Origin of the sequence: Nocardioides oleivorans, assembly GCF_004137255.1 — a bacterium.
Taxonomy (GTDB): Bacteria; Actinomycetota; Actinomycetes; order Propionibacteriales; family Nocardioidaceae; genus Nocardioides; species Nocardioides oleivorans.
This window is the reverse complement of sequence record NZ_SDWT01000001.1, coordinates 1069879-1126364: the sequence shown is the minus strand read 5'-3', so window position 1 is coordinate 1126364 and position 56486 is coordinate 1069879. Positions and strand designations below refer to the sequence as shown.

Genomic DNA, 56486 nt, shown 5'->3' with positions numbered 1-56486 from the left:
CCGAACGCGCGACGGGACGCGCCCGACATGTTGGAGCACTCATGAAGACACTGACGTGGATCTCACTGGTGGGATCACTGGCGATCACGGGCGTCGCCTCCGTCGTCCCCGCGGCGCAGGCCGCGGAACCGGACACGACCCGGCTCACGGTCGTGCAGGCCGTTCCGGGACAGACGCTGGACGTGGACCTCGACGGCCGCGCGATCTCCGCCGACTCCGCCACCGGCGACGTCGTCGGCCCGTTCGAGGTCACCGCCGGCCGGCACGACGTGACGTTCAGCGACGGGACGGGCGAGGTGGTCGTCCGGACGTCGGTCGAGCTCACCTCGGGCGCGGCGCAGGACCTGGTCGTCCACCTGCCCGCCCAGATCGACGGCGCGCCCCTCGCCACGCTCTACACGACCCCGACCACGCCGATCGGCGTCGACAAGGCGCGGGTGCTCATCGCGCACACGGCGTCCGTCGCCCCGGCGGACGTCCGCCTCGACGGCAGCGTCGTCTTCACCAACATCGCGAACGGGGAGTTCGCCACCGCGGACGTCGCCCAGGGCGACCACGTCGCCGAGCTCCTGCCGTCCGGCCTGACCTCGCGGCCGATCCTCGGCCCGCTCGACGTGAGCCTCGCGCCCGCGACCGCCACCATGGTCTACGCGGTCGGCGACACCGGCTCCGACTCGATGCAGGCGATCACCCACACGATCTCGCTGTCCCCGAACGGCACCACGCCGCCGGCAGCCATCGAGGCCGGCAGCGCCGGCCTGGCGGCCGGGATCCACGTCACGCCGTTCACGTCCGACGGCGACGCGGCCGCGGCCGGCACCCCCGAGGCCGGTTGGCGGGTGCTCGGCGGCGCAGCGGTGGTCACCCTCCTCGGGATGGTGTTCGTCGAGCTCGGCCGGACCCGTCGGCGGATCCGGGTCGACGCGTCGTCGTGAGCACCCACGTGCCCCGGCACGCCTCCGACCGGCCCCACCGGCCCCGCGGCCGGCGGGCGGCGATCGGGCTTCTGGTCGTCGCGGTGCTCGTCCTCGTGGGGGCGATCGCCGTGCGGCTGACGTCGACCGACGACCGCGCCGACGCCTCGGTGGTCGACCCGGCGTCGACGCCTCGAGCGACGACATCAGCAGCCGCGTCGTCGGCCGCGTCGTCGGCCGCGCCGGCCGCCATCGGTCGTCGTACGGGTGCGGCCACCCCGGAGCCCCCGACCCGGGCCGTGCTGCCCAGCGGGGTCGACGTACCGATCGTGCCGGTCTCCACGACCGACGACGGGACGCTCGACGTGCCCGGCGACATCACCACGGCGGGGTGGTGGCGCGGTGGGTCGCGCCTGGGCGACCCCTTCGGCTCGACCCTGGTCTCGGCGCACGTCGATTCCACGACCCAGGGACTCGGCCCCTACGCGGAGCTGCTCACCGTGCGGGCCGGCCAGCGCATCGAGCTCCAGTCGAAGCACCTGCGCCAGTCGTACGTCGTGAGCTCGCTGCGGCTGCTCGACAAGGGCCCGCTCTCGGACCACCCCTGGGTCTACTCGGCCACCGGCGCGCACCGGCTGGTCATGGTGACGTGCGCGGGACCGTTCGTGCCCGCGAAGGGCGGCTACCAGCGACTCGCGGTGGTCACCGCGACCGCGGTCGGACGGCCCACGCAGAAGGAGGCGTGATGACGGACGACGACCTGCCGCACCGCGGCGGGAAACCGCTCCCGGACGGGTTCGGACCGCTGGAGCCGATCTGGGGGAGCGGCGACCCGGCGCCCGTCCGCGACCCCGACGCGCCTCGCCCGCGCAGCCGGCTGACGTCGTCCGCGCTGAGGCGGAACGCCCCCGACATGGCCGTCGTCGCCAGCCCTGCCCCTGCCCCCGTCGCGCCGGCGGCGGTGGAGGACGCCGGTGCGGTCCGCGAGGTGGCGACCCCCACCCGGCCCGGCTCGCGACGTACGACCGTCGTCGGCGCCGCCCTCGGCGTGCTGCTCGTCGTGGGCGGGGCGACCGCGGTGCTCTGGCCGGGCGGTGGGCAGGGTGACGAGGCGGTCGCGGTCGAGCGCGCCGTCCGGTCGCCCGCCACCGCGAGCGAGCTCGACCCGCCCGCCGACCTCGCGCCCGACACCGAGCTCGTCGAGACCAACGTCCTCGAGGGCGGGGACCTGCGGGTCACGCACTGGATCTCGACGACCACGCCCGTCGACGAGGTCACCCTCGGGTGGCCGCGCAGTCCGGACCTCGCCGAGCCGGATCACGCGATCGACGACGTGGTGGTGGCTGCCGACGGCGTCCGCCTGGACGTCGACCTCCGGACCGACACCTCCGCCGCGACCGCGATCACCGCGACGGAGAGCCTCTACGTCCAGTACGTCCTGCCAGGCGCGGTCGACCGCACCGGCTCCGCCGCCGGCCGGGGACTCGCGACGGTCACCGCCCTCGACGTCGGCCTGGGCGGCCGGAGCCTCGCCCGGATGCAGGCGTTTGCCGCCGGGGACGTCCTCACCCTGGCCTGCCTCGCGGACGGGGCCCGAGCGGTGCCCCAGCCCTGCGGCGCCCGGGTGGGCGACACCTGGCAGGTCGAGTCGCCGGCCGACGACCGTCCGGTCACCGTCATCGCCCAGCTGGACCTCAGCGCGAGTCGCTGAGCCGGCCGGGGAACGAGCAACGGACCCACGCGATGCGTGGGTCCGTCGTCATGTGTCGGGCTGACAGGATTTGAACCTGCGGCCTCCTCGTCCCGAACGAGGCGCGCTACCAAGCTGCGCCACAGCCCGCCGCCCGGGCGGACGAGCCGTCCGGGCAACGCCGGCGAGCATACCGGAGCGTCCGGAGCCGGCTGAAATCGCCCCGGTCGGGTGCACGCCCCGGGGGAGGCTCGCGCGGGGGCCGGTCAGCGCCGCCGGGTCAGGCTGAGGTGGATCACGCCACTGGGCGCGACGACCGACTCGATGTGGAACCGCTCCTCGATGCCCTCGAGTCCCTCCCACAGCTGCGTGCCGCGGGTCAGGACGACAGGCACGATCGGGACGTGGAGGTGGTCGACCAGGTCGGCCGCGACGAAGGTCCGCACCGTGGTGGCCCCGCCGCCGATCCGGACGTCGAGGTCACCGGCGGCCGCGCGGGCCAGCTCGAGCGCCTCCTCCGGCGAGGCGTCGACGAAGTGGAACGTCGTGCCGCCCTCCATCTCCATCGGCGGCCGGGGGTGGTGCGTGAGGACGTACGTCGGCGTGTGGAAGGGCGGGTCCTCGCCCCACCAGCCCCGCCAGTCGGGGTCGTCCTGCCAGCCGGGCGGTCCGAACTTGTGCGCGCCCATGATCTCGGCGCCGAAGCCGACGTCGTACTGCCGGCCGTAGAGCGCGTCGATGCCGTCGGGCGCGCCGTCGCGCCAGCTGTCGAAGCGCCACTGGTGGAGCTTCATGCCGGCATGGCCGAAGGGGCTCTCGAGCGACTGGGGCTCGCCGGCGCCGAAGCCGTCGAGCGAGACCGCGAAGTTGGTGACGCGCACGAGTGGCACGGGTGCTCCTTCAGTCGTGGGGGACGAGGGTCATCAAGGTGGCCTCGGGGCGGCAGGCGACCCGGATCCGGACGTAGGGGTTGGTGCCGAGGCCGGCGGACACGTGCAGCCAGGCCGTGCCGTCCTCGCCGGGCGCCGAGTCCGCCGGGTGCCGGTGCAGGCCCTTGGCGCGCGCGGGCTCGAGGTCGCAGTTGGTGGTGAGCGAGCGGCCGCGCCCGTCGAGGGTGGGCAGGCACACCTGCCCGCCGTGCGTGTGGCCGGCGATGATCGCGTCGTAGCCGTCGGCGGCGAACTGGTCGAGGACCCGGAGGTACGGCGCGTGGGTGACCGCGAGCCTCAGGTCGGCCTGCGGGTCGGCCGGCCCGGCGACGCGGGCGAGGTCGTCGTACTCCAGGTGCGGGTCGTCGACGCCTGCGAACGCGATCCGGGTGCCCTCGACCTCGAGCGCACCGAAGCCGTTGGTCAGGTCGTGCCAGCCGGCGTCGTCGAAGCGCTGCTTGAGCTCGGGCCACGGCAGCTGCGGCGTCGTCGTGTTGCGCTTGCCGGTGTCGGGCAGGAGGTAGCGCAGCGGGTTGCGCATGCCGGGGGAGTAGTAGTCGTTGGACCCGAGCACGTAGACGCCCGGCACGTCGAGCAGGCCGCCGAGCGCGTCGGCCACGACCGGGACCGAGCGCATGTGCGCGAGGTTGTCGCCGGTGTTGACGACCAGGTCGGGCTCGAGGGCGGCCAGCCCGCGCAGCCACTCCTGCTTGGCCCGCTGGTCGGGGGTCATGTGGATGTCGCTGAGGTGCAGCACCTTCAACGGCGCCCGGCCCGGTGCGAGCACCGGCACCGTCACCCGGCGGAGGGTGTACTGCCGCGCCTCCCAGGCGGCGTACGACGTCAGCCCCGCGCCGGCGACCGCGCCGAGCGTCGCGGTCCGGCGCAGCAGCGGGAGGAAAGCCATTCGCCAAGGCTGCCACAATGGAGGGCATGAGTGCCCTGAAGGACCGTCTCCGCGCCGACCTCACCACCGCCATGAAGGCGCGTGACGAGCTCCGCTCCTCGACGCTGCGGATGGTGCTGACCGCCATCACCAACGCCGAGGTCGCCGGCAAGGAGGCCCGCGAGCTGAGCGACGACGACATCCTCGGCGTGCTCACCTCCGAGGCGAAGCGCCGCCGCGAGGCCGCGACCGCCTTCTCCGACGGTGGTCGCGCCGAGATGGCCGCCAAGGAGGCCGCCGAGGGCGAGGTCATCGCGGAGTACCTCCCGACCCCGCTCACCGAGGCCGAGATCAGCGAGCTGGTCACCGCCGCCATCGAGCAGACCGGAGCGGCCGAGGAGGGCATGCGCGCCATGGGCAAGGTGATGGGCGTGGTGACCCCTCAGGTCAGGGGTCGCGCCGACGGTGGCGCCGTGGCCGCCGAGGTGCGCAAGCAGCTGGGCTGAGCCTCAGCCCCGGCCCTTGCCCCCGCGGCCCTTGCCCTTCCCGCCGTTGCTCGGCGGGACGTAGCCGGTCGAGGTGTAGAAGGTGACGGTGTCGCCGCTGCTCAGCTGGGCACCGGCGTCCGGCGACGAGGACGCCACCGAGCCGGCGGTCGCCTCGGAGTTGACCTGGCCGCCGTCGGCCGCGGTGAAGCCGGCCGAGGTGATGGTCTGGGTGGCCTCCTCGGGGCTCATCCCGGTGACGTCGGGGACGGTCGTCAGCACGCCGGCGATCTCGTCACCGGGCGGGGTGGTGAAGTCCACGTAGTCGAGCTTGCTGGAGACGGCGGCCATCGCCTGGCCCCAGATCGGGCCTGCGACGGTCGAGCCGAAGGCGCTGCTGATGTAGCTGTCGCCGACGGTCTGGCCGTTGAGGGTGACCCACTCGCCGAACTCGTTGGCACCGGCGACCATGGAGGCCGTGGCGAGCTCGGGGGTGTAGCCGACGAACCACACGGCCATGTTGCTGTTGGTCGTGCCGGTCTTGCCGGCCGACGGCTTGTCGATCGCGAGGGGGGCTCCGAAGCCGCCCTCCATCACGCCCCGCAGGATGTCGTTGACGGCGTCGGCGGTCGCGCCCGGCATGACCTGCTCACAGGTCGGGGCGAAGTCCTTCAGCGTGTTGCCCGAGGAGTCGAGCACCTCGGTGACCGGACGCGGGTCGCAGTGCAGGCCGCGCGCCGCGAAGGTGGCGTAGGCCTGGGCCATCGTCAGCGGGTCGGCGTCGGAGACGCCCAGGATCCACGACGGGACCTGCTGGGCGACCGGCACGTCGACGCCCATCGCGTCGGCGAGCTCGAGCGGCTCGCACATGCCGGTCTGCGTCTCGAGCTGGGCGAAGAAGGTGTTCACCGACTCCTGGGTGCCGGTGTAGAGGTTGTAGGTGCCGGCGCCGGTGGAGTTCTCCGGGTCCCAGCCCTTGCCGTCACCGGCGTAGGGCCCGTCGCAGGTCTCGAACTCGTCGTCGTCGAGGTGGATCGTCTGGGGCGCACTGATGGTCGTGCTTAGCGGGATGCCCTGATTGATGGCCGAGGCGAGCACGAAGGCCTTGAAGGTCGATCCGGCCTGGAAGCCGTTGGCGTCGCCGTAGGCCTTGGGCACCGTGTAGTTGAGGTAGGTCTGGCCGGCAGCCTTGTCCTTGCCCATCGGGCGCGACTGGGAGAGCGCGCGGACGTCGCCGCTGCCGGGCTCGACCATCGCGAGCCCGCCGATCGCCTGGTCGGTCGGGTTGACCCCGTCGGAGACCGCCTGGTCGGCGGCCTTCTGCATGTCGAGGTCGATCGTGGTGTGGATCTGGAGGCCACCGTTGTTCAGCGTGCGGCGGCGCTCCTTGACGGTGTCGCCGAGGACCGGGTCCTTGAGGAGCCAGTTGACGACGTAGTCGCAGAAGAACGGCGCGCTGGACTGCTGGCAGCCGTTGGGGGAGGCCTTCACCTTCAGGGTCTTCTTGATCGGCGTGCCCTTGAGACGGTCGGCCTTCTTCTCGCTGAGGACGCCGAGCTGGGCGAGGCGGTCCAGCACGACGTTGCGCCGGCTCTCCGCCCGCTCGGGGTTGTCGATCGGGTCGTAGCCGACCGGGTTCTTCACCAGGCCGGCGAGCGTGGCCGCCTCGAGGAGGTTGAGGTCGTTGGCGTTCTTGGAGAAGAAGTGGACCGCAGCGGCCTGCACGCCGAAGGCGCCGTCGCCGAAGTAGGCGATGTTGAGGTAGCGCTCGAGGATCCAGTCCTTGGTGTGGTTCTTCTCGAAGGCGATGGCGTAGCGGAGCTCGCGGATCTTGCGCGCGTAGGTCTCCTCGGTCGCAGCCGCCTTCTCCTCGTCGGTCTCGGCCTGGTAGAGCAGCGTCTGCTTGACCATCTGCTGGGTGATCGACGACCCACCCTGCACGGCGCCGCCGTTGGCCTGGTTGGTGATGAAGGCACGCAGGGTCCCCTTGAGGTCGAGCGCGCCGTGGTCGTAGAAGCGGTAGTCCTCGATCGCGACGATCGCCTTGACCATCGGCCGCGAGATGGAGCCCAGCGGGACGTTGATCCGGTTCTGGTCGTAGAGGGAGGCGATCAGGTTGCCGTTGACGTCGTAGATCCGCGTCTTCTGCGACAGGTCCTTGGCCTCCAGCGACTCCGGGAGGTTGACCATCCCCTCGCTGACGTCCTTCGCCGCCACGCCCGCCAGGCCCGCGAACGGGATGGCCAGGCACGCGGTGAGGACACCCATGACCACCGCGACGGCCGCCATCACGGCGACGTGCGAGGCGACCCGGCCGGTGCCGAGACGCCCGCGCGGGGCCTTCGGAGGACGCTGCGAGGGGGAAGACATGGGCCCTAGAGTACGGGGGAAGTGCATAGCACCTTGAATTCCACCTGCGCAGGCAGATAGTCACATCGGACTACTCGATTTGAGCCACCTGGCCCTGCCGAGGCTGCTGGAGAACGGTTTTACTTTCTCCATCGAGCAAGGATGGCCGCTATGGGGGCGGCCGACCGGCTCGCACACCGTGGGGAATCTGACTATGTGGGTCGAGGACTGGGCATCAAGGGCAGCGTGCAAGGGCGAGACGCCGGACGCACTGTTCGTGCGAGGCGCTGAGCAGAACAAGGCGAAGGCCGTCTGCGCGGGTTGCCCCGTGCGCACCGAGTGCCTCGCCGAGGCGCTGGACAACCAGATCGAGTGGGGTGTCTGGGGCGGCATGACCGAGCGTGAGCGCCGTGCGCTGCTCCGCCGCCGCCCCGACTCGTCGTGGCGCTCCATCCTGGAGACCGCCCGCACCAAGGTCGAGGTCACCGTCTGACCGCTGGCTGACCCCGGGCCCGAGCTTCCTCAGGCCTGGGTCGCCAGTCCGTCGCCGATCGCGCGCAGGCCCTCGAGGTCGTGCACGTCGCCGGCCATGGCCGGGACGACCGCCGTCGGCACCGTCGGGTGCGACGCGGCGAACCGCTCGCGCAGGTGCCGCTCGCGCTCCACGATCCGGACCCGGTCCGCGTGGAGCCGGAGCAGCCCGGCCGTCAGTGACGACGGGTCCTTCGTGCCCAGCCGGTCGGCGGCCGCGATCGCGGCCTCCGCCGACAGGTCGGTGTGCGCCGACGGGCTCGCCCGGTTGACCACCAGCCCCGCCAGGGGCATGTCGTCGTCGGTGAGCCGGTCCACGAAGTACGCCGCCTCCCGCAGCGCGTCGGGCTCGGGCGAGGCGACGACGACGAACGCCGTCCCGTCGGCCTGCAGGAGGGCGAAGGTCTTCTCGGCCCGCTGGCGGAAGCTCCCGAAGAGCGTGTCGAGGGCCGTCACGAAGGTCTGCACGTCGCGCAGCATCTGACCGCCGAGGATCTTGCCGAGGGCGTTCGTCACGACCGAGAGCCCGGCCGTCATCAGTCGCGCCGGCCCCCGCGCCGGCGCCACGAGCAGCCGGATCAGTCGCCCGTCGAGGAAGCTGGAGAGCCGCTCCGGTGCGTCGAGGAAGTCGAGCGCCGAGCGCGACGGAGGCGTGTCGACCACGATGAGGTCGTAGGTGTCGTCCTCGCGCGCCTGGCGGTGGAGCTGACCGAGCTTCTCCATCGCCATGTACTCCTGGGTCCCGGCGAACGAGCTCGACAGCGCGACGTAGAACGGGTTCTCCAGGATCTGCTTCGCCTTCTCCGGGCTGGCCTGGCCCTCGACCACCTCGTCGAAGGTGCGCTTCATGTCGAGCATCATCGCGTCGAGCGACCCGCCCCCGCCGGGCGCGATGCCGGGCACCGGGCGCGGCGTGTTGTCGAGCTGCTCGATGCCCATCGACTGCGCGAGCCGCCGCGCCGGGTCGATGGTGAGCACGACGACGTTGCGCCCCTGCTCGGCCGCGCGGAGGGCGAGGGCGGCGGAGGTCGTGGTCTTGCCGACCCCGCCGGAGCCGCAGCACACGATGATCTCGACACTGCGGTCGTCGAGCAGGGCGTCGATGTCGAGGACAGGTGCCTGCCGGGGTGCCTGCCGGCTGCGGGTGCTCATGCCAGTCCCTGACCGCGCAGCAGCTGCGCCAGCTCGATGAGCGCGCCGTGGTCGATCCCGGCGGCGAGGCGTGGGAGCTCGAAGGTCGGCACGCCCTCGGCGGCCACGAGCTCGCGCTGCTCGTCCTCGAGCTGGCGGCGTACGGCGTGGTCGCGGGCCTCGTCGACGAGCGAGGCGACCAGGTCCTGGTCGACGTCGACCTTGGCGCGCTTGAGCTCGGCGGCGACAACGGACGGGTCGACCGCCTCGTCGCGCACCCGGGCGAGCGCGTCGGCGCTCAGTGCCTGCGGGCGCACCAGGTTGACCACCACGGCGCCGACCGGGAGTCCGGCCTCGCGCAGCTGGGCGATCCCGTCGGACGTCTCCTGCACCGGCATCTCCTCGAGGATCGTGACGAGGTGGACGGCGGTGCGCGGTGAGCGCAGCAGCTCCATCACCCGGTCGGCCTGGGTCTTGACCGGACCGACCTTCGCGAGGCCGGCCACCTCGGAGTTGACCCCCAGGAACTGCCCGATCCGCCCGGTGGGCGGCGCGTCGAGCACGACGGCGTCGTAGGTGATCGCGTCCTTGGCCTTGCGCGGGCGCTGCGCTGCCTCGTAGACCTTGCCGGTCAGCAGCACGTCGCGGACCCCGGGCGCGATGGTGGTGGCGAAGTCGATGACGCCGAAGCGGTCGAGCGCCCGTCCGGCACGACCGAGCTTGTAGTACATCGAGAGGTACTCCAGGAGTGCCGACTCGGGATCGATGTGGAGGGCGTGCACCTGCCCCGCCCGACCGCGCGCGTCGGGCGCGCCCCTGGCGATCCGGCGCTCCTCGTAGGGCAGTGGGTCGACGTCGAACATCCGCGCGATGCCCTGGCGGCCCTCGACCTCGCAGAGCAGCACGTTGCGGCCGGAGGTCGCGAGCGCCAGCGCGAGCGCCGCGGCCACGGTCGACTTGCCGGTCCCGCCCTTGCCGCTGACGACGTGGAGGCGCACCCCGGTCCAGTCGGAGGTCGGGTCGGGAGGGGCGGTCACCACTCGAGCCTAGCGAGCGGTCGCACGCCCGGGTCGGTGCCTTCTTATGCGACTAAAGCATCTTATTCGTCTGTGCGCGGCGACTTTTGCTTGACGGACACACAAAAGGCTGTCAGCGTCCGAGCACGCCTGTTGGTGACGTGCATCACACGCCACCTCGGCATCCATCGACCTGGAGGCCCGATGTCCCGCCTGTCACCGCTGAAGTCCACTGCACTGCTCACCGTGCTCGCCCTCCTCGGAGGGCTGCTGCTCGGCGTCGTCGCCGCAGCACCGGCCAACGCCCACCCGGGGCACGGCCACGTCCTGATCTTCACCGAGGACGCAGCGGGGGACTGGCACGACGCCGCGATCGCCCAGGCGACCCCGAAGGTGAAGGCGGCGCTCGAGGCGGCCGGCATGACGGTCACCGTCGTGCACAAGGAGACGCCCGGCGGCTCCGAGGCGGTGTTCACCGACGAGGGCCTCGAGCCGTTCGACGCGATCCTGGTCTTCCAGGCCAACGGCGATCCGTGGAACGCCTCGGAGAAGGCGGCGATGGAGCGCTGGATGGAGGCGGGCAACGGCATCGCGGCCGTGCACAACGCGCTCGACATGCGTGGCAGCTACCCGTGGTGGGACAACATGGTCGGCTCCCTGATGCCGGGCCACGCGCCCACCGGCACCGACCCCGGTCCGTCGGGCGTGGTCCGCAACGAGGACGTCACCCACCCCTCGACGAAGCACTTCGACGGCACCGACTCGGTGACCAGGTGGACCCGCAACGACGAGTGGTACAACTTCTCGAACAACGTCCGCGGCACGGCCCACGTCCTCCAGACGATGGACGAGACGACGTACGCCGGCGGCACCCAGGGCTACGACCACCCGATCAGCTGGTGCAAGCCCTACGAGGGCGGCCGCTTCTGGGCGACCGCGCTGGGCCACTTCCCCTCGCACTACGACGAGCCCGAGTTCATGGCGCAGATCGTCGGAGGCGTGAAGTACGTCGCCGGGCTCGAGGAGGGCGACTGCGGCGGCACCGTGTGGAGCAACTTCGAGCGGGTGCCGCTCGACCAGAACACCTCCGCGCCGTTCGCCATCGACATCGCCGACGACGGTCGCGTCTTCTACACCGAGCTCGTCCGCGGCCAGATCCGCGAGTACGACCCGGAGACCCAGGACGTCACCACGGTCCTCGAGGTGCCGGTCTACTCCGGCGGCGAGGACGGGATGCTGGGCATCGCGCTCGACCCGGACTTCACCGACAACGGCCACGTCTTCGTCTACCGCGCTCCCGCCAGCGCCAACGAGAGCGACCCGGCCAACTTCTGGAGCACGGTCGCGCGCTTCACGATGGTCAACGGCGTCTTCGACCCGGCCAGCGAGAAGGAGATCATCCGGATCCCGGCCCGCCGCCTGCCCGACGAGCCCGGCCACACCGGTGGAGCGCTCGACTTCGGCCCCGACGGCAGCCTCTACATCGGCGTCGGCGACGACGTGAACCCGCACTCGGAGCCGTCGGGCGGCTACGCGCCGATCTCCGAGCGCCCCGGCACGTTCCACGACGCCCGCGAGACCTCGGCCAACACCAACGACCTGCGCGGCAAGATCCTGCGGATCACGCCCGACGCCGACGGCAACGGCTACACGATCCCCGAGGGCAACCTCTTCGACGAGGCCGACGACACCGACGACAAGACGCTCCCCGAGATCTACGCGATGGGGTTCCGCAACCCGTTCCGGTTCAGCGTCGACCAGGAGACCGGCTGGCTGAGCATGGCCGACTACTCCCCGGACAACAACAACGACGCCCCGGCGACGCGCGGCCCGGCCGGCATCGCGGAGTGGAACCTGATCAAGACGGCCGGCAACTACGGCTGGCCGATGTGCATGGGCGACAACGAGCCGTTCCGTGACGTCGACTACCGCACCAACCCGGTGACGGTCGGCGGCTACTTCGACTGCGACAACCCGGTCAACGACTCCGTGCGCAACACCGGCCTGACCGAGCTCCCGCCGGCCCGCGCCGCGGACATGTGGTACGGCTACCAGCGCTCGTCGGTGCCCAGCGTGATCCCGCAGGGCGGCGGCCTGGCCCCGATGGGCGGCCCGTTCTACCGCTACGACGCCGACCTGGAGTCGGACACCAAGTTCCCCGAGTCCTACGACGGCAAGCCCTTCTTCTACGAGTGGGCGCGCAACAAGATGTACTCGATCCAGCTGAAGGACCCGGCCACCGGCGAGCCCGGCACCGAGGTGGAGAAGGTCAACGCCTTCCTGCCCACCCAGCAGTTCCTCGCCCCGATCGACTCGAAGTTCGGCCCGGACGGCTCGCTCTACGTGCTGGACTGGGGCGGTGGCTACGGCCGCGACAACCCCAACTCGGGCCTGTTCCGCGTCGACTACATCTCCGGCTCGCGGTCCCCGATCGCGAAGGTCACCGTGGACGTCGACTCCGGCCCGGCACCGCTGACCGTCCAGTTCGACGGCTCGGGCTCGACCGACCCCGAGGAGGAGGAGCTCACCTACGAGTGGGACTTCGACGGTGACGGCGACGTGGACGCCACCGGCGTCACCGCGAGCCACACCTTCACCACCGAGGGTGTCTTCAACCCGCGCCTCACCGTGACCGACCCCGCAGGCAAGGACGGCACGACCACGATCCCGATCACGGTCGGCAACACCCGTCCCAGCGTCACGTTCGACCTGCCGCCGGACGGCTCGTTCTTCGACTTCGGCGACGACCTCGACTGGGACGTCGAGGTGACCGACCCCGAGGACGGCACGATCGACCCGGCCGACGTGATCATCCAGCCGGCCCTGGGCCACGACGAGCACGCACACCCCACGACGCCGTACACCGGGCTGACCGGCACCACGCCGACGAGCCTCGGCGGGCACGCGCCGGACGAGAACATCTTCTTCGCCATCGACGCGCGCTACACCGACGGCGGCGGCACGGGAGGCGCCAACCCGCTCACCGGGTCGGACACCACCCTGGTGTTCCCGAAGCTGCGGCAGGCGGAGTTCTTCTCCCGCAAGTCGTCCTCGGCCACGCTCGCGTCGTCGACCGACGCCGAGGGCGGCAAGCAGGTCGTCGTCGGCAAGGACGGTGCCTGGATCAACTTCTCGCCGGTCAACTTCCACCAGATCAAGCGGCTGGCCCTGCGGGTCCAGTCGACGGCCGGGGGTGGCGCGATCGAGCTCCGCAAGGGCTCGGCCACCGGCGACCTGGTGAAGACCGTGCCGGTGCCCGCCACGGGCGCGAGCTTCACGGACGTGTCGGTGGACGTGAGCGACCTCGGTGACGAGACGATGAACCTCTTCTTCGTCTTCACCGGCGGCAGCGACATCCGGTTCAACTTCTTCGAGGCCATCGGCCAGGGCTCGTCGGAGGACGCGCTTCCCGAGGTCGCGATCACCGCTCCCCAGCAGGGCGTCCAGCTCGACCCGGGCTCGGAGGTCACGGTCACCGCGGACGCCAGCCAGGACGGCGGGGCCATCACGGGCGTCGAGTTCTTCGTCGACGGCGCCTCCATCGGCACCGACACCACGGCGCCGTACGCCGCCACGTGGACGACTCCCGAGGAGGAGGGGCTCTACCACCTGACCGCGGTCGCGACGAACGCCGCGGGCGAGTCGAAGACCTCGCGCATCGTGGTCGCCCAGGTCGGCGAGCTCTTCGGCGACCTGCTGCCCTTCACCAACGTGGGCGGCCAGTTCGAGCGCCTCGGCGCCGGCGCCTTCCGCCTCACCGGGGCGGGTGCCGACACCTGGCAGGGGACCGACCAGTACACCGCCCTCTACCAGCCCGCCGGCGGCGACGACTCCTACGACGCGGTGGTGCGGGTCGACGCCAGCACCCTGGCCAACCAGTCCGGCAAGGCCGGCCTGGTCATCCGCAACGACATGACGCAGCCCGGCACCTCGCCCGGCTACGCGATGGTCGCCTGGCGCCCGAGCGGCGGCATGGAGTTCCTCACCGACCCCGACGGCAACGGGCAGCTCAACGCGTCGGTCGCGGGCGGCACCAGCAGCGTCCCGAAGTGGCTGAAGCTCAGCCGTCGCGGCGCCGAGGTGTCGGCGTACTGGTCCAACAACGGAACCACGTGGAGCCAGGTCGGGGCAGCGGTGACGCTCGCCGGCATCGGCTCGACGCAGGACGTCGGCATGTTCGTGATGTCGCACGAGGCCGCCGAGCGGACCGCCGACTTCTCGCAGTTCGCGATCGACACCGACCCGGCCGAGCCCGAGCCAGAGACGCCGAGCGAGCCGCTCAGCTGCGTGGCCGGTCCGCTCTCCGACGAGTTCGACTCGCCGTCGCTGCTGCCGAAGTGGGCGCTGCGCAACGCGCCCGGCCAGCCGATCACCCAGGCCGGGGGCAGCCTCCGGGTCCCGGTCACGGGTGCTGACATCAACGAGGCCAACACCGGCCCGGTGAGCTTCGCCGGGCAGGCCCTGCCGGCCGGCAACTGGGTCGCGACCACGAAGATCACGCTCGACCACAGCTCCCACTGGCAGTGGGCCGGCCTGGTCGTGCACCGCACCGACAACGACTACAACAAGCTCGCCTTCGTCCGGCACCAGGACGGAGGACGGCTGGTGGAGTTCCAGTCGGAGACCAACGGGACGCGCTCGACGCCGGGCGCACCGCGGGTGCCGGCGGACTTCCCGACGACGATCCACCTGCGGCTCACCAACACGGGCGGCACGCTGACGGCGGCCTACTCCACCAACGGTGAGGCGTGGACCAACGTGGCGGGCTCGACGGCGCTGAAGACCGGCGCCGGCACCAGGATCGGCGTCATGGCCGGCGGTGACCTCGGCACCACGCCGCGGGTCGCGCAGGTCGACTGGTTCCGGGTCACGCCGGACGGCACCGCGCCGACCGTCGAGGCCGACGACGAGTTCGACGGCACGGCCCTCGACGGCTGCCGCTGGGCGGAGTCGGTGCGCTACAGCTCGCGCACCGCCTCCGTGGCCGACGGGCACCTGAAGATCAGCACGGAGCCCGGGGACATCAACGGGGCCAACCCGCTGTCGCCGCGCAACTTCGTGCTGCAGGACGCGCCCGAGGGCGACTGGGTGGCGACCACCCGGTTCAAGGCACCGCTGAAGCACCGCTACCAGCTGGCCGGCCTGCTGATGTACGGCGACGACGACAACTACGTCAAGGCCGACGTCGTGGCCTACAACGCACCCGGCGCCGCGGTCGACCTCCGTGCGGAGGTCGCGGCCGAGAAGGGCGGCAGCGGGGTGGCCGGTGGTGACGCGATCAACATCGCCGACAGCAGCGAGAGCGGCTACTGGTACGTCCGGGTCACCAGGTCCGGCACGTCCTACACCGCCGAGGTCAGCGACGGCGGGGTGACCTGGACGCCGATCGGCGACGGCGTCACCTACGACGGACCGCTGAGCTCGATCGGCCTCATGGCCATCGGCCCGGAGCAGGAGGAGCCGGTGTCGGTCGAGTTCGACTGGTTCCGCCTCGACACCGGGGAGGAGCCGCCGGTCGACACCACGGCACCGACCACCACCGCGACCCAGGCGGTCGTGGCGGAGGGCGTGCGGGTCACGCTCACCGCCACCGACGACGCGGGCGGCTCGGGCGTCGCGTCGACCGAGTACCGCGTCGACGAGGGCACCTGGACGACGTACGCCGCACCGTTCGTCGTCACCGCTCCCGGGACCCACACGGTCGAGTTCCGCTCGACCGACGTGGCCGGCAACGTGGAGGCCACGAAGTCCGCGGAGGTGGTCGTGGAGGCCCCCGACACGGAGGCCCCGACGACGACCCTCACCTGGTCGCCGGCAGCACCGGACGGCGACGCGGGCTGGTACGTCAGCACGCCCCGCTTCACCCTGGCCGCCGACGACGGCGGCTCGGGCGTCGCGACGACCGAGTACCGCATCGACGGCGGTGCGTGGACGGCGTACGCCGGCGCGGTCGAGGTCGCGGACGGCGAGCACACGGTGGCGTACCGGTCCACCGACGTGGCGGGCAACGTCGAGACCGCAGGGTCGGCCCAGGTGAAGGCCGACACGGTCACCCCGGCGACCGGCGCCACGCAGCAGGTCGCCGGCGACGGGGTCCGGGTGGTCCTCGAGGCCACCGACGCCACCTCCGGCGTCGCGGGCACCGAGGTCAAGGTCGACCAGGACGCCTGGCAGGCCTACACGGCACCTGTCACGGTGACCGGCGCCGGTGACCACACCGTGCGGTTCCGCTCGAGCGACAAGGCCGGCAACGTGGAGGTCGAGCAGTCGATCGGAGTCGTCGTCGGCGGTCCTCCGGCCGACACCACGGCGCCGGTGACGGCGGTGCGGACCGACCCGGCCTCGCCGGACGGCAGCGCCGGCTGGTTCACCACCGCGCCGACGGTGACCCTGTCCGCGACCGACACCGGGTCGGGCGTGGCGCGCACCGAGTACCGCATCGGCAGCGGGGCGTGGACGGCGTACGCCGGTCCCTTCCCGGTCGCCGCGCAGGGCCGCCAGGTCCTGGAGGTGCGCTCCATCGACCGGGACGGCAACGTCGAGTCGGCGCAGTCGAGGGAGATGTCCCTCGACACCGCCGGCCCGGAGGTGACGATCGACGGGCTGCGGGCGCGGACCTACCCGAGCCACCGGTCGGCCACGGTGTCGTGGTCGGGCTCCGACGCCACGTCGGGGATCCGCGCGGTGCGGGCCAGGCTCGACGGCGAGGTCGTCGAGGCGGGTGCGTGGCAGATGTGGACCCTGTCCACGGGCCGCCACGTCCTGACCGTCACCGGGACGGACGGCGCCGGGAACACCAGCACGCGCACAGTGGTGTTCACGGTCCAGGCGACCCGCGCGTCGTTGAAGAAGGTGCTGGCGGCCGCGGCGGCCGACGGCGACCTCCGCCCGAGGCTCGCCAACCGGCTGGTGCAGCTCGACAAGGACGCTCGCAGGGCCGAGAACCGGGGCGACCGACCGGCGGCGAAGAAGCAGCTGAAGGCGATCCGCAAGCTCGTCCGCACCAAGGTCGACGGCGATCTCCGCGCCGCCCTCCTGGCACAGGTGAAGGAGCGCCTGGCGAAGCTGTGACGCACGGGGTGGCGCACTGAGTGGCCGGCCGGGCCCGGGAGGATCTGTCAGCTCCCCGGGCCCGGCCGCTGCACATCCCGGAGCGGTCGGACGTGGTGCTCGCCCACACCGTGGCGGCGCTCACACCCCCGCTAGGGTGCGGGACATGGACAAAGTGGTCTCTTCGGCGGCCGACGCCGTGGCCGACATCCCGGACGGCGCGACCCTCGCGGTCGGCGGCTTCGGTCTGTCCGGCATCCCGTCGGTCCTCATCGACGCAATCCTCGAGGCGGGCACGTCCGACCTGGAGGCGGTCTCGAACAACTGCGGCGTGGACGAGTGGGGGCTGGGCCGCCTGCTGTTCGCGAAGCGGATCCGGCGGATGATCTCCTCCTACGTCGGGGAGAACAAGGAGTTCGCGCGGCAGTACCTCTCCGGCGAGCTGGAGGTGGAGCTGACCCCGCAGGGCACGCTCGCGGAGCGGATGCGCGCGGGCGGCTCGGGGATCCCGGGGTTCTACACCGCGACCGGTGTCGGCACGCAGGTCGCCGAGGGCGGCCTGCCCTGGAAGTACGACGACTCCGGCAACGTCGTCGTCGCCTCGCCGCCGAAGGAGACCAAGGTCTTCTCCACCCGCGAGGGTGATCGGGAGTACGTCCTGGAGGAGGCCATCGTGGCCGACTTCGGGCTGGTGCGGGCCTGGAAGGGCGACCGGCACGGCAACCTCGTCTACCGCCAGTCGTCGCGCAACTTCAACCCGCTCGCCGCGATGTGCGGACGGATCACGATCGCCGAGGTCGAGGAGCTCGTCGAGCCCGGCGAGCTCGACCCCAACGACGTGCACACCCCCGGTGTGTACGTGCAGCGCGTCGTGCAGCTGACGCCCGAGCAGGCGGCGGACAAGAAGATCGAGAAGGTCACCACGCGGCCGCGGCCGGACTCTGCGGCGGACGCGCTCGTGGACGACGCGGCGACGCACGGACTGGGAGGCTGAGATGAGCTGGACGCGTGAGGAGATGGCCGCCCGGGCGGCATCCGAGCTGGTCGACGGGTCGTACGTCAACCTCGGCATCGGGCTGCCGACGCTGGTGCCGAACTACGTCGCCGACGACGTCGAGCTGGTGCTCCAGTCGGAGAACGGCATCCTCGGCGTGGGGGCCTACCCCTTCGAGGGTGACGAGGACCCCGACCTGATCAACGCGGGCAAGGAGACGGTGACCCTGCGCAAGGGCGCGTCGTTCTTCGACTCCGCGCAGTCCTTCGGGATGATCCGCGGCGGCAAGATCGACGCCGCGATCCTCGGTGCGATGCAGGTGTCGGTCGACGGCGACATCGCGAACTGGATGATCCCCGGGAAGATGGTCAAGGGCATGGGTGGCGCGATGGACCTGGTCCACGGCGCCAAGCGGGTGATCGTGCTGATGGAGCACACCGCCAAGGACGGGTCGCTGAAGATTCTCGACGCCTGCGACCTGCCCTACACGGGCAAGCGGGTCGTGCAGCGGATCATCACCGACCTCGCGGTCATCGACGTGATCGACCCCGCCACGGGCGAGGTCGCGCCCTCGGGCACCGCCGGCGACCGGCAGCTCAGGCTCGTCGAGCTCGCTCCCGGGGTCACCGAGGACGAGGTGCGGGAGAAGACCGGACCGGAGCTTGTCTGAGGCCCGGGGAGACGACGGGCCCCGGACGTCGTACGCTGCCTGACATGCTGAGCCAGGACCACGACGCAGATGTCCGCAGTGCAGCGGGCGACCAGCGAGACGACGCGACCACGGGGCTCGTGGTGCCCGAGCCGCGTTCGGACTCGGCGGCGCGGCTCCTCGAGCTGACGGCCCGCGACACCGACCAGTGGCGCGCCGATGCCCAGGCCGAGGCGGCCGAGATCGTCGCGGCCGCCCGTCAGGAGGCGGAGACCCTCCTGCGCACGGCGCAGCGCGAGGCCGGGAGCATGGTCGAGTCCGCACGCCTCGAGGCCGGTCGGACCCTCGACGACGCGCGTGCGGCGGCCGACGACGTGCGCGCAGAGTCCGAGACGCGGCGCACCCGCTCGGAGGCCGAGGTCGCCCGACTCCAGCAGGTGGCCTCGGAGCACGACCAGCGCCTGCGCGGACACCTGCAGGAGATCCTCGCGCGCCTCGACTCCGAACGCCGGTAGGTCACGCCTGCGGCAGCGGGCCGATGAGGTAGGCGTCGAGCTCGACGGCCAGTCCCCACCTCGAGCCCGCGCCGATGGTGAAGCGGGTCGAGGGCCAGCCGAAGCGACCGAGCTCGGCCTCCCAGAGCTTGCGTGCCCTCGCGCCGACCGCGTCGGCCGTGCCCTCCTGCTCGAGGGCGGCGGCGATCCCGTCGGCGTGCCTCACCACCTCCCGCAGGTGGTGCGGGACGGGGCCGTCCACGTGGGTGACGAGGGCGAGGAGGTACGCCGAGCTGTCCGGCGCCGCTGCGGCCATCCTGATGCCGTCGGCGGTCAGCCCGGCGAGGTGATCCGCCCGGGACGCGGTGCCGAGCAGGTCGCAGGCGTGCATCGCCCGCGCCCCGACCTGGAGGACCGGCGACTCCCCGACCAGCACGGCGATGTCGGCGCGCCGCCACGCCCGCGCAACGACGTACTCCTCACCGAGCTCCTGCTGGAGCCGCCACGCGATGCGGTCGGGGACGGGATGGTCGGCCCCGCTCGTGAGGACGAGGTGGGCCAGCTCGTCGGTGGCGAAGTCGTACGACAGCGAGGCGAGCGTCATCGCCAGGGCGCCGACGACCGAGGGGCTGGCAGTCATGCGCTCCATGGAACCGCGGGACGGGCCCCCGGGGGAAGTGCGTCGTGGAGACCCACCACATCGGGTAGGTGCCCGGCTCAGGTGCCGGGGTCCGCCCGACGGGCGAAGTACTGCTCGAGCTCACGGAAGGAGTCCTCGTCGAGCGCGGCCTCGGGGTCCGCGACGATCTCGCGCCGGATTCCCTCGCGCGCCGCCGAGTAGACCGGCGGGCTCAGTGCCCACGGCAGGTTGGCGACGTACCAGGGTCGGAAGACGCGCGCGCCCAGGGCCTGCAGGAGCACGGCGAGCAGGCCGGGCCGGCCGCGGCGCACCCAGAAGCCGACGACCCGACCGAGCACGGCGGCGGCCCCGAACGCCAGTGCCATGACCAGGAGCGTGCCGGCGATCTCGTCGCTCGCGAAGTTGTCCGTGACCGCCAGCAGGCTGCCGTAGTAGACGGGGATCAGCACGTCGACCTGGTCGAGCAGGGGGTTGACCTGGTCGGCGACCGCGGCGAGCTGGTTGATCGAGTCGAGGTCGGGCCTCGCGCTCCAGGCGTTGCCGACGTGCTCGATCGCCTCGCGGGCGTTGTCGATCGTGCCGCGGATGCCGTCGATCTGCAGCACGTCGCGCGCCCGGCCCACCTCGGCGTAGGTCGTCTCGATCGAGTCGAGCGTCGCCGAGCTCCGCGTCACCGTGCTCTCGAGCTCGGCCTGGGAGACGGTGTGCTCGTTGAGGTAGGTGACGGCCGCCTCGATCTCCTGCCGGTGCTCGACGACGTACTGGGCCCGGTGGTACTTCTCCGACAAGTTGGGCACGGCCCGGATCGCGTCGCCGGCCTTGCCGCCGACCGTGTCGGTGTCGCTCAGCGCCACGCTCAGCGCGGCGCCGGCACCGTAGGCCTTGATCCCGATCTCCAGGAGGGAGCCGAGCAGGAGCCGGCCCGGCTGCAGCCGTCGTCGCACGGTGGTGAGGTCCAGGCGGGTCATGCGCCTAGGTTCTCAGGGGTCCCGGCCAGATCCGGGACGCCGCGTGCGCGGGTCAGGCGTCGGGGCGCTGACCGTCGCCGCCGGCCCCGGACGACCAGGACGGCAGCTCCTGGAGCGCCCACTGGTTGCCGTCGGGGTCGGCGAGGTGGATGAACCGGCCCCACGGCTGGGGGTCGACCTCGCTCACCTCGATGCCGCGCGCCACCAGGTCGGCGTGGGTCGCATCGGCGTCCGCGACGACCATCTGCAGGTTGTCGAGCGAGCCGGGCTCCAGGCCCGTCAGCCCCCTGCCGATCGCGATCGAGCAGGCCGACCCCGGCGGGGTGAGCTGCACGAAGCGGATCTCCTCGCTCACCGTCTGGTCGTGGTCGGCGTGGAAACCCGCCCGCACGTAGAACTCCTTGGCCCGGTCGACGTCGGTCACGGGCACCATCACCAGCTCCAGCTTCATGTCCATGCCTCGAGGCTAGGACGCCTTCAGGTCAGTTCCTGTCCTCTCCCTCCCGATATCTGGGGACGATCCGGTAGGTCCGCAGGCCCAACCACCCACCAGTTCGTCCCTAGATAGCCGGGTCCGGACAGCTGGGTGTGTTATGTGTAGTAATTGAGTCGACAAAATGTAGAAAGGCGCAGCGATGGACTTCCTCTGGTACATCCCCAACCAGGTGACCCCGGGCCACCGGCTCGACGACACGGTCGAGGGGCACAACAGCCTGGCCCGGCTGACCGACCTCGCCCGCCTGACCGAGGACCACGGCTGGGGCGGCGCGCTGATCGGGACCGGGTGGAAGCGTCCCGACACCTTCACGGTCGCCACGGCGCTGGCGGCGGGAACCACGACGTTCAACCCGCTCGTCGCGATCCGGCCGGGCTACTGGACGCCGGCCCACTTCGCCTCGTCCGCCGCGACGCTCGACCAGCTCAGCGGCGGCCGGGTCAAGGTCAACGTGGTCAGTGGCCCGGACCACCAGCCGCAGTACGGCGACGACGAGGGCGACCAGGCGCAGCGCTACGCCCGGACGCGCGAGTTCATGCGTCTCGTCCGTCGCTACTGGACCGAGGACGACATCACCGTCGAGGGCGAGCACTACTCGGCGCGGGCCGCGACCCTCGAGCACAAGCCGGTCGCACGTCCCGGCCGTCCGCACCCGCAGCTCTACTTCGGCGGCGCGTCCGAGGCGGCCCAGCGCACCGCGGCGGCCGAGGCCGACGTGCAGCTCTTCTGGGGCGAGCCGCTCGACGGCGTCGCCGCCCGCATCGACCACCTGAGGACCCTGAGCACCGAGCTCGACCGCGACCTCCCGCCGCTCGAGTTCGGCCTGCGCATCACGACGCTGGTGCGCGACACCACCGAGGAGGCCTGGTCCGATGCCGAGGCGCGGGTCGCCGCGATGGCCGAGGGCAGGGACGAGTGGTTCGTCGACCCGAGCAGGCGCGTGGCCGTCGGCCAGCAGCGGCTCCTCGACCTCGCCGAGCAGGGCGACGTGCTCGACGAGTGCCTCTACACCGCACCCGGCCGGGTCGGCGGGGGTGGCGCAGGAACGACGTGGCTGGTCGGCTCGCCCGACGACGTCGCGAAGGCGCTGCTGCGCTACGCCGACCTCGGCATCACCCACTTCGTGCTGAGCGACACGCCGTACGAGCGGGAGATCGTCCGCGTCGGCGACTCGCTGCTGCCGCTCCTGCGCGACGCCTGACCGGGTGCGCACGGGTGACAGGGAAGTCCTGTCGTCCATTACTGAGGTTTATGTACTGACTTACATTACTTTGATGGTTCGACCCCCACGAAGGAGAACCCCCATGCCACGACGAGGGCTCACCCGCCCCCTGCTCCGCGCCGCGCTGCTCACCACGGCAGGCCTGATGGTCGCGACCCTGTCCGCGTGTGGCGGCGGCGACGCCGGACCGAAGCTCGAGCTCAGCGCGGCCCTCCCCGACGCCGCGCCCGACGGGACCGTGCTCCGCGTCGGCGACCCGGCCACGCAGGTGGCGCTCGAGACGTCCGGACTCATCGACGACCTCGACGTCGACGTCGAGTGGGCCAACATCACCGGCGGCCCGAAGACGCTCGAGGCCTTCCGCGCCGACGCCATCGACATCGGCTCGGTCGCGGACATCCCGCCGCTCTTCGCGCACTGGACCGGCACCGACGTCCGCATCGTCGCCGCCCGCGAGACCGTCGACCCGGCCGACCACCCGACCTACGAGCTCGGCGTCGCGCCCGGCGTCGACGTGTCCTCGATCGAGGACCTGAAGGGCAAGAAGATCGCCTACAGCCCCGGTCAGGCGCAGGGCGCGCTCGTGCTGAACGTGCTCCGTGAGGCCGGCCTCTCGCAGGACGACGTCGAGCTCGTCGAGATGCAGAGCGTCGACGACGCCTTCTCGGTCGCGCTGGCCAGCAACCAGGTCGACGTCGCACCGCTCGGCCAGACCCTGGTCAAGACCTACCTGGCCAAGTACGAGCAGGACGGCGCCACCACGATCCCGTCGGGCGTGCGTGACGACGCCTGGACGCTCTACGCGCCGACCACCGTGCTCGAGGACGCCGACAAGGCGGCCGCGATCAAGGAGTACGTCGGACTCTGGGCGCAGGCGCAGCAGTGGATCTCCGACCACCCGGACGAGTTCGCCGAGGCCTACTACGTCGACCACGAGGGACTCTCGCCCGAGGACGCGGCCTACGTCGTCGACGCACTCGGCCAGTTCACGGTGCCGACGAGCTGGGACGAGTTCATCGCCCGCCACCAGGTCACCGTCGACACGCTGGTGAAGGAGCAGGACCAGGAGCCGCTGGACGTCTCGACGCTCTACGACCGGCGCTTCGAGAAGGCCATCGCCGCCGCAGTGGAGGGATCGTCATGACCACGCTGACCGACAGCGTCACCACCCGACCGCGCTCGGCCGCGGCTCCGCAGGGCGCCGAGGACGTACGCCCCGTGCGTCGCCGCCTCGGCCCGGGCGCTCCGATCCGGTTCGGCGGCCTCATCGGCATCGCCGTGCTGCTGGCGGCCTGGGTCGTGGGATCTGCCACGGGCCTGCTCGACGAGCGCAACCTGAGCGCGCCGTGGACGGTCGTCGAGACCGCGGGCACGCTGGTGGAGAACGGGCGCCTGCAGGAGAGCCTGGTGACCTCCGGCGTCCGGGCCGCGCTCGGGCTCGGGCTCGGCGTCGTCGTGGGCACGGTCCTGGCGGTCGTCTCGGGGCTCTCCAGGATCGGCGAGTCACTGATCGACGGGCCGATCCAGGTCAAGCGGTCGATCCCGACGCTCGCCCTGATCCCGCTGCTCATCCTGTGGCTGGGCATCGGCGAGCCGATGAAGGTCATCACGATCGCGCTCGCGGTCTTCGTGCCGATCTACATCCACACCCACAACGGCCTGCGCTCGATCGAGGGCAGGTACGCCGAGCTGGCGGAGACCCTGGGCGTCACCCGCGCGGAGTTCGTCCGGCACGTGGTGCTCCCCGGCGCTATGCCCGGATTCCTCCTCGGCCTGCGCTTCGCGGTGACGTCGTCGCTGCTGGCGCTGGTCGTGGTCGAGGTCATCAACGCCACGAGCGGGATCGGCCACATGATCACGCTCGCGTCCAACTACGGCCAGACCGACATCATCGTCGTCGGCCTGGTCGTCTACGCACTGCTCGGCGTGTCCGCCGACGCGGTCGTCCGGCTCATCGAGAGGAAGGCACTGTCATGGCGTCGCACACTGGCGAGCTGAGCACCTCGCAGGACCCGGCGGTGCAGGTCACGAGCCTGCACCGCAGCTTCAACGAGGCGGGCGGGGTGCTCAACGGACTCGACCTCGAGATCGCTCCCGGCGAGTTCGTCGCGCTCCTCGGCCGCAGCGGCTCGGGCAAGAGCACCCTGCTGCGCGCGCTGGCCGGCCTCGACCGGGGAGTGGCCGGCCACGGGCGGATCGAGGTGCCCGAGAAGGTGTCGGTCGTGTTCCAGGACTCGCGGCTGCTGCCGTGGAAGCGGCTGCTCGACAACGTGACCCTCGGCCTCCGCGTGGGGGACGCCGAGGAGCGCGGGTCGCAGGCGCTGGAGGAGGTCGGCCTCGCCGGCCGCGAGAAGGCGTGGCCGCACGAGCTCTCGGGAGGTGAGCAGCAGCGCGCCTCGCTGGCCCGCTCGCTGGTCCGCGACCCGCAGCTGCTGCTCGCCGACGAGCCGTTCGGTGCCCTCGACGCGCTCACGCGGATCCGGATGCACACGCTTCTGCGCAAGCTCTGCGAGGTGCACCGGCCGGCCGTGCTGCTCGTGACCCACGACGTCGACGAGGCCATCGTGCTGGCCGACCGCGTGATCGTCCTCGACGACGGCGTCGTCCGCCACGACGCGCGGATCGACCTCGGCACCCGTCGCTCGCAGGCCGACCCGGCCTTCGCCCGGCTGCGCGCCCAGCTGCTCCACGAGCTCGGCGTCGAGGACGACCACGACGCCGTGCCCGGACGGCACGTCGAGAGGGCGGCCTCGTGACCCGACACCTCCACCTCAACCTCTTCATCTACCCCGACGGCCACCACGAGGCGGCCTGGCGCCACCCGGACAGCGAGACCGACCGGATCCTCGACATCTCCTACTACCAGGAGCTCGCGCAGAAGGCGGAGGCGGCGAAGTTCGACGCCGTCTTCTTCGCCGACGGTCCGTCGCTGGCCGAGAACATCAGGTACGCCGCCCGCTTCCGCCTCGAGCCGATCACCGTCATGACGGCGATCGTCGCGGCGACCGAGCGGATCGGCGTCATCGGCACCGCGTCGACGACCTACACCGAGCCCTACAACCTGGCCCGGCAGCTCTCGGCCCTCGACCACCTCAGCAAGGGCCGCGCGGGCTGGAACATCGTCACCACCGGTGCCGCCGACGCCGCCCTCAACTTCGGCCTCGACGCCCACCCGCTGCACCGCGACCGCTACGCGCGCGCCGAGGAGTACGTCGACGTCATCACGAAGCTGTGGGACAGCTGGGAGGACGACGCCGTCGTCGCCGACCGCGAGTCCGGCCTCTTCGCCGACACCGACAAGATCCACCGCGTCGACCACGACGGCGAGTACTTCTCCGTCCGCGGGCCGCTCAACGCACCCCGCTCGCCGCAGGGGCGACCGGTCTACGTGCAGGCCGGGTCCTCGGAGGACGGTCGGGCGTTCGCCGCGCGCTGGGCCGAGGCGATCTTCACCGCACACCAGACCCTCGGGTCGGCGCAGGAGTTCTACGCCGACATCAAGCAGCGGGCGCAGGCCGGGGGGCGGGACCCGCGCGGGCTCAAGGTGCTGCCCGGCATCAGCCCGTTCATCGGCTCCACGGCGCAGGAGGCCGAGGACCTGCACCAGCAGCTCAACGACCTCACGCAGCCGGAGTACTCCCTCGCCCAGCTGCTCCGGCTCACCGGCGTCGACCTGTCTTCGTACGACCTCGACGGGCCGTTCCCGCGCGAGGTGATCGACACCGACGGCGAGCGCAGCGAGGGCAGTCGCTTCCAGCTCGTGCTCGACATCGTCGAGCGGGAGGACCCGACGCTGCGCCAGCTGTGCCACCGCCTCGCCGGTGCCCGTGGGCACCGGGTCGTCACCGGGACGCCCGACCAGGTCGCCGACACCATCCAGCAGTGGGCGGAGAACGGTGCTGCCGACGGCTTCAACGTGATGCCGCCGTGGCTGCCGGGCGGCATCGACGTCTTCATCGAGGAGGTCGTGCCGATCCTGCGCAGGCGCGGGTTGTTCCGCGAGGAGTACACAGGAAGCACGCTGCGCGACCACCTCGGCCTCGTGCGCCCCGACAGCCAGTACGCCCCTACCCCGCAGAAGGAAACCGCATGAGCTTCGAGCACTACCGCCCCCTCGGTCGCACCGGCGTCCAGGTCAGTCCGCTGACCCTCGGCGCCATGATGTTCGGCGCCTGGGGCAACCCCGACCACGACGACTCGATAGCGATCATCCACCGCGCGCTCGACGCCGGCATCAACGTCATCGACACCGCCGACGTCTACGCCCGCGGCGAGTCCGAGGAGATCGTCGGCAAGGCGCTGAAGGCCCGCGGAGACCGCGACGACGTCTTCCTCGCGACCAAGTTCCACGGCTCCATGCACGACGAGGACCCCAACCAGCAGGGCAACTCGCGCCGCTGGATCGTCCGCGAGGTCGAGGCCTCGCTGCGCCGGCTCCAGGTCGACCACATCGACCTCTACCAGGTGCACCGCCCGCGTCCCGAGGTCGACATCGACGAGACCCTCGGCGCGCTGACCGACCTCGTGCGGCAGGGCAAGATCCGCTACCTCGGTACGTCGACCTTCCTCCCGTCGCAGGTCGTCGAGGCGCAGTGGGTGGCCGAGAAGCGCGGCCGCGAGCGTCCGGTGACCGAGCAGCCGCCGTACTCGATCCTCGCCCGCGAGGTGGAGCGCGACATCCTGCCGACGGCGCAGAAGTACGGCATCGGCGTGCTGCCGTGGAGCCCGCTGGCGGGCGGCTGGCTGTCCGGGCGCTACCGCCGCGGCGAGGAGCCGACGTACACCTCCAGCCGGATCGACCGGCAGCCCGCGCGGCACGATCCCTCGTCGCCGGAGAACAAGGTCAAGCTCGAAGCGGTGTACCAGCTCCAGGAGCTCGCCGACGAGGCCGGCCTGTCGCTGATCCACCTCGCGATCGGCTTCGTGCTCGCGCACCCGGCGATCTCCTCGGCGATCATCGGTCCGCGCACGATGGACCAGCTCGAGTCGCAGCTCGGCGTGGAGAAGGTCGTGCTCACCGCCGACGTGCTCGACCGGATCGACGAGATCGTGCCGCCGGGCACGACCCTCAACGAGGCCGACCGGGGCTACGCACCTCCGGCGCTCGTGGAGGCGGCGCTGCGGCGTCGCTGACACCCCACCGGGTGAGCGATGCTGTGAGGCATCTCTCGTCGGGGAACATCGGGGGCCGTGGGGTCGCTGAGGACAGTCGTACAGTCCTCAACTTCTCTGGAGGCAACACCCTCATGTCCCGTGCATTCGAGACGATCTCGGTCGGTCCCTGGCAGCTCCCGCAGCGCTTCGTGATGGCGCCGCTGACGCGCAACCGCGCCGGCGAGGGACACGCCCCCACCGGCCTCAACGCCGAGTACTACGGCCAGCGCGCCGGTGCCGGCTTGATCGTGACGGAGGGCATCGCGCCCAGCCAGGTGGGACAGGGCTACCTCGACGTGCCCGGCCTCTACACCGACGAGCAGGTCGCCGGCTGGCGCCTCGTCGCCGACGCCGTGCACGCCCGCGGTGGCGTGGTCGTCGCGCAGCTGATGCACGCAGGTCGCATCGCGCACGCCGACAACAAGGACGGCGTCGAGACGATCGCTCCCAGCGCCCTCCAGGCGCCCGGCGAGATGGTGACCGCCGACGGCTCCAAGCCCCACGACGAGCCCCGCGCCCCCGAGACCGACGAGATCGCCGGCTTGGTCGCGGACTTCGTCACGGCCGCCCGCAACGCGATCGCCGCCGGCCTCGACGGCGTCGAGGTCCACGGCGCGAACGGCTACCTGCTGCACCAGTTCCTCGACCCGACGGTCAACCTGCGCGAGGACGCCTACGGCGGTTCCCCGGAGAACCGCGCCCGCTTCGTCGTCGAGGTCGTCACGGCCGTCGCCGAGGCCATCGGCGCCGAGCGCGTCGGGCTGCGGCTGAGCCCTGCCCACCAGTTCAACGGCATCGGCGAGGAGGTCGGCGACGACCTCGACGCCACCTACCGCGCCGTGGTCGACGGTGTCTCCCCGCTCGGGCTGGCCTACCTGAGCCTGCTCGCCAGCCCGCTGGAGCCCCGTGAGGAGCTCGTGCGCGACCTGCGCGAGCGCTTCGACGGCCCCGTGCTGCTCAACGACGGCTTCGGCGACGTCACCACCCTCGACTCCGTCGAGCGGCTGCTCGAGACGGGCCTCGCGGACGCCGTCGTGGTCGGCCGCCCGTTCCTGGCCAACCCCGACCTGACCGAGCGCTGGCGCGAGGGTGCGGAGCTCAATGAGCCCGACCCCGACACGTTCTACGGCGGCGGCGCGAAGGGCTACACCGACTACCCGACGCTGGAGCAGGCCTCCTGAGGCTGGGCGCCTGAGGCTTGGCGCCTGACCGGGCGGGCGGTCACCGGATATCCGGTGACCGCCCCGGTTGTCGGCCGAGATCCAGGCCGACAACCGGGAGTCTCGGGTGCGAAGCACCCACTCCGGTTCCAATAATGGAGTGCGCGCTCTAGTATTGCCCGCATGACCACCGAGGCGTCAGCCCCCGCCGGCCCGCTGGCGCCGACCGCGCGGGCGCTCGGCCCCGACCTGGCACGCGGCGCGATGCTGCTCGCCATCGCGCTGGCCAACTCGCACTACTTCCTCGAGGGGCCGTCGTACCTCGGCGGCTACCCGCTCGGCGAGGGTCCGCTCGACCGCGCGGTCGCGTGGGCGACCACGACGTTCGTCGACGGCCGGGCCTTCCCGATGTTCGGCCTGCTCTTCGGGTACGGCGTCGCGCAGATCGCCCGCCGCCAGGCCGAGAGGTCCCCGAAGCAGGTGCGGCGACTGCTGTGGCGTCGCGCGCTCTTCCTCGTCGCGGTCGGCTTCGTGCACGCCACGCTGCTCTTCGTTGGCGACATCCTCGCCGCCTACGGCGTGCTCCTCCTGGTCGGCGCGTGGGCCGTGCGCTGGAAGGACGGGTGGCTGCTCGGCGTCGCCACGCTCTTCCTGCTGCTCACCGCACTGCCCGGCGAGGGCACGCTCGCCGATGCGACCGTCGGTCCCGACCTCGCGACCATGCTGCCCACCGACCTCGGCACCATGGTCGTCGAGCGAGCAGCCGCCTCCGCGTTCATCGCCTCACTGGGGCCGATCGGGTTCGCCTGCCCGTTCCTCGTCGGCCTGTGGGCGGGGCGGCGTCGGCTGCTCGAGCCGCCGTCCGCCGAGGCCCGGTCACGTCGCGTCCGCGGACTGCTCATCGCCGGTCTGGTCGGGTTGGCGGCAGCTGTCGGAGGCGCCCAGCCGCTCGCCCTGCTCCAGCTCGGCGGGCGCGCCGTCCCGGACGACGAGACGCTGTCGGTGCTGGCCGCGCTGCACGACGTGTCCGGGGTCCTCGGCGGGTTCGGGTACGCCGCCCTCATCGCGGTGCTCGCCCTGCGCCTCGAGGAGTCGGGTCGGGCTCGGGGCCGGGTGGTGCTGGCGCTGCAGGCCGTCGGGCAGCGGTCGATGACGTGCTACCTCGCCCAGTCGGTCGTGTGGACGCTCGCCTTCACGCCGGCGCTCCTCGGCCTCTCCGACGTCCTGTCGATCAGCGGCTGCGCGCTGCTCGCCACCGGCACCTGGCTGCTCACCGTCGCCCTCGCCGACTGGATGCGGCGCACCGGGCGACGCGGACCGTTCGAGGTCCTCGTCAGGCGGGCGACGTACGGCTGACGACGCGCGACGCGGCGAGCACCCCGAGCGCGCCGATCGCGACGGCGAGCAGGTAGACGACCGGGAAGGGGTCGATCCCGGCCCGCACCGCGGCGGCGTACGCGATGCCGCTCACCGACAGCGCGAGCGCGGCGCCGAGGGAGTCGGCGACGGTCAGGGCGGAGGAGTTGAAGCCCCGGTCCTCGTCGGTGGCCGAGGCGAGCATCGCGACGCCCGTGCGGGGATAGGCGAAGCCCATCCCGACGCTGCCGAGGACGTAGGCTGCCGCCGGCGCGACCGCGGGGACGCCGACGCCCTCCGAGCGCAGCCACACCACGAGCGCGATGAGCGAGATGCCGAGCAGGACCACGGCCGTGCCGAACCGCAGCGCCGTCGCGTGGGACACCCGGTCGCCGAGCCGCGACGACGCCTGGCTCGAGAGCGCCCAGACCACGCCGACGCAGGTGAGTGCGATGCCCGCCTGACCGGGAGTCAGGTCCCACCGCTCCTGCAGCACGTAGACGATGTAGGCCTCGGCGCAGAAGAACGACGCGGACAGCAGGCCGCGGGTGGCGATCACCGACGGCAGGCCGCGACCACCGGTCAGCGTGCCCGGCGGCAGCAGGGGTCGTACGCCGACCACGACCAGGACGAACGCCACGGCGGCGGCGACCAGGGTGGGGCCGGTGCCGGAGCCGAGGAGCTCCAGCGCGAGCACCGCGGCGGCGGCCAGCACGGCCCACCCGAACCGTGCCGGCGAGGCTGCGCCGGGCTCTGCCGGGACGGGCTGGCGGCGGGCGGTGCCGGTGACCATCACGGCCGCGACCGCGACCAGGACCACGATGCCGAGGAACACCCAGCGCCACCCCAGGGTGCTGGCGACGAAGGCCGCGACCCCCGGGCCGAACAACGCCGGCAGCACCCAGGCCGCTGCGAAGGCGGCGAAGACGGACCCCTGCAGGTGGGCCGGGTAGACCAGCCCGACGAGGACGTACGCCACCACGACCAGCGCACCGCCACCGAGGCCCTGGACGATCCGGCCGACGACGAACACCTCCATGTCGGCGGCCACCCCGCACACGACCAGACCGGCCGAGAAGCCCACCAGCGAGAAGAGCAGCGGCTGCAGCGGTCCACGCCGGTCGCACCACATGCCCGCGGCGACCATGCCGACGACGCCGCTGGCGAAGGGCGCGGCGAAGGAGAGCGCGTAGTAGTCGAACCCGTCGAGGCTGCGTGCCACCGTCGGCATCACGGTGGTCACCGCCATCGCCTCGAACGCGGCGAAGGCGATCAGCGAGAACAGGCCGATCGTGGTCGCGGCGTAGGCGGGGGACAGGATGCGCTCGCGCGGCGCGGTCTCGGGGGTCGTGCCGGTGGTCACCCCGTGACGGTAGGACCTCAGGTGCACCTGAGGTCAATCGGAATAACGGTGACGTGCGCGACGCTGTGACGACAGTGACTGCTCTCTCCGTGCTCGACCTCGTGCCCGTCCGCAGCGACCAGACCACCGGCGACGCCATCGCCGCTTCGCGCAGCCTGGCGCAGGTCGCCGACGAGGCGGGCTACACCCGCTATTGGATCGCCGAGCACCACAACATGCCCGCGGTCGCCGCGACGAACCCGCCGGTCCTGATCGCGATGCTCGCCGCGGCCACCTCGCGCATCAAGGTCGGCTCCGGCGGGGTCATGCTGCCGAACCACGCGCCGCTGGTGGTGGCCGAGCAGTTCGCCCTGCTCGAGGCGGCCTATCCCGGGCGCATCGACCTCGGCATCGGCCGCGCACCCGGCACCGACCCGCTCACCAGGTACGTCCTGCGCGGCGGCAGCGCGGAGTCGGCGGACGAGGCGGTCAGCAAGTTCCCCGACTACGTCGAGGACATCCGCACGCTGATGACGAGTGACGGCGTCGAGCTGCAGATCGGGCCGCGACGCCAGCCGTTGCGCGCGACCCCGTCCGCCCGCTCGGTCGCCGACATCTGGCTGCTCGGCTCGTCGGACTACTCCGCGCGGCTGGCTGCCGAGAAGGGGCTGCCGTACGTCTTCGCGCACCACTTCCAGGGCGAGGGGACCGGGGTCGCGCTCGACCTCTACCGCTCGTCGTACCGGCCCTCCCCGGAGTACCCCGAGCCCCGGACCTTCCTCACCGTCAACGCCGTCGTCGCCGAGACCGAGGAGGAGGCGCGTCGCCAGGCGCTGCCCAACATCCAGATGATGCTGGCGCTCCGCACCGGGGCCCCGCTGCTGCCGCAGCGGCTGGTCGAGGAGGCTGAGGCGGTCGAGATGACCCCGGACCAGCGGGCCTTCGGGCAGGCGATGGCGGCTCGCTGGGTGGTGGGTGACCCCGAGCAGGCGCGCAAGCAGCTCGCCGAGCTCGCGGGGGAGTACGGCGTCGACGAGGTGATGGTGCACCCGGTCGCCGGTGCGCACGCGGGCACCGACGCCACGGCGTCGCCCAACCGCGAGACGACGCTGCGCCTCCTCGCCGTCTGACCCTCCGGGGCAGGGGGCTAGTGCCGCTCCTCCAGGCCGACGGCCTCGCGCAGGTTCTCGGCCGCCTCCCGCAGCTCGGGGTCGTCGGCCGCCCGTGAGTCCATGAGCGCGGCGAGCGCCTCGGCGATCACGTTGAGCTTCTCCTGCTGGGCCTCGCTGTTGCGGCGCCCGGCGTTCTCCAGCAGCACCAGCAGGAGCAGCGACAGCACCGCTCCGAAGGTGTGGATGGCCAGCTCCCACTTCGTCGTGCTCTTCCAGAGCGGGAAGCTCGCCGCCCAGATCACGACGACCGCGACGCAGACGGCGAAGAACGGCGCCCGGCTGATCACGCCGGTGGCCACCTCGACGAACCTCTCGAACGGGTCGAGCCCGTCCTGCCGCTCGCGGCTCTCGGCCGCCTCCTTGCGCTCCATGGCGGGAGGCTAGACCGTGGGGCGCGCGCTTCGCGGCTCCGGCGTGACCCAGGCCTCTCTCAAGTTCTTCTCAAGCAGAGTTCAAGTGTTCACTGAATGCCTTTGGGTTGGCCGGGCAAAAGTCCCGCGGAACTGGTCCCGGGGCGCTCGGCGAAAGCGAACACACGGGGCAATGAGCTCGATCCTGCAGGCAGCCAATGGTGCACGTCCGCACACCAGGGGCGAGGTGGTCACCCGGGTGGGCGTCACCTTCGCGTTCGTCGCGAGCTCGATGGTCGCGGCCGTCGCCGTCGACACCGCGCTCGCTCCGGGCGCGAGCGCAGCGCCTGTGCCGATCGCGTCCGTCACGGTGGAGCCGGTCGTGACCCCGACTGCGACGGTGGCCACCACCGCGGGCAACCCGTGCAACGCCGGAGCAGTCGGCGGCACCTGTGGTGGCCCGGTCACCATGGAGTACGGCGTGGGGGACGCGCAGCGGCTGGTCGACTTCACCGTCGGCGGCGTGACCACGCGCGTGCTCCCGGGCGGCAACGACGGCAGCTACGTGGACCTGCTGCGCGTCGACAACGCCACCATCACCGGGGTCAAGGACCTGATCTTCGCCGCGCGCGCGAGCGCCGCGGCGCCGTTCAACCAGGTCGTGTCGTCCAACCCGGCCGGCCGCTCGATGCAGGACGTGGTCGGGACCAGCATCATCACCGAGGGCACCGACAACACCTTCGCCAACGCTGCCACGACGAACACCAACAACATCGAGCGGATCAGCTTCATGCGCTCGACGCCGATCTCGACCACCAACCCGACCGGCGCCGGGCTCGCGCTGCTCGAGCGCGGTGGGAACGACCCGTTCAAGGTGGCGGCCGTGACCGCGATCGACGGCCAGGGCCGACCCACCGCCTGGGGGCCGATCGTGTCCGTGCCCACGACCGCGTGGGGCACCGTGCGGGACAACATGCCGTCCACCGTGCTCAGCCGCACCGGCAACGAGGTCAACTACCGACCGACGGACGTCACCGGCGCCCAGCGCGTGGCCGGCGTCTACATCTCCCTCGCCGACCTCGGCGTGAGCGCCGGACAGCAGATCCGCGGCGTCTCCCTGCTGCCGAACGACGCCACCACTGCTGCGCAGGCCAGCCCGATCCTCACCACGGACGGCAGTGCCAACGGTGGCCTGGACCTGATCGGTGCCACCTTCGCCACCTCCAACACCCCCGTGGTGCAGGACCCGCCGACGGCCTCGACCGACCAGGGCGAGCCGGTGACGGTCACGGTGCCCTACCAGCCCGGTGACACCCTCACCACGATCGAGGAGATCCGCCTCGTGGCGCCCCCCGGCGGGACCGTCAACGGGGACGGCACCGTCGTCACCGTCCCGGGCGAGGGAGTGTTCACGCTCGACCCCGCGACTGCCGAGGTCACCTTCGCGCCGGCGCCCGGCTTCAGCGGCCCCGCCACGCCCGTCGACGTCGTCGTCACCGACAACCTCGGCGGCACCGGCACGGGCACCGTCACCGTCGACGTCGTGCCGGTCCTCGTCCCCGACACCACCACCGGACCCCGCGGCGTACCGCAGTCGATCGACCCGCTGGTCAACGACGGCATCCCGGGCGTGACCCTCGTCCCCGGGTCCCTCACCCTCATCGGCGCGAACGGCCAGCCGGCCACGACCGTCCAGGTGGGCCAGGGAACCTACGAGCTCGTCGGCGGCCAGATCGTCTTCACGCCCCTCCCCGGCTTCGTCGGGACCGCCACCCCGGTGACCTACCAGGTGCGCGACACCGACGACCACACGCTCCAGTCCACCTACACGCCGACCGTCGTCGCCGGCCCCCCGGTGGCGACCGACGACAGCACCAGCACGGCGTACGAGCGTCCGGTCGTGCTCGAGGGTGCCACCAACGACGACGCCGACGGCGCGAGCGTGACGATCCAGCCGGGTCGCACGGTCTTCACCAGCCCCGACGCGACCAACAACGGCAAGACCCTGACCACCGACGAGGGGACGTGGCAGGTCAACGGCGACGGCACCGTCACCTTCACGCCGGCGGACGGCTACTCCGGGACCACCGATCCGGTCGAGTACCGGGTCTACGACTCGGCCGACGGCACCGACACCGCCACCCTCGTGGTCACCGTGCGTCCGGGCCCGTCGGCCCAGCCGGACGAGGACACCACGCCCCAGGGCGTGGCGGTCACGCTCGCTCCGACGGTCCTCAGCAACGACACGCCCGGCCAGCCGGCCAGTGGCGGACCCGGCTCGTTCGACCTGCCGTCCTTCGTCTTCGTCCCGGGCGCCACTCCCGGCGGCGTGGTCAGCGACGGCGGCAAGACGCTCACGATCGACGGCCAGGGCGTCTTCACCATCGCGCCCGACGGGGCCGTCACCTTCGAGCCCGAGCCCGGCTTCCGCGGTGTGACCACGCCCGCGGCCTACACGGTCGACGACTCGGTCGGCAACCCGACCGGGTCGACGATCACGATCACGGTCGACCCTGTCGAGCCGGACGCGACCGACGACAGCGCCGCCACGGCCTTCAACACCGCGGTCGAGTTCGACTTCACCGGCAACGACGTTGCCGGCGACGTCGACGTGCCGATCGACGACGCGTCCGGCACGTTCGAGGCCGGCGACAACCCGGCGACCTGGACGATCACCAACGGCGGCAAGACCATCACGGTCCCCGGTCAGGGCTCGTTCACGCTGAACGACAGCGGCCGCGTCACCTTCACGCCCGAGGACGGGTACGACGGCACCACCTCCGCGGTGACCTACACGATCCGTGACGCCAACGGGACGCCGACCAAGGCAGACCTGCGGGTCACGGTGCGACCGGGCCCGAGTGCCGACGACGACGAGGCGACCACGCCGCAGAACGTCGACGTCAGGGTCGACGTGCTCGACGGTGACGTCCCCGGCCCGAACGCCGATGGCACACCCGGCTCGTGGGACACCGGCTCGGTGCGCTTCGTGCAGGCCGACCAGCCCGCCGGGGCCGTCGTGGGCAACGGGGGCAAGACCCTGACGGTGCCCGACGAGGGCGTCTACACCGTCAACCCCGACGGCACGATCACCTTCGACCCGGAGCCGGACTTCCGCGCAGACGCGACCCCGGTCGTCTACACGGTGACCGACAGCCACGGCAACGACGCCTCGGCCGAGCTGGCGATCACGGTGACGGGCATCGACCCGGTCGCCAACGACGACGCGGCCAGCACGCCGTTCAACGCCGCGGTGACCCTGCCGGGTGCGACCGACGACACCGCCGGCGCGACCACCGCGCCGCTGGTGCCGGGCCTCACGGTCTTCCCGGCCACCGGCCAGCCGGCCGGTGCCGTGGTCTCGACCGACGGCCGGACCATCACCGTCCCGACCCAGGGTGAGTACGTCATCCAGGCTGACGGTTCGGTGGAGTTCACGCCCGCGCCCGGCTACACCGGCACCACCACGCCGGTGACCTACCGGATCGAGGACAGCAACGGCACGACCGACACCGCCCAGCTGACCGTCACCGTCCGCCGCGGCCCGTCGGCCTCTCCGGACGACGACACCACGCCGCAGAACGTGGACGTCACCGTGCCGGTCCTCGACAACGACTCCGCGGGCCTCCTGGCCAACGGCGACCCGGGGTCCTTCGACCTCGGCTCGGTCGTCTTCCCGACGTCCGGACAGCCTGTCGGAGCGACCGTGTCGCCGAACGGCAAGACCCTGACGGTGCCCGGCGAGGGCGTCTACACGGTCAACGCCGACGGCACGATCACCTTCGACCCGGAGGACGCGTTCACGGGTCCGGCCAGCGCGGTGACCTACGCCGTGACCGACCAGGCCGGCAACGAGGTCTCCTCGACGCTCGTCATCACGGTCGCACCGGTCGTCCCCGTGGCCACCGACGACTCCGCCAGCACGCCGTTCAACACCCCGGTGACCCTGCCGGGCGTCACGAACGGCGCTGCCGGCGCCGCCTCGGCCCCGCTGGTGCCCGGCCAGACAGTCTTCACGACGGCCGGCCAGCCTGCCGGTGCCACGGTCTCGCCCGACGGGAAGACGATCGCGGTCCCGGGTCAGGGCACGTGGACGATCCTCGCCGACGGCTCGGTCACCTTCACGCCCGTCGCCGGCTTCACCGGCGTCACCAGCCCGGTGACGTACCGGATCGAGGACAGCAACGGCACCACCGACACCGCGCAGCTCACGGTGACGGTGCGGCCGGCGCCGCGCGCGGTCGGCGACACGGGCACGACGCCGCAGAACGTGGACCTCACCGTCCAGGTCCTCGGCAACGACGTGCCCGGCGCGAACGCCGACGGCAGCGCCGGCTCGTGGGTCGCCGCCTCGGTGGTCTTCACGACGGCCGGCCAGCCTGCCGGCTCGACGGTCTCGGCCGACGGCAAGACCCTGACGGTGCCCGACCAGGGCACCTACACGGTCAACGCCGACGGCTCGATCACCTTCGACCCGCTGCCTGCCTTCGCCGGCATCGCGAGCCCGGTGACGTACGCCGTCGCCGACAGCCACGGCAACCAGGTGACCGCGACGCTGACGATCACCGTCACGCCCGTGGCGCCGACGGCGGTGGACGACCGGGCGACCACGCCGCACCACACCCCGGTGCTGATCGACGTGCTCCGCAACGACACCCCGGGCTCCGTCTCCGCCGCCTTCGACCCGTCGACGCTGCGCCTGGTCGACCCGGCCACGGGCCGGCCCGCGACCACGGTGATCGTGCCCGGTGAGGGCGTGTGGACCGTCGTCGACGGCCAGGTCCGCTTCGAGCCGGAGAAGGGCTTCACCGGCACGGCCTCGCCGATCGACTACACCGTGTCCGACGTCAACGGCACCCAGGTCACCGCGACGATCACGGTCGTCGTCGGTCCGATCGGCAAGGCGAAGCCCGACAAGGACCAGACCACGCCCACCACGCCGGTGACGGTCGACGTCCTGGACAACGACCAGTCCGCCCCGGGCGAGGAGCTGGAGCCCGGCTCCGTCTGCCTGCTCACCGGTACGGCCAGCGGCAAGGTCGCGGCCGGGTCCTCCGCGGCGAGGTGCGTGAAGGAGCACACCCTCGACGGGGTCGGCACGTGGGTGGTCAACGCCGACGGCACCATCACCTTCACCCCGGTCAAGGGCTACACCGGCACGGCGTCGATCGACTACACGGTCACCGACTCCGCTGACAACGTCTACCAGTCGACGCTCACCGTCTCGGTGAAGGGCGACCCGGACGTGGCCGACAACCAGGGCAACGGCGGGAACGGCGACGACGGCGGGAACGGGCAGGACCTGCCCGACACCGGCGGGCCGCAGGTCCTCCTGGTCTGGACGGCGCTGGGCCTGCTGCTCGCGGGCGCGGCCCTCGTCCTGACCGGTCGCCGTCGCCGCCAGCCGCGACGGCACTGACACCCGGGGAGCGCACCTCGATGGACGAGCACCGCACGTCCACCCGCAGCGCCGCGCTGCTGAGTGCGCTGGCGTTGACGCTGCTGGCCGCCTGCTCGGGCAGCCCCGAGCCCTCGCCGTCCGCGGAGGGGTCGGGGGAGGGGTCGGGGGAGGGGTCGGGGGAGCCGTCGGCCGCGGCGGAGGCGACCCCCGTGTCGGCGACCCTGCAGGACCGGTCGAACGCCCTCAACCACCTGAGGATCACCGCCTGCCCGTCGGGTGGCGGCGAGCTCGAGGCGACGGGAACCGTCCGCAACCGCGGCCGGGAGGCGGCCGACTACGTCGTCACCGTGAGCTGGCTCGACGAGGACGGCTCGGTCGTCGAGTCCGTCGAGACGACGGTCGAGGACGTGCGGCCCGCCACCAACGCTCCGTGGAGCGCGTCGGCGACGCTCGACGAGCCCGCCGGGAGCTGTACGACGACGCTGTCGCGCGGCGCGCTCCCCTGAGCAAGCCGCCGGCACCGCGCGCACCCCGAGGCCCCGGACCCTCCCCCGTGGAGGTCCGGGGCCTCGCGCGTGGTCAGTCGAGCGCCAGGCCTGCGGCCGGCGTGACCCGTGCGGCCTTGCGGGCCGGTACGACGCACGCGGCCAGGCCGGCGAGCGCAGCGACCACCACGACGGTGGCCAGCTGCAGCACCGGGACGGTCAGTCCGGCGTCCTCGACGACCGTGCCGACCATGACCTTCACCCCGACCCACGCGAACACCAGCCCCAGCGTCGTACCGATCAGGGTGGCGACCGACGACAGCAGCAGTCCCTCGACCGCCATCGCCCGACGCAGCTGCGAGCGGGTCAGGCCCATCGCTCGGAGCAGCGCGTTCTCGCGCCCCCGCTCGAGCACGGACGCGCCCAGCGTGTTGGCGATGCCGACCAGCGCGATGACGATCGCGATGGCGAGCAGCCCGACGACGGCGCCGGTGAGGATGTCGACCTGGAGGTCGACCCAGGTGCGGTTGCTGTAGCCCCCGTCGATGCCCGCCCCGGACGCCCCGGCCAGGGCGGCGAGGTCTCCGCGGAGGTCCTCGGCGTCGGCGCCGTCGCCCGCGCGGACCCAGATCGCGGTCGGCTGCGGGGCGGGGTCGAGCGCCGCGAGCGTGGCTGCCGAGACGATGCCCGAGCGGCCCCAGCCGCTGGACAGCTCGACCCGGAGCGTGCGCTCGCGACCGCCCACGGTGATCGTCGCCTGCTCGTCGTCCCAGACCTGGTCGCCCAGCTTCGTCGGAAGCTCGTTGACGACGTCGTACGGCAGCACGAGCACGCCGTCGTCCGGCACCAGGTCATCGGTGCCGCGGACGACGCCGGGCTCCTGGGTGGCGCCGACGACGGGGAACGAGACCTTGCCGATGGTGGCCGTGGTGCCTGCGAGCGAGGCAATGGAGGCGACCCCGTCGACCGCCTCGGTGCGGCTGGCGAGGTCCGCGTCGAGCGGCCGGTCGACGGCGGTGATCGAGGCGTCGACGGGGTAGTCGTCGTCCATCTCCCGGGTGATCTCGGTGCGCGACGAGGCGAGCCCGGTGAGCACCGCGGTCGTGAGGGTGACGCCGACGAGCAGCGACGCGGCGGTGGTCGCCGTACGCCGCGGGTTGCGCACCGCGTTGCCTGTCGCGAGCTGCCGGACGGGCCCGGAGCCGGACACCCGGCCGACGAGCCGGATCAGCGCGGGCACCAGGACCGGGCCGAGCAGCAGCACGCCGAGGAAGGACATCGCGCCGCCGCCGAGCATGACCGGCACGGTGTGGGTGCCGATCGACACGGCCATCAGGAGGGCGCCGGCGAGGAGGAACAGCGCGGCGAGCGCCAGCCGGAGGCGCCCGGCCGTGGAGCGTACGTCGACGCCGGTGTCGGGCCGGAGCGCGGCCAGCGGGGCGACCTTCGTGGCCGCGCGGGTCGGGAGCCAGGCCGCGGCGAGGGCGACGACGACTCCGACGGCGAGCGCGGCACCGGTCCACCTCGGGTCGATCGCGGCGGCCCCCATGTCGGCGTACCAGTGGTGCACGAGCGCGACCAGGCCGTAGCCGAGGGCGGTGCCGACGAGGATGCCGACCACCGACGCGACGACGCCCATGGCCAGTGCCTCGAGGCGGATCGCGCGACGGAGCTGGCGGCGGGTCACACCCACGCAGCGGAGCAGGGCGAAGTCGCGCTGGCGCTGGGCGAAGAGGATCGCGAACGTGTTGGCGATGACGAGCACGCCGACGAACAGCGCGATGAAGACGAAGACCAGCGCCATGATCGCGATGACGTCGACGCCGCGGGAGATCTCGGCCTGCCTGGCGGCGACCCACGTCTCGGCGGACTCGATCGTCGCTCCGGGCGCGACCTCGGCGGCGAGGTCGGTGGAGCCGCCCCACGCGACTGCGTCGACCCACAGGGTGGAGTCGCGGAAGCCCTCCAGCGTCGACCACGGGACGTAGAGGGACGAGCTCGCGCCCGCCGGGCTGTCGACGAGCCCGACGACCTCCACGTCCGTCGCGAGGTCGCCGGTCCCGATGCGCAGCGTGTCACCGACCTCGACGCCCGTGCTCTTGGCGGCGTTGGCGTCGGCGAGGGCCTCGCCGGCCGCGGCCGGGAAGCGGCCGGCCTCGAGCTCCTGCCACTGAAGGGCGGGGTCGAGGGAGACCTCGGAGACGTCGGCGGCGGGCGCGAGCTCGACGCCGTCGCGGGAGACCGGCTCCATGGCGTAGCCGATCACGAGGGAGGGGACGTCGCGCTCGGCGGCGGTGTCGAGGAGCCGGGCGCCCTCGCGTGAGTCGTGGATCGTGACGACGTGGTCGAGCCCGGCGACCGGGGCGCCGACGTCGGCGGTCAGCCCGGATCGCGTGGCCCCGGTGAGCATGCCGGTGACGACGACGAACGCGACCCCGATGATCACGGCGAGCGACGCGGCGACGTACCTCCGGGTGTGGTGGCGCAACGAGGCGGTCAGCACGGTGCGCATCAGGCGGTCCGCCCACGCAGCGCGGTGACGAGATCGTCCTGGCCGGGGTCGGTGAGGTGCGCGGTGACCGTGCCGTCGTGGATGACGACGACGTCGTCCGCGTACGCCGCTGCGTCGAGCTCGTGGGTCACCATCACGACCGTCATCCCGAGCTCGCGGACCGAGCGGCGCAGGTGGCCCAGGACCTCGGCGCTGGCCTCGCTGTCGAGGTTGCCGGTCGGCTCGTCGGCGAAGACGATGTCGGGCTGCGTGACCAGTGCGCGGGCGATCGCGACGCGCTGCTGCTGGCCGCCGGAGAGCTGGCTGGGCAGGTGGCCGAGCCGGTCGGCGAGGCCGAGGACGCCGACGACCTGGTCGTAGCGGGCGCGGTCGACCGCGCGGCCGGCGAGCTCGAGCGGGAGCAGGATGTTCTGGCCGGCGGTGAGCATCGGGAGCAGGTTGAAGGCCTGGAAGACGAAGCCGATGTGCTCGCGGCGGAAGAGGGTGAGGGCGGTGTCGTCGAGGCCGGCGAGGTCGCGGCCCGCGACGCTCACGCTGCCGTCGGTCGCGACGTCGAGGCCGGCGAGGCAGTGCATCAGCGTGGACTTGCCCGAACCGCTCGGGCCCATGATCGCGGTGAAGCGGCCGGCCGGGACGTCGAGGTCGACGCCGCGCAGGGCGTGCACGGTGCTGTCGCCGCTGCCGTAGGTGCGGGTGAGGCCGCGCGCGCTGGCGGCGGTGCTGGTCGTCGTTCCGAGTGTGGTCGTCATGGGGACAACGCTCGTCGGTCCCGGCCCCGCGGTCGTCGGCCCCCGGCACGGACGTCGGCTCGGTCCGGGGTGCCACCTCGCGTGGTCGTCGTACGACCCCAGGAGGACCTGCCACCTGAGGACGTGGCGTACGTCGATCGGCCACCCGGGCGTACGCCCCGTCCTCAGGTGTCGGGTCAGGGCGCGGCGAGTGCCTCCGTCGCGCTGCGGGGCTCGCGGCCGAGGAGCTCGCCGAGCAGCGGGTCGGTGCCGGCGAAGAAGCCGGCCTGGGCGGCGCGGTAGAAGCCCAGCAGGAAGCCCGACATCTGCTCGGGGACACCCGCGGCCGCCTGGGCGGCGAGCCACTCGGCCTCGGTCAGGACCCGGCTGGTGATCGTGCGACCGACCAGCTCGGACGCGGTGTCCGCGATCTCGGCGAACGTCGGCGCGGCGGGGGCGGTCAGCGTCACCGGGCCGTCGTGGGCGCCGTCGGAGAGCAGCACGGCGGCGGCTGCCTCGGCGGCGTCCTCGCGCGCCGTCCACGACACGGGTCCGTCGCCCGGGACCGCGATCACGCCGGTCTCGCGCCAGGGCCCGGCCAGCCACTGGAGGCTGTGCGCGTAGAAGCCGTAGCGCAGCGACGTCCACGGGACGCCCGACCCGGCCAGGAGCTGCTCGGTGGCGAAGTGGACCTCGCCCGGGTGGAACGGGTTGTCCGGCGCGGCCGCCTGGTGGCTGGTGTAGAGGACCCGCCCGACCCCAGCGGCGACGGCCGCGTCGATCGCGCTGCGGTGGAGCTCGACCGTGTCGGCGGTGCGGTCGTTGGACGAGACCAGGAGGAGCTGGTCGGCACCGTCGTAGGCCGCGGGCAGCGAGGCTGGGTCGGCGTAGTCGCCCCGCCTGACCTCGACGCCGAGACGGGCGAACCGGTCGGCCTTCGCGACGTCGCGCGCCACCACGACGAGGTCGCTGGCAGGCAGGTGCTGGAGGAGGTGGTCGACGGTGGCGCCGTTGAGGGCGCCGGTGGCACCGGTGACGAAGATCATTGTTAGGTCCTTGATGTTAGCAGTGATAACAGATCGAGCGTAGATCGCCGGACCGTGTTATCAAGTCGCCGTTATCCTTGATCGGTGGTTGCCATGCAGAAGACCCGCACCGACACCCGCGACGCGATCGTCGAGGCGGCGAGCCGGCTGCTCCACGAGGGTGGGCCTGCCGCGATGACCACCCGCGGAGTGGCCGAGCTCGCCCACGTGCAGGCGCCCACGATCTACCGCCTCTTCGGTGACAAGGACGGGCTCCTCGAGGCGGTCGCCGAGCACGTGATGGCCGGCTTCGTGGCCGACAAGTCCGCCGTCATGGCTGCGGCCGCCGAGGCCGACGTCGACCCCGTCGACGACCTGCGGGAGAGCTGGCGCCGGCAGATCGAGTTCGGCCTCGCCAACCCGGCCGTCTTCCGGCTGCTGAGCGACCCGGACCGCGTCGCGGGGTCGCCGGCGGCGCGCGTGGGCCGCGAGGTCCTCGTCTCGCGGGTGCGCCGGGTGGCCGTCGCCGGTCGGCTGCTGGTGCCCGAGGCGCGCGCCGTCGCGCTCATCCAGGCGGCGGGCGTCGGTGCGATCCACTCGCTCCTCGCGACGCCTGCCGAGGAGCGGGACCCGGCCCTGGGCGAGGACATGATGGAGGCGGTCCTGGCCTCGATCCTGACCGACGCCCCGATCGACCCGTCGGGTGGTCCGGTCGCTGCGGCCATCGCGTTGCGGGCCGCCGCTCCCGACCTCGAGGCCCTGAGCCCGCCCGAGCGGGTGCTGCTCGGCGAGTGGCTCGACCGGGTCGTGGGCGGCTGACCTTTGCACCCGAGTCTCCCGCTTCGGCACCCAGATCTCGGCCGACAACCGGGGCGGTCACCGGATATCCGGTGACTCCCTGGCGCGGTCAGGCCCTCACGAGCCCCGACTCGTAGCCGAGCACGACCAGCTGGACGCGGTCGCGGGATCCGGTCTTGGCGAGGATCCGGCCGACGTGGGTCTTGACGGTCGTCTCGGCGACGACGAGGTCGGCGGCGATCTCGGTGTTCGTACGACCGCGCGCGATGAGGGTGAGCACCTCGACCTCGCGCTCGGTGAGCAGCGCGAGCCGGTCGTCGGTGGCGGGTGCCGCGGGGTCGGGGAGCGCGGCGAAGTGGTCGAGCAGCCGGCGGGTGGTGCTGGGCGCGACCACGGCGTCGCCGGCGACCACGGAGCGGATCGCGCCGAGCAGGTCGGGCGGCGCGGCGTCCTTGAGGAGGAAGGCGGAGGCGCCGGCGCGGATGGCGGCGAAGGCGTACTCGTCGAGGTCGAAGGTGGTCAGCACGATGACCCGCGGCGGCGCGTCGGTCGCCAGCAGTCGCCGAGTGGTCTCGACGCCGTCGAGGCGCGGCATCCGGACGTCCATCAGCACCACGTCGGCGGACGTCACGGCGAGCTGTGACAGGGCCTCGCCACCGTCGCCGGCCTCGCCCACGACGGTCATGTCGTCCTGGCTCTCGACGAGCATCCGGAAGCCCGCCCGCACCATCTGCTGGTCGTCGACGAGGAAGACGCGGATCGCTGGGTCGCTCACAGCGGCAGCCTCGCACGCACGACGTACCCGCCCCCGGTCGACGGTCCGGCCGTGACCGATCCACCGTGAGCCGCGGCCCGCTCGCGCATGCCGACCAGGCCGAGGCCGTGCCCGTCGGAGTCGGCGGCGGCCCCCCGGCCGTCGTCGCGCACCTCGACGTCGACCTCGCGGCCCACCCCCAGGCGGAGGTGGACCGACGCCGAGGGCCCGGCGTGCTTGCGGACGTTGGTGAGCGCCTCCTGGACGATGCGGTACGCCGCCAGCCCGACGCCGTCGGGCACCTCGGGCAGCGTGTCCGGCAGGTCGGCCTCGACCCGCATCCCGGCGGCGCGCGCCTCGTCGACCAGGTGGCGTACGTCCTCCAGCGCGGGCTGTGGCACCACACCCGTGTCGCCGTCGCGGAGCAGCCCCAGCAGTCGGCGCATCTCCGCGAGCGCGCTGCGCCCGGTGGTGGAGATCGTCTCGAGCGTCCCGACGGCCACGGACGGGTCCTTGGCCGCGGCGTAGCGGGCACCGTCGGCCTGGATCACGATGACGGACAGGCCGTGGGCGACCACGTCGTGCATCTCGCGCGCGATCCGGGAGCGCTCGTCACGGGCGGCCAGCTCCACCTCGCGCTCGGCCATCCGCTCGGCCTGCTCGGCGCGGGCGAGGAGGGAGGCGACGTACCGCTCCCGCTCCTGCGCGGCGAAGCCGAGCGCCCAGGCGGCGGTCACGATCGCGCCGATGGTCACGGTGTAGGGGATGAGCGCGGCCGGGGACAGGCTGCTGCCGAAGCCGATCAGCCACCGGACCGCGGCGACCAGCGCGCCGGCGTACCCCACGAGGAGCGCAGCGACACCGCGCGACCGCGACGACCAGCGCGCCACGGAGTAGACGGCGATGGGGAAGGCCAGCTGCCCGACGGTCGGCTCGCCGACCACGACGGCCTGCAGGGCGCTGGACGTGGCCACGGCGACGAAGGCCGGCCAGGGGTGCGTACGACGCCATGCCAGCGGCACCACCTCGAGGAGCGTGAACCACGCGGACGCGGCCTGCCCGGACAGCACGTGGCCCAGCCCGAGCACCAGCAGTCCGCCGACGAGCAACCGGTCGAGCCACTGCCGTCCGTGCACGCCGAGGCGCCACGGGTGCTGGTCGATCGCGGACGGCCCGACTGCTGGCATGGGGCGAAGGCTAGACGGCGCGCGGGTGCCGCGCGTCGGACCACGGGAGGACGTCGGAGGGGCCACGTCCGGCCCGAGTAGGGTGCGATCCATGACCCAGTGGGAATACCAGGTGGCGCCGATTCCGCTCCACAACGAAGCGCTGATGCTCAACAACTTCGGCCAGGACGGCTGGGAGCTGGTGGCCATCCACACCAACGCCCAGGGCGGCCTGGTCGCCTTCCTGAAGAAGCAGAAGGCCTGACGTGGGCGCGGAGGCCAGGCTCGCCGAGCTCGGCATCACGATCCCCGAGGTCGTCCCGCCGGTCGCGGCCTACCAGCCCACCGCCCGCACGGGGAACCTCGTCTTCACCTCCGGCCAGCTGCCCGCCAAGGACGGCGAGATGCTCGCCATCGGCAAGGTCGGCGGCGAGGTCACCGAGGAGGAGGGCTACGCGTGCGCCCGCCAGTGCGCGCTCAACGCGCTCGCCGCGGTGAAGGCCGAGATCGGGTCGCTGGACCACGTCAAGCGCGTGGTCAAGGTCGTCGCGTTCGTCGCCTCCACCAGCGACTTCACCGGCCAGCCGCGGGTCGCCAACGGCGCCTCCGAGCTGCTCGGCGAGGTCTTCGGCGAGGCCGGCAAGCACGCCCGGTCCGCCGTCGGCGTGCCGGTGCTCCCGCTCGACGTCCCCGTCGAGGTCGAGATCATCGTCGAGGTCTGATGCAGCGGCTCCCGCTGCCCGACGCCCTCGTCACCCAGGCGCGGTCGTACGCCGCCGGCGACGCCACGCCGGCGGAGCCGCGCGATGCCGCGACGGTGGTGCTGATGCGCCCCGGTGCGGCGGGACCGGACGTCTACCTCCTGCGGCGGCAGACGTCGATGGCGTTCGCCGGCGGGATGTGCGTGTTTCCCGGCGGCGGGGTCGACCCCCGCGACTTCGACGACGAGCTCGTCGACCGCGGCCTCTGGGCCGGTCCCTCGCCCGCCGAGTGGGCGACCCGGCTCGGCTGCGACGAGCCCCGGGCACGCGCGCTCGTGTGCGCGGCGGTGCGCGAGACCTTCGAGGAGTCGTCGGTGCTGCTCGCCGGCGCGAGCCCGACCGAGGTCGTCGCCGACACCACCGGCGACGACTGGGAGGCCGACCGCGTCGCACTGGAGTCGCGCGAGCTGTCGCTCACCTCGTTCCTCGAGAAGCGCTCGCTGGTGCTCCGCACCGACCTGCTCGGCGCGTGGTCGGGGTGGCTGACACCGGTCTTCGAGCCGCGTCGCTACCGCACGTGGTTCTTCGTCGCGCTGCTCCCCGAGGGCCAGGTCACCCGCGACGTCTCGACCGAGTCGTCGTCGGTGATGTGGACCGGCGCGCTCGACGCCGTCGCCCAGGTCGAGGAGCAGCAGATCCTGATGCTCCCGCCGACCTGGCTGACCTGCCTGGAGGTCGGGCAGCACGCCGACCCTGCCGCCGTCCTCGACGACGCGCGGGGCCGCACGGTCGAGATGTTCATGCCCGAGGTCGTCGCCGACGGTGAGGAGTTCATCCTCTCCACGCCGCCGGCCTACGCCGCGCTGATGGCTGCTCGATGACCTCGTCGTCGCCCCGGTCGTCGCCCTGGTCGGGGGGCAGCTTCGGCGCCACCGGCACCTGCGTGCTGGCGCCCAACGCCAGCATCATGACCCTCGACGGCACCAACACGTGGGTGCTGCGCGACCCCGACTCGTCGCGGTCGGTCGTGGTCGACCCCGGCCCGTCGATCGACGCGCACCTGTCCGCGATCGACGCCGCGGCCGGTGACGTCTCGGTCGTCCTGCTGACGCACCACCACGCCGACCACAGCGAGGCGGCCCGCGAGTACGCCGAACGGCACGGGTGCGGCGTACGCGCCCTCGACCCGGACTACCGGCTCGGCTCCGAGGGCCTCGGCGAGGGTGACGTCATCTCCGTCGGCGGCCTCGAGGTGCACGTCGTCGCGACGCCGGGACACACGTCGGACTCGCTGTCCTTCGTCGTCCCGCAGGACCGGGCGGTGCTGACCGGCGACACCGTCCTCGGCCGCGGCACCACCGTCGTCGCGCACCCGGACGGCCAGCTGGGGGCGTACCTCTCCTCCCTCCAGCGGCTGCACGCGCTCTGCGGCGAGCAGGGCATCACCGCCGTCTGGCCCGGCCACGGCCCGGTCATAGACGACGCGCTGGGGGCGCTCGACTTCTACCTCGCGCATCGCGAGCAGCGGCTGGAGCAGGTGCGTGCGGCGCTGGCGACCCTCCCCGACGTCGACGACCCCGCGCGCGCGGTGGTCGAGATCGTGTACGCCGACGTCGACCCGGTGCTGTGGGGCGCGGCGGAGCTGTCGGTGCGCGCTCAGCTGGCCTACCTCGGTGAGGACTGACGGGTCCAGAGCAGGCTGCCGAAGGCCACGACCAGCACCACGTTGACCGGCACCGCGACGGCGGCGATGTTGCCGATGTGCGCGACCGGCCAGGCGACGATGGCGACGAGCACGAGCGCTGCCTGCCAGCGGTGGCCGAGCCGGGCGAGCGCGACGGCGACGAGCGCGAACGACAACGGGAAGAACAGCCCGAGCGGCTTGATGAGGTTGGCCGCGCCCGGCTGGTCGACGAGGGCGGTGTCGCCGAGCGAGAGGTGGATCGTGTCGAAGCCGTAGGCGACGTTGCCCGCGGCGCCGATCAGCCCGGTCAGCACGACGGCGGCGGCCAGGCGCGAACCGCGCGGCAGCCACGAGGCCACGGCGAGGACGACGAAGCCGTAGGCGATCGCGCCCAGCACGTGCAGCACGCCGGCGGTGGCGTCGTCCCACCCGCGGACGGCGTAGGTCGTGTCGGCGGCGAGGTAGAGCAGCGGGGCCACCGCGAGCGAGCCGTCGAGCAGGCGGTCGGTCGGGGTGGTCGTGGTCGCGGGTGTCGTCTCGGTGAGGGTCATGCCGTCCACGCTGGGCGCTGTCGCCGTGGAGCGGTACGGGGCTGACCCTGCCGTGAACATCAGGGAGAACCCTGTGTCCCGCGGCGTCGCCCGGTGCCACGATGAGCGGCATGACAGGCGGTCCACCCCGGCTCCCGCGCGGCCTCGTGCCGCTGCTGGTCGTGAGCGCGGTGGTCCTGCTCGTCACCTGGGGGCTGGCGCAGGGCGTCTGGCTGACCAACCTGCACAACGGCCTGCTCGCGCTGGCCTTCACGCTGGTCGGCGCCTACGTCCTGCACCAGCGCAGGAGCCACCCGGAGGGTGCCCTGCTGGTCGTGGCGGGAGCGGTGCAGGCGGTGATGTTCTGGGGCCGCCAGGTCGGGCACGCGGGCGACCCGACGTCCGTGCCCGTGCAGTGGGCCGCGTGGCTCGGGGTCTGGCCGATCGCGCTCGGGATCGGGCTGGTGACCCTCGCCGTCATCGCCTTCCCGGACGGGAGGATGCCGTCGCTTCGATGGCGCCCGGTGGTCGCCGTGGTCGCGGCGCTGACGATCACGTGCTCGACGCTGTCGCTGCTGTGGCCGGTGGAGTACGCCGCCGCAGGCCTGGCCGTCCCACACCCCTTCGCCGGACCCGCGCCCGACGGCGTGGCCACGCTGTGGTCGGCGCTGGCGCACCCGACGTACGTCCTGTGCCAGGTGCTCTGGCCCGTCGCGATCTGGCTGCGGTGGCGCGGCGCGAGCGGTGACGTACGACGCCAGCTCGCGTGGCTGCTGCTGGCCGCCGCAGTCGCGCTGACGGTCCTCGTGGTGGGCCTCGCGGGATGGCGTACGCCGACCCCCGGGCTGCTCGCCGTACCGCTCGTTCCACTCGTCGCCGGGTTGGCGATCGTGCACGGCCAGCACGCAGCGGCGTACGCAGCGCTCACGTGGCTGTCGCGCCGAGGGCCCGCGGCCGACGACCTGCCGACCGACCTGGCGCGCGCCACGTCGGAGGCGCTCGGCGCCCCGGCGTCGTTGTGGCTCGGTACGGCGGACCGGCTGCAGGTGGTCGGGACATGGCCGCCGACCGGCCTCGACCCCGAACCGGTCGCCGCCGCGGACCTGCCGGCCGCCTCGCGGCTGGTCGGGCTCTCGGGCTCCCGTGCCGGCGCCCTCGTCGTGGGGCGGACCGATCCGCTGTCGACCGCCGACGTCCGACTGCTCGACGACCTCGCGGCCCAGGCGGCCCTCGTGCTGGAGCACCTGACCCTGCGCGAGCTCGTCGAGGGCGAGCGACGGGCGGGCCACCTCGCGGGGCTCACGCCGCGCGAGCAGGAGGTGCTGGAGCTGATGGCCGAGGGGCTGTCCAACGCGGCGATCTGCGAGCGCCTGCACCTGTCGGTCAAGACGGTCGAGCCGGCCGTCGGCTCGGTCTTCGCCAAGCTCCGGTTGCAGCAGCAGCCCGACACGAACCGTCGGGTGCTGGCGGTGCTGGCCCACCTCCGCTCCGTGGAGGGCCTTGCGCCTGCCCGGACCGAGGAGTGAGGTGGGGTCCATGACCTCTTCCGTGGACACCCTCGAGGCGGCGCTCGACCAGGCCGGACGCGCGCTCGACGCCGTCGGCACCCACCAGCTCGACAACCCCAGCACCTGCGTCGGCTGGACGGTGCGCGAGCTCGCCTCGCACGTCGCGGCCTCGCCCGACCGCTTCGCGCAGATGGCGCGCGGGGAGGAGGTCGACTGGGCCGCCGATCCCGGCATCGCCGACGGCGAGCACGCCTCGAGGTTCCGCGCCTCGGCCGACGCGTTCCTCGCCGGCGTCCGTGGGCTGCCCGAGGAGCAGCAGGGGAGCGCGGCCTTCGCCGTCGCGGAGTACGCCGTCCACTCCTGGGACCTCGTCCACTCGACCGGGTCGGACGTCGAGCTCGACGACGCGGTCGCCGAGACCGCGCTCGCCACGATGCAGCAGGGGCTCACCGACGAGAACCGCTCGGGCGCCTTCGACCCCGAGGTCCCCCTGCCCGACGACGCGACGGCCTACGAGCGGCTCGTGGCGTTCGCCGGGCGCAACCCGCGGGCCTTCCCGGGCTGACCCGACCCGAGGCAGTCCAGTGCGTTCTGGCTACCCCAGCAGACGACGGAGGAGCCACCGCAGCGCCAGGAGTACGCCGATCGCTGCCGCGACGCCGAGGCCGATGATCCACGAGAGGTCGCGCTGGTCGCTGCCGAGCGGGTCGCCGAAGTCGTGGGTCAGCTGCTGGGACGAGGTGCCGTCGAGGTCGGGGATGAGGTCGACGGCGACCGAGATTGCTCGGTCGGGGATGTCGCGGGCGACGATCCGGTACGTCCACTCCGACTCGGGGGCGTTGGGAGCGGTGAGCAGCGCGAGGTGCGAGCCCTCGACGTACGAGCCGTCCGCTCCGTCGACCTGCGCCACCACCAGGGTGTCGCTGGCCCAGCCCAGAGGTCGCACGGACGCTCCGTCCGGGTACAGGTCAGTGGCGAGTGCGCGTTCCTCGAAGCGGCCGCCCATCAGGAAGTCGACCGCCGCGGTGTCCCCGTTGGACACCAGGGCGACGGCATCGCCCGAGGGCGAGGCCACCGCGGCCGAGTGACCTCGACGCCCGATGTCGACGGACGTGTCCTCGGACGTCTTGATCCGTTCGTGGACCCGGTCTTGCGACCACCGGCGAGGTCCTTGGGCATAGAAGGTGATGACGCCCTGGTCGTCCACCGCAGACCACTGCACCTGCTTCCCGATGACTGTCGTCTCCTGCCTCCCGGCACCGATCTGCGTCCGCGACACGTCGTCGTCGACGAACCAGGTGAGCCACTGGCCCGAGGGCGACCACGACAATCCCTCCGGGGTCAACGAGCCCACGGAACCACTGGACATGAGCCGCACCCGGCCGCTCGTGAGATCCAGGAGTGCGAATCCCTCGCGAGGGCGTCCCTCGGCATCGGACTCGATCGTCCAGGCGAGGGTGCTCCCGTCGGGGCTGACCGACACCAGTCCGTGATCCCAGCCCGTCAGGTCGAGCGCGTGGTAGCGCCCGTCGTCGGCCGTCACCACGACGGGGTGCCCGTCCGAGCCCGTGAACGCGACGGACACCCGACCCACGGCCAGATCTCCCTCCAGCGGGAGGTCGCCCGGGTCGTTGATCCGGCTCGGGATCGCGCCGCCGGGCACGACGTCGGTGGACGCCGTGCGCGCCTCGCGGTCGTCGGAGCCGAGCAGGACGGCGCTCCAGGTGACGGAGGCGATGATCGCGAGCACGGCGGCCACGACGAGGGCCTGACCACGGCGGCGGGAGGCCTGCCCGCGGGCCCAGAGGTCGTCGGCGACGGGGAGCGGCTCGGCGGAGTCGGCGAGCCGCTGGAGGGTGGCGCGGAGGTCGGTCATGCGGGGTCCCTGCGGCGTTGTTGGGAGGAGCGGAGCGGGGGACAAGAACGTCGTGGGGTGCTCATGCGTCTGCTCCGATCAGCTCGGCGAGCTCGGGCGCGAGCGTCCGCAGCCGGGCGAGGGCCTGGCGGGTGGTGGACTTGACCGTGCTGGTCGAGAGCCCGAGCGCACGTGCGGTCTCGACCTCGGTGAGGTCCTCGTAGAAGCGCAGCACCAGCACGGTGCGCTGCTTGGTGGTGAGGTGCCCGAGCGCCTCGTCGAGCGTCAGTCGCAGGTCGCTGTCGGGCGACGTGGACGCGCCGTCGTACGCACCCAGCGCCGTCTCGGCCACGTGGCGCCGACGCCGCCACCACGAGATGTTCTGGTGGTACATCGCCCGTCGCACGTAGGCCTCCGGCGAGGTGTGGATCCGTCGCCAGTGCTTCGCCGCCTGCAGCAGCGCGGCCTGCACCAGGTCCTGGGCGAGGTGGTGGTCGCCGGTCAGGAGGTACGCCGTCCGCGACAGCGCAGCCTGCCGTCCCGCCACGAACTCGGCGAAGCCCGCCTCGTCGTCAGTGATCACCGGTGTCACCTCCCCCGGAAAATAGTGGTGTACGACGTCAGACGCAGGCCAGCGTCGTGCCGGGTGGCACCAGGCCCGGGAAATCTCGGTCAGTCGCCGAAGTCGTGCGTGAGCTCCTGGTCGGGGTCGCCGGTGAGGTCGGGGACGAGGTCGACGGCGAAGGAGAGGGATGTGACGTCCGGGAGGTCCGGGAGGAACTCGCGCCACTGGGGGTCCGAGGCACCCGGGGACGTGAAGACGGCCAGGCGTGGTCGCTCGACCACGTCACTCGGGGGCGGGTCGATCATTGCGACGACGAGGTCCTCGTCGGCCCACCCGACCGGCGTGACGACGGCGCCGTCCGGGTAGAGCTCGGTGGGGAGCGGACGGTCGACCTCCTGGCCCCGGTCGATGCGCCGCTGTCGGTCAGGCGCGGACTCGAACGGAGCGGCGCTCACCTCACCCTGCGACGCCAGCGCGACCAAGTCGGCGCTCGGCGACGGGAAGCCGTAGGTCCCGTACCTCGTCATGTCGAAACCGGCGTACTCGGAAGGCCCGGTGACGTCGATATAGCCCCCCGCGGCCTCGCCGTCCGTGTCGCCGTTCCACATGAGGGTGGTCGAGTCCGTCCGCCACGCCAGGGAGGTGACCTCGGCGCCACGGCCCTGGTTGTGGGCGAAGGCGGTCGTCTCGCCGGTCGCGAGGTCGGCGAGGACGATCCGGTCGGTCGCCCCCGTCCAGGCCAGGCGCATCCCGTCGGGGGAGAGCGCGACGAGTGGATCGACCGACAGGGCGCGCTCCGGGTCGTCGTACGCGAACTGGTGGTAGTCCCCGTTCTCCGCTCCGATGAGGGTGATCCCGGCGCCGTTGTCGACGAAGGCCACCGATGCTCGGCCGCGAGGCACCTCCGACGTGAACGGCACGTTGGTCCTGTTGATCTCGCTGGGGAGCGCTCCGCCCGGCACCTCGGTGTCGGCCGTGCGGGCCTCGCGGTCGGGCTGCAGGGCGAGTGCCCCGACGCCGACGACCACCGCCAGGACGGCGAGGACGGCGGCTCCGCGGGTCACCTGTGAACGACGCCGCGCACGGCGGCCACGGTCCCAGGCGGAGGGGTCGGCGGTGAAGGTCTGGGTGCTCGCGAGGGCGTCGAGCTCCTCGCGCAGGTCGGTGCTCATGCGTCTGCTCCCACGAGGTCGGCGAGCTCGGGTGAAAGGTCGCGCAGGCGCTTGAGGGCCTGCCGCGACATGGACTTCACCGCGCCGCTGGAGATGCCCAGCGCGGCAGCGGTCTGGACCTCGGTGAGGTCCTCGAAGTAGCGCAGCACCAGCACGGTGCGCTGGCGCGGGGTGAGCCGGCGCAGGGCCTGCTCGAGGGTGAGCCGGATCGTCGGGTCGGCCGCGGCCACCGGGGCGTCGTACGACCCCAGCGAGGTCTCGGTGAGCTTGCGGCGTCGCCACCACGAGATGTTCTGGTGGTACATCGTGCGCCGGACGTAGGCCTCCGGCGAGGTGTCGATGCGCTCCCAGTGCTGGGCTGCCTTGGCGAGCGCGGCCTGCACGAGGTCCTCGGCCAGGTGGTGGTCACCCGTGAGGAGGTACGCCGTCCGCGCGAGGGCGGGGCCGCGCGCGTGGACGAACTGGTCGAACCCGGATCGATCGGTCATCAGGACCCCCTTCACCACTGATGACGCACAGATGCGTCGCGGCGGGGGTCAGGCCGTACGAGAAATCTCGAGCAGGGTCAGCGGGCGCGGCGCGAGAGGCGCTCGAGGTCCATGATCACCACGGAGCGGGGCTCCAGGCGCAGCCAGCCGCGCGAGGCGAAGTCGGCGAGCGCCTTGTTGACCGTCTCGCGGGAGGCGCCGACCAGCTGGGCGAGCTCCTCCTGGGTGAGGTCGTGGTGCACGTGGACGCCGTCGTCGGCGGTGCGGCCGAAGCGGTCGGCGAGGTCGAGCAGGGCCTTGGCGACCCGCCCCGGGACGTCGGAGAAGACCAGGTCGGCGACGACGTCGTTGGACTTGCGCAACCGCGAGGCGAGCTGAGAGAGGAGGCCGCGGGCGACCTGCGGACGGCCGTCGAGCCAGCGGAGGAGGTCGTCGTGCGACAGCGAGCCGAAGGTCGCGTCGGTCACCGCGGTGACGGTGGCCGAGCGCGGGCCCGGGTCGAAGAGGGAGAGCTCGCCGAACATCTGGCCGGGGCCCATGATCGCGAGGAGGTTCTCCCGGCCGTCGGAGGAGGAGCGGCCGAGCTTCACCTTGCCCTCGGTGACGATGTAGAGCTTGTCGCCCGAGTCGCCCTCGTGGAACAGGACGTCACCACGCCGCAGCGTCGTCTCGGCCATCGAGTTGCCCAGCGCGGTCGCTGCCTCGTCGTCGAGCGAGCTGAACAGCGGTGCCTGCCGGAGCACGTCGTTGTCCACGTTGTTCCTCCAAGTCGAGTGCGTCCCATGCGGTGCGGTCGGGATCGGCACGATCCTAGCCGTGTGCTGCCTCACAGGCGTGAATCTGCCCACTGAACCTCCGTGTGCCGCGGGCTGAGCCGGTGTCGGAGCCGGACCGTAGGCTGGGCGGGTGCCGCCCTCCCCGACTGCCAAGAAGGCCGTGAAGGTCGAGATCCCCAAGCCCGACACCGCCCTCGTGCGACGCGCGCGCAAGATCGACCGGATCCTCGCCGAGACCTACCCCGACGCCCGGGCCGAGCTCGACTTCGCCAACGCCTTCGAGTGCCTCGTCGTCACGGTGATCTCGGCGCAGACCACCGACCGGCGGGTCAACGCCGCCAGCCCGGCCCTCATCGCGGCCTACCCGACGCCCGAGGCGATGGCCGCCGCCCCGCGCGAGCACATGGAGCAGCTGCTCGGGCCGCTCGGGTTCTTCCGGCAGAAGACCGACTCGCTCCTCAAGCTCAGCCAGGCGCTCGTCGAGGACTTCGGCGGCGAGGTGCCGGCAAGGCTCGACGACCTGGTGAAGCTCCCAGGTGTCGGCCGCAAGACCGCCAACGTCGTCCTGGGCAACGCGTTCGGCAAGCCCGGCATCACCGTCGACACCCACTTCGGCCGGCTTGTCCGCCGCATGGGCTGGACCGAGGAGACCGACCCGGTCAAGGTCGAGCACGCGATCGGTGCGCTCTTCGCGCCGCGCGACTGGACCATGCTGTCGCACCACCTGATCTGGCACGGCCGGCGGCGCTGCCACGCCAAGAAGCCCGCCTGCGGCGCGTGCCCGGTGGCACGGCTGTGCCCGTCCTTCGGCGTCGGCCCGACCGACCCGATCGAGGCCGAGAAGCTCGTGACCACGCAAGGCCCCGCATGAGGAAGCTCCTCCTCGCGGTGGCGGTCCTGGCCTGCCTCGGCGTCGGTTGGCTCACCTGGTCGTCGATGAGCGGCGGCAGCATCGACGTACGCCCTCCCGACGTCGAGGTCGACACGCCCGCGCTGCGCGAGCAGAAGGCCCGCGCCGGGATCGAGGACTGCGTGCCCGGCACCGGTGACCCGGTGGACGGCGGCCTGCCGGAGATGACGCTGCCCTGCCTCGGCGGCGGGCCCGACGTCGACCTCTCCTCGCTCCGCGGACCGCTGATGATCAACCTCTGGCAGGCCAACTGCGCTCCGTGCGAGAAGGAGATGCCGGTCCTGGAGGAGTTCCACCAGCAGTACGCCGACCAGGTCGCCGTCATCGGCATCGACTTCAACGACGTCCACCCCGCACGCGCGCTGGCGCTGGCCGAGAGCACGGGCGCCACCTACCCCGCGATCGCCGACCCCGGCGGGGAGCTGATGGTCGAGCAGGCCTTCGCGATCG

50 protein-coding genes and 1 tRNA gene (1 of these 51 running past the window's edge) are annotated in these 56486 nt (G+C 72.4%); 29 read left to right on the top strand and 22 right to left on the bottom strand.

The features are described from left to right. Positions 1-41: 41 nt before the first annotated feature. The 3 genes from EUA93_RS05400 to EUA93_RS05390 are packed head-to-tail and all read left to right on the top strand — an operon-like array spanning position 42 to position 2625. On the top strand, positions 42-935 hold the full coding sequence (locus EUA93_RS05400) for a DUF4397 domain-containing protein (protein WP_129399201.1): 894 nt from the start codon (positions 42-44) through the stop codon (positions 933-935). Beyond that, positions 932-1660 carry a class F sortase gene (locus tag EUA93_RS05395; RefSeq protein ID WP_129399200.1) on the top strand — a complete coding sequence of 243 codons (729 nt, stop codon included), beginning with the start codon at positions 932-934 and terminating at the stop codon, positions 1658-1660. The genes EUA93_RS05400 and EUA93_RS05395 overlap by 4 nt, the downstream gene beginning before the upstream one ends. Next, positions 1660-2625, top strand: a complete 966-nt coding sequence (locus EUA93_RS05390) for a hypothetical protein (protein WP_129399199.1) — start codon at positions 1660-1662, stop codon at positions 2623-2625. Before EUA93_RS05395 ends, EUA93_RS05390 begins: the two co-directional genes overlap by 1 nt. A 55-nt stretch (positions 2626-2680) precedes the next feature. Here the strand turns inward: EUA93_RS05390 and EUA93_RS05385 are convergent. The 3 genes from EUA93_RS05385 to EUA93_RS05375 form a co-directional block, all read right to left on the bottom strand. Next, positions 2681-2754: transfer RNA gene (locus tag EUA93_RS05385), tRNA-Pro, on the bottom strand. A gap of 116 nt (positions 2755-2870) precedes the next feature. After that, positions 2871-3494, bottom strand: a complete 624-nt coding sequence (locus tag EUA93_RS05380; protein ID WP_129399198.1) for a dihydrofolate reductase family protein — start codon at positions 3492-3494, stop codon at positions 2871-2873. A 10-nt stretch (positions 3495-3504) separates the two neighbouring features. Continuing rightward, positions 3505-4440, bottom strand: coding sequence for a metallophosphoesterase (locus tag EUA93_RS05375; protein WP_129399197.1), 936 nt, complete (start codon positions 4438-4440; stop codon positions 3505-3507). A 26-nt stretch (positions 4441-4466) separates the two neighbouring features. Between EUA93_RS05375 and EUA93_RS05370 the strand changes: the two genes are divergently transcribed. Further along, entirely contained in the window at positions 4467-4925 is a 459-nt protein-coding gene (locus tag EUA93_RS05370) for a GatB/YqeY domain-containing protein (protein ID WP_129399196.1), read from the top strand. A gap of 3 nt (positions 4926-4928) precedes the next feature. Here EUA93_RS05370 and EUA93_RS05365 read toward each other — a convergent pair whose 3' ends face one another. Then, positions 4929-7274, bottom strand: coding sequence for a transglycosylase domain-containing protein (locus EUA93_RS05365; protein WP_129399195.1), 2346 nt, complete (start codon positions 7272-7274; stop codon positions 4929-4931). A gap of 193 nt (positions 7275-7467) precedes the next feature. On the opposite strand from EUA93_RS05365, the gene EUA93_RS05360 reads away from it, so the two are divergent. After that, positions 7468-7746 (top strand): WhiB family transcriptional regulator, encoded by a 279-nt coding sequence (locus EUA93_RS05360; RefSeq protein WP_129399194.1) that lies wholly within the window; start codon positions 7468-7470, stop codon positions 7744-7746. Positions 7747-7775: 29 nt separating this feature from the next. Here EUA93_RS05360 and bagB read toward each other — a convergent pair whose 3' ends face one another. Next, entirely contained in the window at positions 7776-8936 is a 1161-nt protein-coding gene (gene bagB, locus EUA93_RS05355; protein ID WP_129399193.1) for an ArsA family ATPase, read from the bottom strand. Then, a complete protein-coding gene (gene bagA, locus EUA93_RS05350; RefSeq protein ID WP_207208606.1) occupies positions 8933-9952 on the bottom strand; it encodes an ATPase BagA in 1020 nt (339 codons plus the stop codon). The genes bagB and bagA overlap by 4 nt, the downstream gene beginning before the upstream one ends. A 183-nt stretch (positions 9953-10135) precedes the next feature. On the opposite strand from bagA, the gene EUA93_RS05345 reads away from it, so the two are divergent. The 4 genes from EUA93_RS05345 (at position 10136) to EUA93_RS05330 (ending at position 19139) form a co-directional block, all read left to right on the top strand. Next, positions 10136-17002: an OmpL47-type beta-barrel domain-containing protein gene (locus EUA93_RS05345; RefSeq protein ID WP_129399192.1), complete on the top strand. Its 6867-nt coding sequence runs from the start codon at positions 10136-10138 to the stop codon at positions 17000-17002. 145 nt (positions 17003-17147) lie between these two features. Then, the gene (locus EUA93_RS05340; protein ID WP_129399191.1) at positions 17148-17975 is read left to right on the top strand and encodes a CoA transferase subunit A; all 828 of its coding nucleotides are present in this window, start codon (positions 17148-17150) and stop codon (positions 17973-17975) included. A 1-nt stretch (position 17976) separates the two neighbouring features. Continuing rightward, positions 17977-18645, top strand: coding sequence for a 3-oxoacid CoA-transferase subunit B (locus EUA93_RS05335; protein WP_129399190.1), 669 nt, complete (start codon positions 17977-17979; stop codon positions 18643-18645). A gap of 44 nt (positions 18646-18689) precedes the next feature. Further along, on the top strand, positions 18690-19139 hold the full coding sequence (locus tag EUA93_RS05330) for a hypothetical protein (protein WP_129399189.1): 450 nt from the start codon (positions 18690-18692) through the stop codon (positions 19137-19139). Between the two features lies 1 nt (position 19140). On the opposite strand, the gene EUA93_RS05325 is transcribed toward EUA93_RS05330, so the two are convergent. The 3 genes from EUA93_RS05325 to EUA93_RS05315 all read right to left on the bottom strand — a co-directional run bounded on the left by EUA93_RS05325 (position 19141) and on the right by EUA93_RS05315 (position 21183). Continuing rightward, the gene (locus EUA93_RS05325; RefSeq protein WP_129399188.1) at positions 19141-19758 is read right to left on the bottom strand and encodes a hypothetical protein; all 618 of its coding nucleotides are present in this window, start codon (positions 19756-19758) and stop codon (positions 19141-19143) included. Positions 19759-19835: 77 nt separating this feature from the next. Then, the gene (locus EUA93_RS05320) at positions 19836-20726 is read right to left on the bottom strand and encodes a hypothetical protein (protein ID WP_129399187.1); all 891 of its coding nucleotides are present in this window, start codon (positions 20724-20726) and stop codon (positions 19836-19838) included. Positions 20727-20778: 52 nt separating this feature from the next. Next, complete coding sequence (locus tag EUA93_RS05315) at positions 20779-21183, bottom strand: VOC family protein (RefSeq protein ID WP_129399186.1); 405 nt, start codon at positions 21181-21183, stop codon at positions 20779-20781. A gap of 178 nt (positions 21184-21361) precedes the next feature. Between EUA93_RS05315 and EUA93_RS05310 the strand changes: the two genes are divergently transcribed. The 8 genes from EUA93_RS05310 to EUA93_RS05275 all read left to right on the top strand — a co-directional run bounded on the left by EUA93_RS05310 (position 21362) and on the right by EUA93_RS05275 (position 30114). Beyond that, on the top strand, positions 21362-22423 hold the full coding sequence (locus tag EUA93_RS05310) for an LLM class flavin-dependent oxidoreductase (protein WP_129399185.1): 1062 nt from the start codon (positions 21362-21364) through the stop codon (positions 22421-22423). A 103-nt stretch (positions 22424-22526) separates the two neighbouring features. Beyond that, positions 22527-23588, top strand: coding sequence for an ABC transporter substrate-binding protein (locus EUA93_RS05305; protein WP_242497247.1), 1062 nt, complete (start codon positions 22527-22529; stop codon positions 23586-23588). Next, entirely contained in the window at positions 23585-24442 is an 858-nt protein-coding gene (locus EUA93_RS05300; RefSeq protein ID WP_129399183.1) for an ABC transporter permease, read from the top strand. Before EUA93_RS05305 ends, EUA93_RS05300 begins: the two co-directional genes overlap by 4 nt. Then, complete coding sequence (locus EUA93_RS05295) at positions 24418-25200, top strand: ABC transporter ATP-binding protein (protein WP_129399182.1); 783 nt, start codon at positions 24418-24420, stop codon at positions 25198-25200. The genes EUA93_RS05300 and EUA93_RS05295 overlap by 25 nt, the downstream gene beginning before the upstream one ends. Beyond that, a complete protein-coding gene (locus EUA93_RS05290; RefSeq protein WP_129399181.1) occupies positions 25197-26537 on the top strand; it encodes an LLM class flavin-dependent oxidoreductase in 1341 nt (446 codons plus the stop codon). Before EUA93_RS05295 ends, EUA93_RS05290 begins: the two co-directional genes overlap by 4 nt. Then, entirely contained in the window at positions 26534-27577 is a 1044-nt protein-coding gene (locus tag EUA93_RS05285; protein ID WP_129399180.1) for an aldo/keto reductase, read from the top strand. The genes EUA93_RS05290 and EUA93_RS05285 overlap by 4 nt, the downstream gene beginning before the upstream one ends. A gap of 113 nt (positions 27578-27690) precedes the next feature. Beyond that, entirely contained in the window at positions 27691-28779 is a 1089-nt protein-coding gene (locus tag EUA93_RS05280) for an alkene reductase (protein ID WP_129399179.1), read from the top strand. Positions 28780-28941: 162 nt separating this feature from the next. Continuing rightward, on the top strand, positions 28942-30114 hold the full coding sequence (locus EUA93_RS05275) for a DUF418 domain-containing protein (protein ID WP_129399178.1): 1173 nt from the start codon (positions 28942-28944) through the stop codon (positions 30112-30114). Here EUA93_RS05275 and EUA93_RS05270 read toward each other — a convergent pair. Then, positions 30092-31477 (bottom strand): MFS transporter, encoded by a 1386-nt coding sequence (locus tag EUA93_RS05270; RefSeq protein ID WP_129399177.1) that lies wholly within the window; start codon positions 31475-31477, stop codon positions 30092-30094. The two genes, EUA93_RS05275 and EUA93_RS05270, sit on opposite strands and share 23 nt — an antisense overlap. Before the next feature lie 74 nt (positions 31478-31551). Here EUA93_RS05270 and EUA93_RS05265 point away from each other — a divergent pair, with 74 nt between their 5' ends. Beyond that, positions 31552-32586 carry an LLM class flavin-dependent oxidoreductase gene (locus EUA93_RS05265; protein ID WP_129399176.1) on the top strand — a complete coding sequence of 345 codons (1035 nt, stop codon included), beginning with the start codon at positions 31552-31554 and terminating at the stop codon, positions 32584-32586. Between the two features lie 17 nt (positions 32587-32603). Here the strand turns inward: EUA93_RS05265 and EUA93_RS05260 are convergent, their stop codons facing one another. After that, positions 32604-32999: a low affinity iron permease family protein gene (locus EUA93_RS05260; protein WP_129399175.1), complete on the bottom strand. Its 396-nt coding sequence runs from the start codon at positions 32997-32999 to the stop codon at positions 32604-32606. Between the two features lie 172 nt (positions 33000-33171). Here EUA93_RS05260 and EUA93_RS05255 point away from each other — a divergent pair, with 172 nt between their 5' ends. Then, the gene (locus EUA93_RS05255; protein ID WP_129399174.1) at positions 33172-38397 is read left to right on the top strand and encodes an Ig-like domain-containing protein; all 5226 of its coding nucleotides are present in this window, start codon (positions 33172-33174) and stop codon (positions 38395-38397) included. 20 nt (positions 38398-38417) lie between these two features. After that, positions 38418-38885, top strand: a complete 468-nt coding sequence (locus EUA93_RS05250; RefSeq protein ID WP_129399173.1) for an FxLYD domain-containing protein — start codon at positions 38418-38420, stop codon at positions 38883-38885. Between the two features lie 73 nt (positions 38886-38958). Here the strand turns inward: EUA93_RS05250 and EUA93_RS05245 are convergent, their stop codons facing one another. From EUA93_RS05245 to EUA93_RS05235, 3 genes are all read right to left on the bottom strand, one after another. After that, complete coding sequence (locus tag EUA93_RS05245) at positions 38959-41376, bottom strand: FtsX-like permease family protein (protein WP_129399172.1); 2418 nt, start codon at positions 41374-41376, stop codon at positions 38959-38961. Continuing rightward, a complete protein-coding gene (locus tag EUA93_RS05240; RefSeq protein WP_129399171.1) occupies positions 41376-42125 on the bottom strand; it encodes an ABC transporter ATP-binding protein in 750 nt (249 codons plus the stop codon). Before EUA93_RS05240 ends, EUA93_RS05245 begins: the two co-directional genes overlap by 1 nt. 176 nt (positions 42126-42301) lie before the next feature. Beyond that, entirely contained in the window at positions 42302-43150 is an 849-nt protein-coding gene (locus EUA93_RS05235; protein WP_129399170.1) for an NmrA family NAD(P)-binding protein, read from the bottom strand. Between the two features lie 93 nt (positions 43151-43243). On the opposite strand from EUA93_RS05235, the gene EUA93_RS05230 reads away from it, so the two are divergent. Next, entirely contained in the window at positions 43244-43948 is a 705-nt protein-coding gene (locus EUA93_RS05230) for a TetR/AcrR family transcriptional regulator (RefSeq protein WP_129401092.1), read from the top strand. Positions 43949-44036: 88 nt separating this feature from the next. Here EUA93_RS05230 and EUA93_RS05225 read toward each other — a convergent pair whose 3' ends face one another. Together EUA93_RS05225 and EUA93_RS05220 are read right to left on the bottom strand one after the other, a co-directional pair. Then, on the bottom strand, positions 44037-44702 hold the full coding sequence (locus EUA93_RS05225; protein WP_129399169.1) for a response regulator: 666 nt from the start codon (positions 44700-44702) through the stop codon (positions 44037-44039). Beyond that, complete coding sequence (locus EUA93_RS05220) at positions 44699-45868, bottom strand: sensor histidine kinase (protein WP_165355066.1); 1170 nt, start codon at positions 45866-45868, stop codon at positions 44699-44701. The genes EUA93_RS05225 and EUA93_RS05220 overlap by 4 nt, the downstream gene beginning before the upstream one ends. Before the next feature lie 91 nt (positions 45869-45959). On the opposite strand from EUA93_RS05220, the gene EUA93_RS21480 reads away from it, so the two are divergent. Genes EUA93_RS21480 through EUA93_RS05205 form a run of 4 tightly spaced genes read left to right on the top strand, consistent with a single transcriptional unit; the run spans position 45960 to position 48232 of the window. Next, complete coding sequence (locus EUA93_RS21480; protein ID WP_165354369.1) at positions 45960-46112, top strand: Sp36 family protein; 153 nt, start codon at positions 45960-45962, stop codon at positions 46110-46112. Between the two features lies 1 nt (position 46113). Beyond that, entirely contained in the window at positions 46114-46569 is a 456-nt protein-coding gene (locus EUA93_RS05215; protein ID WP_129399167.1) for a RidA family protein, read from the top strand. Further along, complete coding sequence (locus EUA93_RS05210; protein ID WP_129399166.1) at positions 46569-47429, top strand: NUDIX hydrolase; 861 nt, start codon at positions 46569-46571, stop codon at positions 47427-47429. The genes EUA93_RS05215 and EUA93_RS05210 overlap by 1 nt, the downstream gene beginning before the upstream one ends. Next, complete coding sequence (locus EUA93_RS05205; protein WP_129399165.1) at positions 47426-48232, top strand: MBL fold metallo-hydrolase; 807 nt, start codon at positions 47426-47428, stop codon at positions 48230-48232. The genes EUA93_RS05210 and EUA93_RS05205 overlap by 4 nt, the downstream gene beginning before the upstream one ends. On the opposite strand, the gene EUA93_RS05200 is transcribed toward EUA93_RS05205, so the two are convergent. Then, complete coding sequence (locus EUA93_RS05200) at positions 48214-48783, bottom strand: hypothetical protein (RefSeq protein WP_129399164.1); 570 nt, start codon at positions 48781-48783, stop codon at positions 48214-48216. The genes EUA93_RS05205 and EUA93_RS05200 overlap by 19 nt on opposite strands. Positions 48784-48893: 110 nt before the next feature. On the opposite strand from EUA93_RS05200, the gene EUA93_RS21760 reads away from it, so the two are divergent. Next, the gene (locus EUA93_RS21760) at positions 48894-50288 is read left to right on the top strand and encodes a helix-turn-helix domain-containing protein (protein ID WP_242497246.1); all 1395 of its coding nucleotides are present in this window, start codon (positions 48894-48896) and stop codon (positions 50286-50288) included. 10 nt (positions 50289-50298) lie between these two features. Further along, positions 50299-50835: a TIGR03086 family metal-binding protein gene (locus tag EUA93_RS05190; RefSeq protein WP_129399163.1), complete on the top strand. Its 537-nt coding sequence runs from the start codon at positions 50299-50301 to the stop codon at positions 50833-50835. Between the two features lie 30 nt (positions 50836-50865). Here EUA93_RS05190 and EUA93_RS05185 read toward each other — a convergent pair whose 3' ends face one another. The 5 genes from EUA93_RS05185 to EUA93_RS05165 form a co-directional block, all read right to left on the bottom strand. Further along, positions 50866-52146, bottom strand: coding sequence for a hypothetical protein (locus EUA93_RS05185; protein ID WP_129399162.1), 1281 nt, complete (start codon positions 52144-52146; stop codon positions 50866-50868). Between the two features lie 61 nt (positions 52147-52207). Beyond that, positions 52208-52708, bottom strand: a complete 501-nt coding sequence (locus EUA93_RS05180) for a SigE family RNA polymerase sigma factor (RefSeq protein ID WP_207208605.1) — start codon at positions 52706-52708, stop codon at positions 52208-52210. Positions 52709-52797: 89 nt separating this feature from the next. After that, positions 52798-53862, bottom strand: coding sequence for a hypothetical protein (locus EUA93_RS05175; protein WP_129399161.1), 1065 nt, complete (start codon positions 53860-53862; stop codon positions 52798-52800). Then, complete coding sequence (locus tag EUA93_RS05170; RefSeq protein WP_129399160.1) at positions 53859-54350, bottom strand: SigE family RNA polymerase sigma factor; 492 nt, start codon at positions 54348-54350, stop codon at positions 53859-53861. The genes EUA93_RS05175 and EUA93_RS05170 overlap by 4 nt, the downstream gene beginning before the upstream one ends. A gap of 77 nt (positions 54351-54427) precedes the next feature. After that, positions 54428-55105: a Crp/Fnr family transcriptional regulator gene (locus tag EUA93_RS05165; RefSeq protein WP_090968825.1), complete on the bottom strand. Its 678-nt coding sequence runs from the start codon at positions 55103-55105 to the stop codon at positions 54428-54430. A gap of 151 nt (positions 55106-55256) precedes the next feature. On the opposite strand from EUA93_RS05165, the gene nth reads away from it, so the two are divergent. Both nth and EUA93_RS05155 read left to right on the top strand, forming a co-directional pair. Next, on the top strand, positions 55257-55997 hold the full coding sequence (gene nth, locus EUA93_RS05160) for an endonuclease III (protein WP_165355064.1): 741 nt from the start codon (positions 55257-55259) through the stop codon (positions 55995-55997). Further along, positions 55994-56486: the 5' portion of a TlpA family protein disulfide reductase gene (locus EUA93_RS05155; RefSeq protein ID WP_129399159.1), read on the top strand. It continues 131 nt past the right edge of the window; 493 of the gene's 624 nt are visible here — the first part of the coding sequence; it begins with the start codon at positions 55994-55996; its stop codon lies off the right edge, out of view. Before nth ends, EUA93_RS05155 begins: the two co-directional genes overlap by 4 nt.

Excerpts from the sequence above, each read along its gene's own strand:
- EUA93_RS05210 (WP_129399166.1), top strand. The coding sequence starts at position 46,569 with ATGCAGCGGCTCCCGCTGCCCGACGCCCTCGTCACCCAGGCGCGGTCG.
- EUA93_RS05285 (WP_129399180.1), top strand. The coding sequence starts at position 26,534 with ATGAGCTTCGAGCACTACCGCCCCCTCGGTCGCACCGGCGTCCAGGTC.
- EUA93_RS05255 (WP_129399174.1), top strand. The coding sequence starts at position 33,172 with ATGAGCTCGATCCTGCAGGCAGCCAATGGTGCACGTCCGCACACCAGG.
- EUA93_RS05250 (WP_129399173.1), top strand. The coding sequence starts at position 38,418 with ATGGACGAGCACCGCACGTCCACCCGCAGCGCCGCGCTGCTGAGTGCG.
- EUA93_RS05175 (WP_129399161.1), bottom strand. The coding sequence starts at position 53,862 with ATGAGCACCGACCTGCGCGAGGAGCTCGACGCCCTCGCGAGCACCCAG.
- EUA93_RS21760 (WP_242497246.1), top strand. The coding sequence starts at position 48,894 with ATGACAGGCGGTCCACCCCGGCTCCCGCGCGGCCTCGTGCCGCTGCTG.
- EUA93_RS05275 (WP_129399178.1), top strand. The coding sequence starts at position 28,942 with ATGACCACCGAGGCGTCAGCCCCCGCCGGCCCGCTGGCGCCGACCGCG.
- EUA93_RS05340 (WP_129399191.1), top strand. The coding sequence starts at position 17,148 with ATGGACAAAGTGGTCTCTTCGGCGGCCGACGCCGTGGCCGACATCCCG.
- EUA93_RS21480 (WP_165354369.1), top strand. The coding sequence starts at position 45,960 with ATGACCCAGTGGGAATACCAGGTGGCGCCGATTCCGCTCCACAACGAA.
- EUA93_RS05185 (WP_129399162.1), bottom strand. The coding sequence starts at position 52,146 with ATGACCGACCTCCGCGCCACCCTCCAGCGGCTCGCCGACTCCGCCGAG.
- bagB (WP_129399193.1), bottom strand. The coding sequence starts at position 8,936 with ATGAGCACCCGCAGCCGGCAGGCACCCCGGCAGGCACCTGTCCTCGAC.
- EUA93_RS05235 (WP_129399170.1), bottom strand. The coding sequence starts at position 43,150 with ATGATCTTCGTCACCGGTGCCACCGGCGCCCTCAACGGCGCCACCGTC.
- EUA93_RS05315 (WP_129399186.1), bottom strand. The coding sequence starts at position 21,183 with ATGGACATGAAGCTGGAGCTGGTGATGGTGCCCGTGACCGACGTCGAC.
- EUA93_RS05280 (WP_129399179.1), top strand. The coding sequence starts at position 27,691 with ATGTCCCGTGCATTCGAGACGATCTCGGTCGGTCCCTGGCAGCTCCCG.
- EUA93_RS05365 (WP_129399195.1), bottom strand. The coding sequence starts at position 7,274 with ATGTCTTCCCCCTCGCAGCGTCCTCCGAAGGCCCCGCGCGGGCGTCTC.
- EUA93_RS05390 (WP_129399199.1), top strand. The coding sequence starts at position 1,660 with ATGACGGACGACGACCTGCCGCACCGCGGCGGGAAACCGCTCCCGGAC.
- EUA93_RS05375 (WP_129399197.1), bottom strand. The coding sequence starts at position 4,440 with ATGGCTTTCCTCCCGCTGCTGCGCCGGACCGCGACGCTCGGCGCGGTC.
- EUA93_RS05205 (WP_129399165.1), top strand. The coding sequence starts at position 47,426 with ATGACCTCGTCGTCGCCCCGGTCGTCGCCCTGGTCGGGGGGCAGCTTC.
- EUA93_RS05200 (WP_129399164.1), bottom strand. The coding sequence starts at position 48,783 with ATGACCCTCACCGAGACGACACCCGCGACCACGACCACCCCGACCGAC.
- EUA93_RS05305 (WP_242497247.1), top strand. The coding sequence starts at position 22,527 with ATGCCACGACGAGGGCTCACCCGCCCCCTGCTCCGCGCCGCGCTGCTC.
- EUA93_RS05345 (WP_129399192.1), top strand. The coding sequence starts at position 10,136 with ATGTCCCGCCTGTCACCGCTGAAGTCCACTGCACTGCTCACCGTGCTC.
- EUA93_RS05170 (WP_129399160.1), bottom strand. The coding sequence starts at position 54,350 with ATGACCGATCGATCCGGGTTCGACCAGTTCGTCCACGCGCGCGGCCCC.
- EUA93_RS05310 (WP_129399185.1), top strand. The coding sequence starts at position 21,362 with ATGGACTTCCTCTGGTACATCCCCAACCAGGTGACCCCGGGCCACCGG.
- EUA93_RS05190 (WP_129399163.1), top strand. The coding sequence starts at position 50,299 with ATGACCTCTTCCGTGGACACCCTCGAGGCGGCGCTCGACCAGGCCGGA.
- EUA93_RS05320 (WP_129399187.1), bottom strand. The coding sequence starts at position 20,726 with ATGACCCGCCTGGACCTCACCACCGTGCGACGACGGCTGCAGCCGGGC.
- EUA93_RS05400 (WP_129399201.1), top strand. The coding sequence starts at position 42 with ATGAAGACACTGACGTGGATCTCACTGGTGGGATCACTGGCGATCACG.
- EUA93_RS05325 (WP_129399188.1), bottom strand. The coding sequence starts at position 19,758 with ATGACTGCCAGCCCCTCGGTCGTCGGCGCCCTGGCGATGACGCTCGCC.
- EUA93_RS05240 (WP_129399171.1), bottom strand. The coding sequence starts at position 42,125 with ATGACGACCACACTCGGAACGACGACCAGCACCGCCGCCAGCGCGCGC.
- EUA93_RS05220 (WP_165355066.1), bottom strand. The coding sequence starts at position 45,868 with ATGCCAGCAGTCGGGCCGTCCGCGATCGACCAGCACCCGTGGCGCCTC.
- EUA93_RS05260 (WP_129399175.1), bottom strand. The coding sequence starts at position 32,999 with ATGGAGCGCAAGGAGGCGGCCGAGAGCCGCGAGCGGCAGGACGGGCTC.
- EUA93_RS05335 (WP_129399190.1), top strand. The coding sequence starts at position 17,977 with ATGAGCTGGACGCGTGAGGAGATGGCCGCCCGGGCGGCATCCGAGCTG.
- EUA93_RS05300 (WP_129399183.1), top strand. The coding sequence starts at position 23,585 with ATGACCACGCTGACCGACAGCGTCACCACCCGACCGCGCTCGGCCGCG.
- EUA93_RS05330 (WP_129399189.1), top strand. The coding sequence starts at position 18,690 with ATGCTGAGCCAGGACCACGACGCAGATGTCCGCAGTGCAGCGGGCGAC.
- EUA93_RS05230 (WP_129401092.1), top strand. The coding sequence starts at position 43,244 with ATGCAGAAGACCCGCACCGACACCCGCGACGCGATCGTCGAGGCGGCG.
- EUA93_RS05245 (WP_129399172.1), bottom strand. The coding sequence starts at position 41,376 with ATGCGCACCGTGCTGACCGCCTCGTTGCGCCACCACACCCGGAGGTAC.
- EUA93_RS05295 (WP_129399182.1), top strand. The coding sequence starts at position 24,418 with ATGGCGTCGCACACTGGCGAGCTGAGCACCTCGCAGGACCCGGCGGTG.
- EUA93_RS05370 (WP_129399196.1), top strand. The coding sequence starts at position 4,467 with ATGAGTGCCCTGAAGGACCGTCTCCGCGCCGACCTCACCACCGCCATG.
- EUA93_RS05360 (WP_129399194.1), top strand. The coding sequence starts at position 7,468 with ATGTGGGTCGAGGACTGGGCATCAAGGGCAGCGTGCAAGGGCGAGACG.